Source organism: Paenibacillus sp. CCS19 (genome assembly GCF_033239625.1).
Lineage (GTDB): Bacteria > Bacillota > Bacilli > Paenibacillales > Paenibacillaceae > Paenibacillus_T.
The window spans coordinates 1-57671 of record NZ_BTCK01000040.1 but is presented as its reverse complement, the minus strand read 5'-3'; the positions used below and the strand labels follow the sequence as shown (position 1 = coordinate 57671).

At 52.7% G+C, this 57671-nt stretch carries 52 protein-coding genes (1 of these 52 running past the window's edge); 42 read left to right on the top strand and 10 right to left on the bottom strand.

Annotated elements, in window-relative coordinates; translation table 11 throughout:
* The 3 genes in view from SBI19_RS22815 to SBI19_RS22805 are tightly spaced (at most 10 nt apart) and all read left to right on the top strand, a layout consistent with a single transcriptional unit that may run on beyond the window.
* Positions 1-536, top strand: the 3' portion of a protein-coding gene (locus tag SBI19_RS22815; protein ID WP_317971830.1) for an ABC transporter ATP-binding protein. 193 nt of this gene lie to the left of the window's left edge; the window shows 536 of its 729 coding nt (coding positions 194-729); its start codon lies beyond the left edge, outside the window; it ends in the stop codon at positions 534-536.
* Positions 521-1255, top strand: a complete 735-nt coding sequence (locus tag SBI19_RS22810) for an ABC transporter permease (protein ID WP_317971829.1) — start codon at positions 521-523, stop codon at positions 1253-1255. Before SBI19_RS22815 ends, SBI19_RS22810 begins: the two co-directional genes overlap by 16 nt.
* Before the next feature lie 10 nt (positions 1256-1265).
* Entirely contained in the window at positions 1266-1988 is a 723-nt protein-coding gene (locus tag SBI19_RS22805) for a MerR family transcriptional regulator (protein ID WP_317971828.1), read from the top strand.
* A gap of 216 nt (positions 1989-2204) precedes the next feature.
* Here the strand turns inward: SBI19_RS22805 and SBI19_RS22800 are convergent, their stop codons facing one another.
* Complete coding sequence (locus SBI19_RS22800) at positions 2205-3335, bottom strand: AI-2E family transporter (RefSeq protein WP_317971827.1); 1131 nt, start codon at positions 3333-3335, stop codon at positions 2205-2207.
* A gap of 207 nt (positions 3336-3542) precedes the next feature.
* On the opposite strand from SBI19_RS22800, the gene SBI19_RS22795 reads away from it, so the two are divergent.
* The gene (locus SBI19_RS22795; RefSeq protein WP_317971826.1) at positions 3543-4982 is read left to right on the top strand and encodes a polysaccharide deacetylase family protein; all 1440 of its coding nucleotides are present in this window, start codon (positions 3543-3545) and stop codon (positions 4980-4982) included.
* A 236-nt stretch (positions 4983-5218) separates the two neighbouring features.
* Positions 5219-5659, top strand: coding sequence for a VanZ family protein (locus SBI19_RS22790; protein ID WP_317971825.1), 441 nt, complete (start codon positions 5219-5221; stop codon positions 5657-5659).
* A 54-nt stretch (positions 5660-5713) separates the two neighbouring features.
* On the opposite strand, the gene ilvD is transcribed toward SBI19_RS22790, so the two are convergent.
* A complete protein-coding gene (ilvD, locus tag SBI19_RS22785; protein WP_317971833.1) occupies positions 5714-7384 on the bottom strand; it encodes a dihydroxy-acid dehydratase in 1671 nt (556 codons plus the stop codon).
* Between the two features lie 643 nt (positions 7385-8027).
* On the opposite strand from ilvD, the gene SBI19_RS22780 reads away from it, so the two are divergent.
* Genes SBI19_RS22780 through SBI19_RS22755 form a run of 6 tightly spaced genes read left to right on the top strand, consistent with a single transcriptional unit; the run spans position 8028 to position 12785 of the window.
* The gene (locus SBI19_RS22780) at positions 8028-8333 is read left to right on the top strand and encodes an urease subunit gamma (protein ID WP_317971824.1); all 306 of its coding nucleotides are present in this window, start codon (positions 8028-8030) and stop codon (positions 8331-8333) included.
* Positions 8334-8337: 4 nt separating this feature from the next.
* The gene (locus SBI19_RS22775; RefSeq protein WP_317971823.1) at positions 8338-8706 is read left to right on the top strand and encodes an urease subunit beta; all 369 of its coding nucleotides are present in this window, start codon (positions 8338-8340) and stop codon (positions 8704-8706) included.
* Complete coding sequence (gene ureC, locus SBI19_RS22770; protein WP_317971822.1) at positions 8703-10418, top strand: urease subunit alpha; 1716 nt, start codon at positions 8703-8705, stop codon at positions 10416-10418. Before SBI19_RS22775 ends, ureC begins: the two co-directional genes overlap by 4 nt.
* 3 nt (positions 10419-10421) lie before the next feature.
* A complete protein-coding gene (locus SBI19_RS22765; RefSeq protein WP_317971821.1) occupies positions 10422-11108 on the top strand; it encodes an urease accessory protein UreF in 687 nt (228 codons plus the stop codon).
* Between the two features lie 32 nt (positions 11109-11140).
* On the top strand, positions 11141-11938 hold the full coding sequence (gene ureG, locus SBI19_RS22760) for an urease accessory protein UreG (RefSeq protein ID WP_317971820.1): 798 nt from the start codon (positions 11141-11143) through the stop codon (positions 11936-11938).
* Complete coding sequence (locus tag SBI19_RS22755; RefSeq protein WP_317971832.1) at positions 11832-12785, top strand: urease accessory protein UreD; 954 nt, start codon at positions 11832-11834, stop codon at positions 12783-12785. The genes ureG and SBI19_RS22755 overlap by 107 nt, the downstream gene beginning before the upstream one ends.
* A gap of 143 nt (positions 12786-12928) precedes the next feature.
* On the opposite strand, the gene SBI19_RS22750 is transcribed toward SBI19_RS22755, so the two are convergent.
* Positions 12929-13906, bottom strand: a complete 978-nt coding sequence (locus tag SBI19_RS22750) for a LacI family DNA-binding transcriptional regulator (RefSeq protein WP_317971819.1) — start codon at positions 13904-13906, stop codon at positions 12929-12931.
* A 280-nt stretch (positions 13907-14186) separates the two neighbouring features.
* Here SBI19_RS22750 and SBI19_RS22745 point away from each other — a divergent pair, with 280 nt between their 5' ends.
* From SBI19_RS22745 to SBI19_RS22730, 4 genes are all read left to right on the top strand, one after another.
* On the top strand, positions 14187-15230 hold the full coding sequence (locus SBI19_RS22745) for a glycoside hydrolase family 53 protein (RefSeq protein ID WP_317971818.1): 1044 nt from the start codon (positions 14187-14189) through the stop codon (positions 15228-15230).
* Positions 15231-15416: 186 nt separating this feature from the next.
* Positions 15417-15773 (top strand): hypothetical protein, encoded by a 357-nt coding sequence (locus SBI19_RS22740; RefSeq protein WP_317971817.1) that lies wholly within the window; start codon positions 15417-15419, stop codon positions 15771-15773.
* Positions 15770-16804 (top strand): FAD:protein FMN transferase, encoded by a 1035-nt coding sequence (locus SBI19_RS22735; protein ID WP_317971816.1) that lies wholly within the window; start codon positions 15770-15772, stop codon positions 16802-16804. The genes SBI19_RS22740 and SBI19_RS22735 overlap by 4 nt, the downstream gene beginning before the upstream one ends.
* A complete protein-coding gene (locus SBI19_RS22730) occupies positions 16801-17385 on the top strand; it encodes a ferric reductase-like transmembrane domain-containing protein (protein ID WP_317971815.1) in 585 nt (194 codons plus the stop codon). Before SBI19_RS22735 ends, SBI19_RS22730 begins: the two co-directional genes overlap by 4 nt.
* Before the next feature lie 68 nt (positions 17386-17453).
* Here SBI19_RS22730 and SBI19_RS22725 read toward each other — a convergent pair whose 3' ends face one another.
* Positions 17454-18722, bottom strand: a complete 1269-nt coding sequence (locus SBI19_RS22725; protein WP_317971814.1) for an alkaline phosphatase — start codon at positions 18720-18722, stop codon at positions 17454-17456.
* 160 nt (positions 18723-18882) lie between these two features.
* Between SBI19_RS22725 and SBI19_RS22720 the strand changes: the two genes are divergently transcribed.
* The 11 genes from SBI19_RS22720 (at position 18883) to SBI19_RS22670 (ending at position 36507) form a co-directional block, all read left to right on the top strand.
* Positions 18883-19089, top strand: coding sequence for a hypothetical protein (locus SBI19_RS22720; RefSeq protein ID WP_317971813.1), 207 nt, complete (start codon positions 18883-18885; stop codon positions 19087-19089).
* A gap of 215 nt (positions 19090-19304) precedes the next feature.
* Positions 19305-27614: a glycoside hydrolase family 94 protein gene (locus tag SBI19_RS22715; protein WP_317971812.1), complete on the top strand. Its 8310-nt coding sequence runs from the start codon at positions 19305-19307 to the stop codon at positions 27612-27614.
* A 164-nt stretch (positions 27615-27778) separates the two neighbouring features.
* On the top strand, positions 27779-28492 hold the full coding sequence (locus SBI19_RS22710) for a YwaF family protein (protein ID WP_317971811.1): 714 nt from the start codon (positions 27779-27781) through the stop codon (positions 28490-28492).
* Positions 28493-28693: 201 nt separating this feature from the next.
* Entirely contained in the window at positions 28694-29356 is a 663-nt protein-coding gene (locus SBI19_RS22705; protein WP_317971810.1) for a cell wall hydrolase, read from the top strand.
* A gap of 31 nt (positions 29357-29387) precedes the next feature.
* Positions 29388-30284 carry an NAD(P)-dependent oxidoreductase gene (locus SBI19_RS22700; protein WP_317971809.1) on the top strand — a complete coding sequence of 299 codons (897 nt, stop codon included), beginning with the start codon at positions 29388-29390 and terminating at the stop codon, positions 30282-30284.
* Between the two features lie 243 nt (positions 30285-30527).
* Complete coding sequence (locus tag SBI19_RS22695; RefSeq protein ID WP_317971808.1) at positions 30528-32123, top strand: ABC transporter substrate-binding protein; 1596 nt, start codon at positions 30528-30530, stop codon at positions 32121-32123.
* A 117-nt stretch (positions 32124-32240) separates the two neighbouring features.
* Complete coding sequence (locus tag SBI19_RS22690; protein ID WP_317971807.1) at positions 32241-33191, top strand: ABC transporter permease; 951 nt, start codon at positions 32241-32243, stop codon at positions 33189-33191.
* A gap of 4 nt (positions 33192-33195) precedes the next feature.
* Positions 33196-34041: an ABC transporter permease gene (locus tag SBI19_RS22685; protein WP_317971806.1), complete on the top strand. Its 846-nt coding sequence runs from the start codon at positions 33196-33198 to the stop codon at positions 34039-34041.
* A gap of 45 nt (positions 34042-34086) precedes the next feature.
* A complete protein-coding gene (locus tag SBI19_RS22680; RefSeq protein WP_317971805.1) occupies positions 34087-35067 on the top strand; it encodes an ABC transporter ATP-binding protein in 981 nt (326 codons plus the stop codon).
* Entirely contained in the window at positions 35064-35969 is a 906-nt protein-coding gene (locus SBI19_RS22675) for an ABC transporter ATP-binding protein (protein ID WP_317971804.1), read from the top strand. The genes SBI19_RS22680 and SBI19_RS22675 overlap by 4 nt, the downstream gene beginning before the upstream one ends.
* A gap of 64 nt (positions 35970-36033) precedes the next feature.
* Complete coding sequence (locus SBI19_RS22670) at positions 36034-36507, top strand: hypothetical protein (RefSeq protein ID WP_317971803.1); 474 nt, start codon at positions 36034-36036, stop codon at positions 36505-36507.
* Positions 36508-36587: 80 nt separating this feature from the next.
* On the opposite strand, the gene SBI19_RS22665 is transcribed toward SBI19_RS22670, so the two are convergent.
* From SBI19_RS22665 to SBI19_RS22655, 3 genes are all read right to left on the bottom strand, one after another.
* Positions 36588-37418 (bottom strand): carbohydrate ABC transporter permease, encoded by an 831-nt coding sequence (locus SBI19_RS22665; RefSeq protein WP_317971802.1) that lies wholly within the window; start codon positions 37416-37418, stop codon positions 36588-36590.
* A complete protein-coding gene (locus SBI19_RS22660) occupies positions 37418-38293 on the bottom strand; it encodes a carbohydrate ABC transporter permease (protein ID WP_317971801.1) in 876 nt (291 codons plus the stop codon). Before SBI19_RS22660 ends, SBI19_RS22665 begins: the two co-directional genes overlap by 1 nt.
* Positions 38294-38413: 120 nt before the next feature.
* A complete protein-coding gene (locus SBI19_RS22655) occupies positions 38414-39736 on the bottom strand; it encodes an ABC transporter substrate-binding protein (RefSeq protein WP_317971800.1) in 1323 nt (440 codons plus the stop codon).
* Positions 39737-39958: 222 nt separating this feature from the next.
* On the opposite strand from SBI19_RS22655, the gene SBI19_RS22650 reads away from it, so the two are divergent.
* The 7 genes from SBI19_RS22650 to SBI19_RS22620 all read left to right on the top strand — a co-directional run bounded on the left by SBI19_RS22650 (position 39959) and on the right by SBI19_RS22620 (position 47103).
* On the top strand, positions 39959-41659 hold the full coding sequence (locus SBI19_RS22650; RefSeq protein WP_317971799.1) for a sensor histidine kinase: 1701 nt from the start codon (positions 39959-39961) through the stop codon (positions 41657-41659).
* 29 nt (positions 41660-41688) lie between these two features.
* Positions 41689-43194 (top strand): response regulator, encoded by a 1506-nt coding sequence (locus tag SBI19_RS22645; protein WP_317971798.1) that lies wholly within the window; start codon positions 41689-41691, stop codon positions 43192-43194.
* A 247-nt stretch (positions 43195-43441) separates the two neighbouring features.
* Positions 43442-44131: a molybdenum cofactor guanylyltransferase gene (gene mobA / locus SBI19_RS22640; protein WP_317971797.1), complete on the top strand. Its 690-nt coding sequence runs from the start codon at positions 43442-43444 to the stop codon at positions 44129-44131.
* Complete coding sequence (locus SBI19_RS22635) at positions 44100-45383, top strand: molybdopterin molybdotransferase MoeA (protein ID WP_317971796.1); 1284 nt, start codon at positions 44100-44102, stop codon at positions 45381-45383. Before mobA ends, SBI19_RS22635 begins: the two co-directional genes overlap by 32 nt.
* Positions 45380-45868 carry a molybdopterin-guanine dinucleotide biosynthesis protein B gene (gene mobB, locus SBI19_RS22630; RefSeq protein ID WP_317971795.1) on the top strand — a complete coding sequence of 163 codons (489 nt, stop codon included), beginning with the start codon at positions 45380-45382 and terminating at the stop codon, positions 45866-45868. Before SBI19_RS22635 ends, mobB begins: the two co-directional genes overlap by 4 nt.
* A gap of 17 nt (positions 45869-45885) precedes the next feature.
* A complete protein-coding gene (locus SBI19_RS22625) occupies positions 45886-46080 on the top strand; it encodes a helix-hairpin-helix domain-containing protein (RefSeq protein WP_317971794.1) in 195 nt (64 codons plus the stop codon).
* A 333-nt stretch (positions 46081-46413) separates the two neighbouring features.
* Positions 46414-47103 (top strand): DNA alkylation repair protein, encoded by a 690-nt coding sequence (locus SBI19_RS22620; protein WP_317971793.1) that lies wholly within the window; start codon positions 46414-46416, stop codon positions 47101-47103.
* 98 nt (positions 47104-47201) lie between these two features.
* Here the strand turns inward: SBI19_RS22620 and SBI19_RS22615 are convergent, their stop codons facing one another.
* Together SBI19_RS22615 and SBI19_RS22610 are read right to left on the bottom strand one after the other, a co-directional pair.
* Positions 47202-48410 carry a chromate transporter gene (locus tag SBI19_RS22615; RefSeq protein ID WP_317971792.1) on the bottom strand — a complete coding sequence of 403 codons (1209 nt, stop codon included), beginning with the start codon at positions 48408-48410 and terminating at the stop codon, positions 47202-47204.
* Between the two features lie 73 nt (positions 48411-48483).
* Positions 48484-49299 carry an SPL family radical SAM protein gene (locus SBI19_RS22610; RefSeq protein ID WP_317971791.1) on the bottom strand — a complete coding sequence of 272 codons (816 nt, stop codon included), beginning with the start codon at positions 49297-49299 and terminating at the stop codon, positions 48484-48486.
* Between the two features lie 386 nt (positions 49300-49685).
* On the opposite strand from SBI19_RS22610, the gene SBI19_RS22605 reads away from it, so the two are divergent.
* The 6 genes from SBI19_RS22605 to SBI19_RS22580 all read left to right on the top strand — a co-directional run bounded on the left by SBI19_RS22605 (position 49686) and on the right by SBI19_RS22580 (position 53923).
* Positions 49686-50144 carry a GNAT family N-acetyltransferase gene (locus SBI19_RS22605; RefSeq protein WP_317971790.1) on the top strand — a complete coding sequence of 153 codons (459 nt, stop codon included), beginning with the start codon at positions 49686-49688 and terminating at the stop codon, positions 50142-50144.
* Positions 50145-50440: 296 nt separating this feature from the next.
* On the top strand, positions 50441-50995 hold the full coding sequence (locus tag SBI19_RS22600) for a GNAT family N-acetyltransferase (protein ID WP_317971789.1): 555 nt from the start codon (positions 50441-50443) through the stop codon (positions 50993-50995).
* Positions 50996-51020: 25 nt separating this feature from the next.
* The gene (locus tag SBI19_RS22595) at positions 51021-51878 is read left to right on the top strand and encodes an aminoglycoside phosphotransferase family protein (RefSeq protein WP_317971788.1); all 858 of its coding nucleotides are present in this window, start codon (positions 51021-51023) and stop codon (positions 51876-51878) included.
* 102 nt (positions 51879-51980) lie between these two features.
* On the top strand, positions 51981-52565 hold the full coding sequence (locus tag SBI19_RS22590) for a hypothetical protein (protein ID WP_317971787.1): 585 nt from the start codon (positions 51981-51983) through the stop codon (positions 52563-52565).
* A 126-nt stretch (positions 52566-52691) separates the two neighbouring features.
* Positions 52692-53483, top strand: a complete 792-nt coding sequence (locus SBI19_RS22585) for a lipid II flippase Amj family protein (RefSeq protein ID WP_317971786.1) — start codon at positions 52692-52694, stop codon at positions 53481-53483.
* 29 nt (positions 53484-53512) lie between these two features.
* Entirely contained in the window at positions 53513-53923 is a 411-nt protein-coding gene (locus SBI19_RS22580) for a hypothetical protein (RefSeq protein WP_317971785.1), read from the top strand.
* 96 nt (positions 53924-54019) lie between these two features.
* On the opposite strand, the gene SBI19_RS22575 is transcribed toward SBI19_RS22580, so the two are convergent.
* Complete coding sequence (locus SBI19_RS22575; protein ID WP_317971784.1) at positions 54020-54904, bottom strand: DMT family transporter; 885 nt, start codon at positions 54902-54904, stop codon at positions 54020-54022.
* Between the two features lie 199 nt (positions 54905-55103).
* Between SBI19_RS22575 and hisA the strand changes: the two genes are divergently transcribed.
* The 3 genes from hisA (at position 55104) to SBI19_RS22560 (ending at position 57012) form a co-directional block, all read left to right on the top strand.
* On the top strand, positions 55104-55862 hold the full coding sequence (hisA, locus tag SBI19_RS22570; RefSeq protein WP_317971783.1) for a phosphoribosylformimino-5-aminoimidazole carboxamide ribotide isomerase: 759 nt from the start codon (positions 55104-55106) through the stop codon (positions 55860-55862).
* A 139-nt stretch (positions 55863-56001) separates the two neighbouring features.
* A complete protein-coding gene (locus SBI19_RS22565) occupies positions 56002-56514 on the top strand; it encodes an arsenate reductase/protein-tyrosine-phosphatase family protein (RefSeq protein WP_317971782.1) in 513 nt (170 codons plus the stop codon).
* Positions 56515-56535: 21 nt separating this feature from the next.
* Entirely contained in the window at positions 56536-57012 is a 477-nt protein-coding gene (locus SBI19_RS22560; protein ID WP_317971781.1) for a GNAT family N-acetyltransferase, read from the top strand.
* Positions 57013-57671 lie beyond the last annotated feature (659 nt).

The window sequence follows — 57671 nt, the reverse complement described above, 5'->3', positions numbered from 1 at the left end:
CACCAATTCTTCATCGAAAGGAAGTTTTTCAAGAGGTGGGTGTACAGTTTCAAGAAACCAATTTCCAAGATAAATTAACGGTGAGCGAGGCATGCGAGCAGTGGGAATCGCTTTATAACACAACTGCTGATGTACCTCAGCTCTTACAAAGACTCGGTCTGGTTGGAAAGGAAACGCAACTTGTAAAGTCTCTTTCAGGGGGGGAACGCCAACGCTTAGCGGTGTTGCTGGCTTTAATTTCTAATCCTAAGCTTGTTTTCCTAGATGAGCTAACAACAGGACTAGATACAAGGGCTCGACGAATGCTTTGGAAACAGCTTTTAGAGATGAAGGAAAATGGGCTGGCAATTGTCCTGACATCACACTACATGGACGAGGTTGAGGCGTTATGCGACAAGATCTTGATTTTGAAGGAAGGCAAGACCGTCTTTCATGGGACAATCCAAGAGGCGATCTGTACAAGCAATAAGCCCTCGATGGAAAGCGCGTACCTTTATTTTGCAGGCGAGGAGGACGAGTTATGCGTACATTTTTAACCTTTTTAAAAATTGAGGGTAAGCTGGTTTGGAAGGGCATTGATATTCTGATTTTTGGGGTTTGCTTTCCGATTATATTAGCCGCCTTATTTGGCTATCTACTAAGTAAGGATGATCTAACGGGTGCTTCTAATTTTGAACTATCATACGCAGCTGTAATTACAATTGGAGTACTAGCAACGGGTGTTATGGGTGTCCCACTAACCATTGCAGATTACCGCCACCGAGGGATTCTAAAACGATTCCAAGTGACACCTGTGTCCCCTCTCCAAATTTTATTTGCCCAAGGACTGATTCAGCTTTCTTCAGCTCTCGTCTCCTTTATCGGTGTCACGCTTGTTTACTACTTATTATTTGATTATGAATTAAAAGGCTCTTGGTTGGTATTTCTTCTGACTTACTGTTTTGTCATTACAGCAATGTATAGTATCGGAATTTTTATTGGAAGTGTAGTGCCTGACCAAAAGTCAGCAAATATATGGAGCTCTATTGCTTATTTCTCAATGTTACTATTTTCAGGAGCAACGATCCCGTATGAAGCCATGCCTCGATTCTTTCAGTGGTTGATGGATATAATGCCGCTTTCTCATGGGATTCACTTATTAAAGCAGGCAACTACCGGAGAGGCTATAACAGCTGGACTCTTTCATATCGTGGTTTTAGGTCTATGCATCGTAATCGGAATGTGGGGAACAATTAAATTTTTTAAATGGAAGTAGGGTGCGTCGGGTGTACAATACAGCAGAAATCGCAGCAATGGTTGGGGTACACCCTAACACAGTGCGCATTTATGAGAAATGGGGTTTTATTTCACATGTGCCAAGGAAAGCAAATGGCTATCGTATCTATTCAGACGACCATTTATTTCAGTTAAAGATCGCAAGAACACTGTTTCGGTGTGAGATTGTGCAAGGGGATTTTCGTAAAAGGGCGCGTGCAATTGTGTATGCCTGCGGAAAAGAAGATTATGCGAATGCTGAAAAACTAACAAAAAACTACCTCATCAATCTAGAACGCGAATACGTTCACGCCTTATCTGCAACAGATGTTGTTGAGAAATGGTTGAGAAAACTTCCTACTGTCAGTACACGCACATATTCTCGAAAGGAAGTGGCACTACTTTTGGACGCCACATCCGAAACTGTACGTAATTGGGAACGCAACGGACTTATCACCGTTCCGAGAATGGACAATGGTGATCGGGCATACGGGGAACGGGAACTTGAACAGCTGCGTGTTATTCGTAGTTTAAGAAGCGCACATTACTCGATTAATGCCATTTCACGTCTACTTAAACAAATACATCAACCGAGACCTGATGTTTTTACGATCTTGAACACACCAACAGACGAAGAAGATATCGTATCAATAACGGATCAATTAGGTAAATCATTATTAGAAGCCATAGCAGATGCAAGAACTACATTAGCTTTGTTTCATGAAAAAACATGAACGTGATGTATTAATGGTAATTGTTAATTTTCCGAGTCGCAGCTTGTCGAAAGCACAACGATATTGATCGTTCTGTAATGTGACTTGAGAGAACAATCCCAGACTTACAAGTCCGTGATAAGTCGCATACATCTATGTTTTCTCTCCTTTACTCACAATAAAAGCCGCCCTACGACAAGCGTTGCATGGAAACGCTTGTCGTAGGGCGGCTTTTTTTTAATTTTCAATAGGGGGACTCTCAGGCTCTATCTCGGTACTATTGTTGTCGAACTCGCCCTGCGGTGTTCGAATCCAACGATGGAAGTACCGTTGATCGTATAACGCCTTAATCAGAATGATCAGAATCGGGGACAGGATAACACCGGCGATGCCGAACAACGAAAGCGAAATAATCATGAAGGTGAGCATGGTGAAAGCCGAAACGCCAAGCGTGTCACCTGTTATCTTCGGTTCAAGAATCTGACGAGCCAATACAACGACGAGGAACAGGACGGACACCCAGATTGCGAGCGACGTATGGCCGACGACGAACAAATAAATAATCCACGGCACGAACACAGTGCCGACGCCAAGCAGCGGCAGCACATCGAATATCCCGCTGACGACAGCGATCGTGAAGGCGTTCTGCACGCCGAGCAGCAGCAGCGAAACGAAGATAACGGCGAATGTGATGGAGATCAGCTTAAGCTGTGACTTCAAATAAGCGCCGATACCTTTAAATACGTTGTCACGCAGAAACTCGAATGCGATTTTGAACGTCTTCGGTGTTTTCTCAGCCGCTGTACGCTTCCAATCCTTAATCTCAACGCTCAAGAAGTAAGCCAGGATGATGCCGATCGAGAAATTGAAGATGAAAGCCGAGAAGCTGGTTAAATAGTTCGTTATTGTGATTAAGAAGGATTGTGCAATCGATGAACCTTTACTTGTGACATAATCAACCACTTTATCAAACTGGCTTAGGATGTCAGGCGGCATGCTGTCCACCTGGGAGGAGATCCAGTCCGAATGGGCTTCGACTTGTTCGCGCAGTAACTGTTGATATTTGGGCAAATTCGCAATGAGCCGATTCGCTTGGTCGGCAATAATAAAACCTGCCCCGAGGAAGATACTTATTATAACGAGTGTGAACAATAAAACGCTGATTGCGGAAGCGATCGATTTCTTCATGCCGAGCTTATTCAGCCAGCGTGCAGGCGGCTCAATGAATAGATAAATAAAGAATGATAAGAATACGGGAGTCGCGAGCTTATACAAATAGCTGAAAGCAAACATGGTTAAGTAAACGGTCAAAGCGATGAGGGCGATATCGAAGGCGGTCCTCCAATATTTTTTGTAAAACACAATCATTAGAGCAGCTCCCTTTCATCTAATAGGTTCATCTATATGCCTAGCAAGCTTGAATTGTATATTACTGGTAATGAAGGATAACATACTTCTTCCATTGTACTACACTTCGCATTTTGATGCCTATTTATGCTGAACGTATGTTACAATAAATAGTGGGCTTTCGCTAGGTATACACGAACTACATATTGAATCTGGTGGGAATAAGCTATGCAAAATTTATTGCTGTTATTGTTCTACGCGCTGACCTTCTACGCTTTTCTCCCTGGGTTAGTCAGCCGAATGTTCGGCTTCCGCGCATTCAAGCGAGGACGCGTTAAGCGTGAAATTGCACTTACATTCGATGATGGTCCGGATCCGCGCTATACGCCGCTGCTGCTCGACTTGTTGAAGCGATTCAACGCCAAAGCGACGTTCTTCGTCGTCGGAGCACATGCGGAGAAGCATCCGGAATTGTTGAGACGCATGCACGAAGAGGGCCATGTCATCGGCATTCATAATTACGAGCACAAAACGAACTGGTTAATGCGGCCGAAGACGGTGAAGTGGCATATTCGCCGGACGCAAGAAATTATTAAAAGCGCAACCGGTCAAGACGCCGTTTACTATCGTCCGCCATGGGGCATCGTGAATGCGTTCGATTATTCCCTGGGCAATTTACAAATTATTTTGTGGTCGGGCATATTCGGCGATTGGAGATATCGGCAGGGAGTAGACCGACTTCGTCAACGAATGATGAAGAAGATGCGTCCAGGAGAGGTTCTGCTGCTCCACGATTGCGGGATGACACCAGGTGCGGATGAACGAGCTCCTGAGAATATGATTAAAGCGCTCGAAGGATATTTGACAGAGGGAGAACGCCGAGGTTTTCAATTTGTCGGTATCGATGAGATGATCGCATTGACAGATAAGACAATTGGGCTGGTGCCAAGCCGATTCAAGCGAGTGTTGATCTGGCTGTGGCTCCGTTGGGAAGGTCTGTTCCACCGTGTTTTCCGCACGAAACCGATCGGCTCGCCTAGTCCATCCTTCCATTATCGTTTGATCCAATATCATGGCGCTTCCCTTGACATTGGCAGTGGCCAGACATTACTGAATGGTGATTCCATCGTAGAATTGCACTTCGATAATAAAGTGCTGGCCGAGATCGCACACAAATCAGCTTCGCCGATTGCAGCTGCAATCAGGCTTGTTCGCATGGTAGAGAAGCAGCTGCCAACGATAGCAGAAGTGCTCTCTCGTGATCCCAAGGCAAGGGAAGCCAAAACACTCTACGGCGTCACCATGATTCATCGGGGAGCTACCAAGCTTGGCTTCAGTGTTCATGAACTGCCGGCAGGGCTATTCGCGTCCATGTCCAAGCTTTATCTAAAGGTGCTTATGCGCGTATTGACGCCGACGGCTAAGCATGCGGAATCGGATAAGCGGAGCAGCCGTCCTGCGGTAGAGATGAGGCCGCATATTCTGACTTACCCCATTCAAGAGCTGCTGAAGCTTGCTTCTACACAATCGAAGGGGGCAGCAAGTAAGAAGGTTGAAGCAGAGGAGAAACCTCATTCAACGATGCAGAGCACCGTTCAAGCGCCGCAGGAGCTCGAGCTGGATTTTGATCGCCTTGAAGGTTCGCTTGCTGGCAAGGCTGGCAGGTAATACAACGATACAGTATAACAAATTAATACGTTAGGCATCCATAATCGTGCCGGTATATCGAGAATGCAGCATTTTTCGATGTGCCGGTTTTTATTTAGGGAAATTGTGGTAAGTATTGAGGGGATGTACGATGGACACGTTTGATGCAATCATTGAGAAGCGGAACAAAGAAATGATGCAGCAATCATCGCTCTATTTCGGAGGCTCTTCTGCGCCGAATTAAGCGGGGGGGGAGGGTGAGAGTAGAAGTGGCATCAAGGAGCGGCAGAAGCATGGTGGCAGGACTGACGATACTGTATGGCTGTGTGCTGGTGTACTGGATGTTTTTTGCGTTCAACCGAGCACATTTCACAGATTACCGATATAACTTCATACCATTTGATACGATCAATCATTTTGTAGGCATTGCACGGGAAGCCCGCGGACCAGCGGTGCTTAATCTTTTCGGCAACGTGATCCCATTCATACCGTTTGGTCTTCTGCTGCCATTATCGGCAAGGCTGAATCCCATTGTATGGACGTTCGTGTTCGCCGCGGTGATCACGCTGCTGGAGATGCTGCAGCTTGTAACGAAACGTGGGATGTTCGATGTCGATGACATCATTCTCAATGTCCTCGGCTTCTTGATCGGATATGTTGTATTGTTTGTTGTTCGGTCATTATTATTTTCAAAATAATAAAAGAGGGGTTGTCCAATTGCTGGACAACCCCTCTTGTTATTCGGAATGAAATTAAGCTTTCAGAACCGCGCCGTTGCTTGCGTTCGTAACAAGCTTGGAGTAACGAGCGAGGTAACCCTTCGTTACTTTCGGCTCGAAACCTTGCCATTCTGCCTTACGACGCTCAAGCTCTTCTTCATCGATGAGCAGGTTGATCGTACGGTTGTTCAGGTCGAGTTCGATCTCTTCGCCGTCGCGAACGAATGCGAGCGGGCCGCCTTCAGCTGCCTCCGGCGAGATGTGACCGATGGAGATGCCGCGGGATGCGCCGGAGAAACGGCCGTCTGTAATCAGGCCAACCTTCGCGCCGAGACCCATACCCATGATTTGGGACGTAGGTGCAAGCATCTCTGGCATGCCAGGGCCGCCCTTCGGTCCTTCATAACGGATAACAACTACGTGGCCTTCTTTGATCTTGCCGTTCGCGATGCCGGCGAGGCAATCTTCTTGCGAATCGAAGCAGATCGCAGGACCTTTATGATAGCCGCCAACCGATTTGTCGACAGCGCCGACTTTAACGATTGCGCCGCCTGGTGCGATGTTGCCGAACAGGACAGCCAGACCGCCGCGCTCGGTGTGCGGGTTGTCAAGCGTATGAATAACTTCTGTATTCAGAATGTCGCAGCCGGCAACGTTCTCGCGAAGCGTCTTGCCTGTTACCGTGAGAGTCTCGCCGTGCAGTGCGCCTTCCTTCTTGAACAGCTCGTTCAGAACGGCGCTTACGCCGCCTGCGTTGTGAACGTCTTCGATATGCCAATCCGATGCCGGTGCGATCTTCGCCAGATGCGGCACGCGGTTAGCGACTTCGTTAATGCGTTCGATCGGGTAGTCGATGCCAGCTTCGTGAGCCAGTGCGAGCGTGTGAAGAACCGTGTTCGTCGAACCGCCCATCGCCATGTCGACTGCGAATGCGTTGTCGATTGCTTCTTTCGTTACGATATCGCAAGGCTTGATATCCTGCTTGATCAGCTCCATGAGCTGGCGAGCGGATTGTTTCACGAATTCTTTGCGTTCCGGTGCAACGGCAAGAATCGTACCGTTGCCTGGCAGTGCAAGGCCAAGCGCTTCAGCCAAGCAGTTCATCGAGTTCGCCGTGAACATGCCGGAGCACGAACCGCAAGTTGGGCAGCCGAATTGCTCAAGTTCTGTCAGGCTCTTCTCGTCGATTTTGCCGGATTGGAATGCGCCAACGCCCTCGAATACGCTGGACAGCGAGATCGAACGGCCGTCGGACGTTTTGCCCGCTTTCATTGGGCCGCCGCTTACGAAGATCGTCGGAATGTTGATGCGCAGCGCTGCCATCATCATGCCTGGCGTAATTTTGTCACAGTTCGGGATACAGACCATGCCGTCGAACCAGTGAGCGTTAACTACCGTCTCAACGGAGTCAGCAATAATCTCGCGGCTTGCGAGCGAGTAACGCATGCCGATGTGGCCCATTGCGATACCGTCGTCTACGCCGATTGTGTTGAATTCGAATGGAACGCCGCCAGCTTCGCGGATCGCTTCTTTAACGATCTTGCCGAATTCTTGCAAGTGCACATGTCCTGGAACGATGTCGATGTACGAGTTGCAGACTGCGATGAATGGTTTGCCGAAGTCTTCCTCTTTGACGCCTGCCGCACGCAGCAAGCTGCGGTGAGGTGCACGGTCAAAGCCTTTTTTGATCATATCGGAACGCATTTTGTTTTTAGATGCCGACATTGAAGTCCCTCCCATGAGTTTGTCCATAGCAAATAGTTTACCACAACGATAGGTTCGTGACCACAGCAACGTATGGTTCAATCGGCTCTTGCAGCAGTCGAAATGTTAAGGAAAGTCTATAAAATTGACAAATATCGTTAATGAGATGTCGATTCAAGGAACAAACGAGGAAAGGTCTTGCTTGCTGGTCTGATCATAATACGGATCGCAGTACCGATGCTAGAGGAGAGTGATGCCAAACCGTCGTAAGTATGGATAATCGGGAAGTAAATCGTAGAATATTGGATTGAGACAAGTCCGAATGCGAGTTGATAGAAATTCATTCTTCAGGGAGCGTCAGGCAGATCAATTATAATAGTAGTACAATCTGTTACATAGAAGCCAGTTCTCTTAGGAGAGCTGGCTTTTTCATAGTGGTTGATTGGAGTGAGGAAGAAAGGTTGTGTCAGGAATTCGAACATTAAATGGCGGTTCGAAACTAAAAAGTCTCTTACAACAAACATTATGTTAGAAAACCTAACACAAAACTGTTTACACATTGGTGTGGGGCTACTATAATGTTGGTAAGTTATTCCTTGGTTATACGAATATATGCCATGAATGCGAGTGGAGAGGTGTTAGGATGCAACTGACAGAACGCGAGAAGGACAAATTGCTCATTACGGTAGCTGCCGATCTGGCGCGTCGGCGAATGCAGCGAGGTGTAAAGCTGAATTACCCAGAAAGCATCGCGCTTCTCACATCTGAAATTATGGAAGGCGCTCGCGATGGAATGACAGTCGCGCAATTAATGACGTATGGCACCACGATCCTGACACGTTCGCAAGTGATGGAAGGGATCGCTGAGATGATCCATGAGGTGCAGGTAGAAGCGACATTCCCTGACGGGACGAAGCTTGTGACCGTCCACCATCCGATAGGAGAGTGAAGCGATGATTCCAGGCGAATATCGGACAGCAAGCGGTCGAATTGAACTGAATGCAGGCCGCCAGACGGCTGAGCTGCTGGTCGTGAATACAGGTGACCGGCCGGTGCAGGTCGGATCGCATTTTCATTTTTTTGAGGTGAATCGTGCATTACGTTTCGACCGCAGAGCAGCGTTCGGCATGCGGTTGAATATCCCGGCCGGGACGGCGGTTCGTTTCGAGCCAGGCGAGGAGAAGCCGATCCAGCTCGTTGAGCTAGGTGGCGCAAAGCGTTCATTCGGGCTCAATGGACTGACGCTGGGCGAGGCGGTTCGCGGTGAGATGAGCATCGAAGTCAGCACAAGACTCAAGACGTGGGAGGAGGGCGTGGAATGAGCAGCATGGATCGAAGCAGCTATGCCCAAATGTTCGGCCCTACAACTGGCGATGCGGTGCGGCTGGCGGATACGGAGCTGTGGGCGCGCATTGAGAAGGACTATACCGTATATGGCGACGAGTGCAAATTCGGCGGCGGCAAAGTCATCCGTGACGGCATGGGACAATCAAGCGGAGCCCTTCGCGAAGAAGGCGTGCTCGATACGCTCATCACGAATGCCGTCATCATTGATCATTGGGGCATTGTGAAGGCTGATATCGGGATTAAGGATGGCCATATCGTTGGCATCGGCAAGGCGGGCAATCCCGACATTATGGACGGCGTTACGCCGGGCATGATCGCGGGCGCAAGCACCGAGATCATAGCAGGCGAGGGTCGAATCGTTACGGCGGGCGGAATCGATTCGCACATCCACTTCATCTGTCCGCAGCAGATCGAGACGGCGCTGTCTTCCGGCGTTACGACGATGATCGGCGGGGGTACGGGGCCGGCTACCGGAACGAACGCAACGACGGTAACGCCGGGTGCGTGGCATCTGTCCCGCATGCTGGAGGCGATTGAAGCTTTCCCCATGAACATCGGCTTAACGGGCAAGGGGAATGCGTCCTTCATCGGCCCGCTGGTCGAGCAGATTGAGGCAGGCGCTATCGGCCTTAAGCTGCACGAGGACTGGGGGACGACGCCTGCAGCGATTGATGTCTGTTTAGAGGCGGCCGATCAATACGATGTGCAGGTGGCGATTCATACAGATACGCTCAATGAAGCGGGCTTCCTCGAAGACACGTTGGCCGCGTTCAAGGGTCGGACGATTCATACGTACCATACTGAAGGGGCAGGCGGCGGCCATGCGCCGGATATTATCCGAGCGGCAGGCGAGCTGAACGTTTTGCCATCATCAACGAATCCGACACGCCCGTTCACGGTCAATACGATCGAAGAGCACCTCGATATGCTGATGGTGTGCCATCACCTCGACAGCCGAATTCCGGAGGATGTCGCCTTCGCGGATTCGCGCATTCGTCCGGAGACGATTGCGGCGGAAGATATTTTGCACGATATGGGCGTATTCAGCATGATCAGCTCCGACTCGCAGGCGATGGGCCGGGTAGGCGAGGTCGTTATTCGAACCTGGCAGACCGCGGATAAAATGAAGCGCCAGCGCGGACCGCTTGCGCCAGACGACACAGAGAGCGACAACTATCGCATCAAGCGGTATATCGCCAAATATACGATTAATCCAGCGATTACGCATGGCGTATCGCATCTTGTAGGCTCTATCGAGAACGGCAAATTCGCAGATCTCGTACTTTGGCAGCCGATGTTCTTCGGCGTGAAGCCCGATCTGGTGCTGAAAGGCGGCAGCATTGCCTATGCACAGATGGGCGATCCGAACGCCTCGATTCCGACGCCGCAGCCGGTGTGGGGACGTCCGATGTTCGCCTCCTTCGGGAAGCTGATCGCCAGCAGCTCGATTACGTTCGTCTCGCAGGCTGCTTATGACCGCGGGATCAAAGAACGGCTTGGTCTTACGAAGCGAGTGGAGCCGATTCGCGGCTGCCGCTCGATCTCGAAGAAGGACATGATTCATAACGATGCGACGCCGCGCATTGAAGTCGACCCTGAGACATACCGGGTAACGGTGGACGGGGAAACCGTCACCTGCGAACCTGCCGAGGTGCTGCCGATGGCGCAGCGCTACTTCTTGTTCTAATTCATGATTAGGCATTGGCTGGCCTTACAGCAGCTCCTCGATTCCGCGCTGCCGATCGGCGGCTTCTCCCACTCGTTCGGGCTGGAGACGATGGTACAGGAAGAACAGCTGGTCGACAGCCGCGCGCTTGAGGCGTATGTGCAGACGATGCTTCGGCAAAGCTGGGCGACGAGCGATGCGATGGTCATTAAGGCGGTGTACCGCGATGCGGACGCAGGCGAGTGGGAACGGGTGTGGGCAGTGGAACGGCTCGTCCATACGCAGCGGCTCGCGGCGGAAACAAGGTCGGGCGTGGAGAAAATGGGCAAGCGGCTGCTGAAGCTTGCTGCCGACATGTGGCCCGGTCTGAACTGGCAGCCTGTGACGGAGGCGGCTCGCGCAGGCCGCTGCCTATCGACGCATCCGATGGCGCACGGATATATCTGCTGGCAGCTTGGCGTACCGCTGCAGCAGGCAATGGAGAGCTATTGGTATGCATGCATCGTTACCTGCATCAACAGCGCCCTTCGACTCATGTCGATCGGGCAGACAGAAGGGCAGAGGTTAATCGCGCGTCTGACGCCGCTTACGGAAGAGGCGCGGAAGATTGCCGAAGGCTTAGAGCCGGAGGAAGCCTATTCCAATATGCCGTTGGCGGAGCTGGCGATGATGCGGCATGAGACGCTCTATTCGCGTTTATTCATGTCTTAAACATAATTCGATCATTCATGGGAGGGTTTTATATGTGCCAAGGACAAGGTCATAGTCATAATGAGTGGGTAACGCCGGAGATCGATGCTTCCCGTCCGATTCGTATCGGTATCGGAGGTCCGGTAGGTTCGGGCAAGACGGCGCTGGTGGAACGACTTGCAAGAGAACTGAAGAACAAATACAGCGTAGCTGTCATTACGAATGATATTTATACGAAGGAAGATGCCCGCATTCTCGCAGCGACTGGCGTATTGCCGGAAGAGCGAATCATTGGCGTAGAGACGGGCGGCTGCCCGCATACGGCGGTTCGTGAGGATGCTTCGATGAACTTCGAAGCGATCGAAGAGCTGGAGAGCCGCTTCTCGCCGCTTGATATTATTTTTATCGAGAGCGGCGGAGACAATCTTGCGGCGGCGTTCAGCCCCGAGCTGGCAGACCGATTCATCTACATTATCGACGTGGCGCAGGGCGAGAAAATTCCGCGTAAAGGCGGCCCAGGCATTATGCGTTCCGATCTGCTCGTCATTAACAAAATCGACCTTGCTCCACATGTCGGCGCAAGTCTTCGTGTCATGGGCGACGATTCGAAGCGGATGCGCGGCGAACGTCCGTTCATCTTCTCCAACCTGCTTGGCGAGAGCGGCGTGCAGGACATTGTAAATTGGCTGGAACATGAGATCGCACATGCCAAAGGGCTTGCGCATTCGCATGAACATCACGAGCATGCGGCAGGCGCTGAGCATTCGCACGGACATTCGGATGGACATTCGCATGCGCACAAGCCGCATGACCATCATCACCACGATCACGATCATGATCACTCGCACTAAGGCCCGCGAAGATGCCGCGCTGGGACTGACCAGGCTTCAAGCGTCTTTCGAGCAGCATGGCAATCGAACGGTAATGACGAACAAGTACCATACCGCGCCGTTGAAGATTGCGAAAGCTTTTCCGCTTGAGGCAGGGCTGGGTGTCATTGTGATGGACGTATCGCCTGGCCTTCTTGACGGCGATCGATATGAGCTGGAGTGGAACTGCGGTCCTGGCAGCCGGTTGTTCCTTACGAATCAATCGTACACCAAGGTGCATCCGGCAGGAGCGAAGGGCGGTGCGGTGCTGCGTCAGTCATTCGTGCTGGAGGAAAATGCGATCGTGGAGCATATGCCGGAGCCGATTATGCTGTATAAGCAGGCGGCATTGCGGAGCGATACCGAAGTACGGCTTGCTCCAGGTTCTTTGTGGATGCAAGCGGATGTCTGGTGTCCGGGGCGTACGCTGCGCGGCGAAACGTTCTTATATGATCGATTCGATAGTCGTCTCACGGTGCGGTACGGGGAGGAGTTGATTGGCTCGCAGCGCCAATTGATCGAGCCTGCTATGCAGCGGCTGAATGTGCCGGGAAGCTGGGGCGGCGCGACTCATATCGGCACGCTGTTTGCTTTCGGCGACCGAATTGGAGCTCAGCAGGTGGAAGCCGTGCGGGAAGCAGTCGCTTCGCTGCCTGCGCGCAGCGAATACGGGCTGACCGTCGGCGCGTCGCTGACGCATCGTCATGGCCTTGCGGTCATGGCGGCGGGAACGGCGGCTTGGCCGCTGCAGGAAGCGCTCCGTGCCGCATGGAGCGCACTGCGCTTATCGCTGCTTGGCGAACCGCCGCACGTGCTTGTTCAGGTATAACAGAGAGTCATGATGCCTGCACTTCATGCAAGGATTTCAAGTCAATCATTCCATTGATGACTATAACAAAGAAGAGCTGTCGCAAAGCATCCCATGATGCCTCTGCGACAGCTCTTCTTGCTTCGCCACGATAATCAACGTAATCAGTCCGAATCCCGATGGATGTAGGCAGGCGATAACGATGTCCGATCAGGCACCTTATCGACCGATTCGATGGCGAGCAGCAGCGTGTCCACGACGGCCGCTGCAATATCGGCTTCGGGCACGCCGACGGCCGAGATCGGAATTTCCAGCTGCTCCATATGCGGAATATGGTCATAGCTGATGATCGCAATATCTTGCGGGACTGTGATGCCTTCGCCTTGGAAGGCGCGAATAATGCCTGCGGCCAGATCGTAGCTGCCGCTAATGACAGCCGTTGGCCGATCGTTCAGCTTGAGCAGCTGCTTGGCAGCGTGGTAGCCATTCTGCCAGAGCAGGCCATGAGAGTCAATGATCCATTCATCTTGACAAGGCAAGCCCGCTTGATGGAGCCCTTCCTTGAATCCGATCCACTTCTCCTGCTGCTGCGCGGATGCTTCCGCATAAGGGCCGATATAAGCGATGCGCTCGTAGCCTCTGCCGGCAAGCTGCTCGACTGCGAGTCGAATCGCTTCGCGGCGATTCATATCCACATACGGAACGCCGGGCTTAATCGGCATGCCGATGGAGATCATCGGTGTCCTTCGATGGGATGGACGAGCGATGATGTCCGCTGTGCTTTCTTCGAATAACAGAATGGCATCGGCACGCAGATTCTCGAACGTGGCAATCGCTTCCTGCGGTTCGTGAATGGACAGCAGCGCGGTCAGCCCTTTCTCTGCGAGACGACGCTGAATCGATGTGACGAGCGATGAAAGCGCGGCGCGGTCGATGCCCGGCCAGACGATGCCGACTAGTCCGGTACGTTTGGTCACGAGGCTTCTGGCAGCTAGATTCGGCGTATAACCGAGCGCTTCCGCCGCTTCCATCACTTTGCGTTTGGTCGATTCCTTCACTAGCGGACTATTATTGAGCGCCTTGGCTACGGTCGAGTAGCTGACGCCGACTTGCTTGGAAATATCTTTAATCGTAACGGACATGAAGGAGCTCTCCTTTGTCACCATGCTAACAGTGCGTGATCGCAAGCGTTCTTGCTGGAACAACCTCTATCGATTAATGTTATCGGAAAGGACTATGCCTATTATATAGGGACAGCCTGTCAAACGGCTATAAAAGCATCCGTTTTGTTTGCAAACTATCCTATTATCATCATGAATAGAGCGCTTACAATGAAGGGGCGAATGAATCGTTGCACGAATCCTTCCTTATCTATAGTAATCCTATGTTGCTCATTCGACAATCGTTTAGGAGGATAATGATATGTTGAAGCGAGGTATGCTCATTCTGCTGGCGGCGCTGATCTGTTTAACGATCGTGTCAGTGGAGACGGCAAGACCGAAGGTTGCAGAGGCGGCGCCAGCCTTTGCCAAAGGCGCAGACGTCAGTTGGGTTGCCGCAATGGAAGCGCAGGGGTACAAGTGGAAGGACAAGAACGGCGTGCAGCGGGACATTTTTGACATTCTGAAAAATGATTACAGCATCAACTCCATCCGCATCCGCGTATGGGTCAATCCGTCGAACGATTACGGCAACGGGTACTTAACGAAGGAACGTGCCGCCGCGCTTGCGAAGCGGGCCAAAGCAGCAGGGCTCAGCGTTATGCTGACGCTTCACTACAGCGATTCATGGGCGGATCCAGGCAAGCAGACGAAGCCTGCCGCATGGAAGAACTACACGTTCACGCAGCTGATGGATGCCGTATGGAACTGGACGCGCGAAGTGATGACGACGATGGCGAACAATGGGGTTACGCCGGACTGGGTGCAGATTGGCAATGAAACGAACAACGGCATGTTGTGGGAAGACGGGAAAGCTTCGGTCAGCATGAAAAATTACGCGTGGCTCATCAACACCGGCAACAATGCAGTGAAGTCGATCAGCAGCAGCACGAAGACGATCGTTCACTTGTCCAATGGCTATGATAATTCGTTGTTCACCTGGAATATCGGCGGCTTGATCGCCAATGGCGCAACGTTCGATATTGTCGGCATGTCGCTGTACCCTTCCACGTCCGATTGGTCCACGAAGGTGACGCAAACGATCAGCAACGCGAACAGCATGATATCAAGCTATGGCAAGCCGGTCATGATTACCGAGATTGGGCTCGACTACAGCGCTGCGTCGACGACGAAGAGCTTCATTTCGGATATTAAGACGAAGATTCGCAACATCTCGGGCGGCAAGGGCTTAGGCGTATTCTATTGGGAGCCGGAGTCGACGCCAGGCTATAACGGCGGTTATAACAAAGGCGCATGGGGCTCGGATATGAAGCCGACGGTTGCGCTGGAAGGATTCCTGAACTAAAGCCAAATGTAAGGATAATGATAAGCCGATCGCTCTTCTTCGGAAGCGGCGTTCGGCTTTTTGGGCATGCATGCGAGAAATACGGATTTTCAGCCAATATTCAGTTTCCGTCTAAGGTTGGTTTAAGGTTCGGCTGATTAAATAGAGCTATCAATTATGAATCTTGTACGAAGGATGTCGATGTCCATGGGCAATGTGAGCAAGAAGCTGAAGCGATGGAAATGGCCGCTCGGGGCGGCAGGCGCGATACTCGTCGCCATTGGTCTCAATTCGGTCAAAGCAAGCCCAGAATTCGCAGCTGCGCAAGCCGCAAACGATAACAACGCCAATAGCGCGCTGCAGCGAACGACGGAGATCGGCCAATCGCAGGATGGCGCGGATCAGTGGGTAGAGCGGAGAGGTCGACACGGCATGCGAGGCGGCGGCTCATTCGATAACGGCGGCGGATTCAGCGGAGGCCAAGAAGGCGGCTCCATCGATAATGGGGACGGCGACAACGGCAGCGGTGGCGGAGGTTTCCGGTCTTCCACGAGGACATCATGACGAGCGGCACTAAGATCATGCAGCCATTGCTTTATCGGTTCCGTGCGATGAATACGGATGTCGAGCTATCGCTTGCATGCGATGGATATACGATGAGTGAAGCCGTGGAATTGGCGGTGGATTGGTACGAGGAAGTGGAGCGGGTGTTTAGCCGGTTCCGCCCGGACAGCGAACTGTCACGCATTAATCGGACAGCAGGCAGCGGCGCGCCCGTTATGATCTCCAGCATGATGCGCGATGTGCTGCAGCTTACGCTCTGGCATCGGGAGACGACAGGCGGGATATTCTCGCCGTTAGTAGGCGACAGCATGGATGCAGCGGGATATGACCGTTCGTTCGAACAGTTGACGGCGGTTGGTCCGCATGGCACGATTCAATCCGCTGATGGCAGCGAAAATAACCGATGCCAACCTTCGAATGATAAAACGCTCGATTGGGGACATTCATCAACCTCTATGTTGCTTGATATCGGCATGCAGTCGGTGCAGCTGAAACATGGTTCGAAGCTGGACTTAGGCGGTATTGCGAAAGGCTGGGCGACAGCCAAGCTGGTGCAGTGGCTGCGAACGCGGTTCAACATTCGAGCCGGACTCGTTAACGCAGGCGGCGATCTGCAAGCATGGAATGATTGCAGCGATGAGCCGATCTGGCAGATCGATATCAAGGGCCCGATCGAGGGCGGAGGCGACAACCTATATCGCATGATGAGGGAAGGAGCGGCCGCAACTTCCGGGACGCTTGGCAGGCGATGGCAGACGAATCGAGGCATCCAACACCATTTGATCGATACGCGCACTTGCAGTCCTTCGCGAAGCGATATCGTGCAGTGCACGGTGTCAGGCCCTGATCTGATTACGTGCGAGGTGTGGGCGAAGACGATTTGCATAGCAGGGGAGGACGGTTTGCGGCGAATGAGCAGCAAGCTTCCGTCATCCTATACCGCACTGATGATAAACAAGGCAGGCGGATGCCGCTATTGTGCACGGGATTGGCTCACGAGCAAGAACGAAGGAGGGAGCATGTCGTTATGATGGAATGGATTACATCTTGGCCGATATGGGAAATGACACGGATACTCGGCATCTTGTCCTATTTGACGATATTCGCGGGGCTGACGTTAGGCATCCTGTACAGCTATCCGTTTGTTAAAGGGAAGCGGAAAGCGCAAATCTACCGCTGGCATACGAGTCTGACCAATGGCGGAACTGTCGTGGCTCTCGCGCATGCGGCTATTCTTATCATTAGCACGTTCGCACCCTATCGTTGGGTGGATCTGCTGATTCCTTTCGCATCTTCGCAGTATCCGATTGGGAATGGGATAGGAACGTTGGCGTTGTACGGCATGCTGCTGCTGCTGCTGACATCGGATTATCGGAACAAAATAAGCAAGCATGTCTGGCTGACCATCCACCTGCTGGCGTACCCGATCTTCGTCGGAGCGGCGGTGCATGGTTACATGATGGGCACCAGCAGCGACAGCTTGCTTACCAAACTCATGTATGGCGGCACGCTTCTCATCGTCGTAGCGCTGTTTGCGGTTCGAGCGTCGATACGGCCCAATGCGAAATCGAATGCGGGTCTGAAACCGGTTCGACCCTCGGTCAACCGTTAAACCTATAAAGAGCCATGAACCCCTTCTGAAATAGAAAGGTTCATGGCTCTTGCTTCATCAGAGGATCTTTATTTCTTAACTTTAATGCCCATTGCTTCAGCGATCTTGAAGAAAATGTCCGTGTTCTCGTATACGCCTGCGAACAGCTCGGAACGCGAACCCGTTGCCGTAACCGGAATGTCAACCGCCGTGTGGCCCGAAGTCGTCCAGTCAACAACGAAGTTTTTCTTCGTGCCAGCGATTTGGAATGGACCGTCTTCAGCGGAGATGCCGTCGCCGGACTCGTCAGCCGCATCTACCGGCTCGATTGAGAAACCGCCAGTTTCATGGTCAGACAGAACGAGGACGAGCGTTTCTGGATGCGCCTTCGCGTAGTTTTTCGCGATGCGAACCGCTTTGTCCAGCTCTTGACCGGATTTGATCGTCAGCTTCGCATTGTTATTATGAGCCATTTCGTCCGTTGCTTCCTCTTCTACGACGAGGAAGAAGCCATTCTTGTTCGTCGACAGCGTTTCGATTGCTTTCTTCGTCATGTCAGGCAGCGGAACGATCGGGTTGTAGAGATCGCCTTGTCCTTCAGGTTTTTGTTGGAACATCTCTTCGTTTGCGAACAAGCCGAGAAGCTTGTCGCCTTTTGCTTTGAGCAGATCTGTTTTATTCGTTACATAGTTATAGCCGAGCGACTGTGCTTTTGTCACGAGATTGCCTTGCGTGCCTTTGCTCTTCTCGGATGGATCTTCAGCAGGCTCGTCTTGGAATGCGCCAGCCGTGCCAGCTGGATACCAGAAATCTTCGCCGCCGCCGAGGAGTACGTCGATCTTAGCGGATGTGAGGTATTGAAGCGCGATGTCGCTTTGCTTCGAACGATCTTCGACATGGGAACCGAATGCGGCGCCCGTAGCGTCTGTCACTTGGCTCGTCGTGACGATGCCTGTCGCTTTGCCAAGATCTTTCGCATATTCGAGGATCGTTTTCACACTCTTCTTGTTTGCGTCCATGCCGATTGCGCCATTGTACGTCTTGACGCCGCTTGCGAATGCCGTTGCCGCTGCAGCGGAATCTGTCACGGGTACTGTCGAGCTCGTATGGAACAGACCAACGTACGGCATATCATCCATAGCCAGCTTGCCCGTCTCGCCTACCGTTGCAAGGCGAATCGCATCGCGTGCTGCAAGACCCATGCCGTCACCGACGAACAAAATAACGTTCTTCGCATGAACGGCTGCTGCATCAGCCTCTTGTTTGCCTTCCCCGTTCGATACATAGCTTGTAATAACGAGTGCTGCCGCTGCCGTTCCGAGCATTGCGGCTTTCCATCCACTGTGAATCTTCATCATTGTCGAATTGCCTCCCTTTATGATTGAAGCTGGCACACTGTGCCTGTGCTAGTAATGAATGTAGGAGTCTAATGTTAGGGCAATGTTTGTCCGAATTTAAGAATTAGTGAAGGTTCGTTATGAATAAGGCTGATATTTGATTGAAAACGAGATGGAATAATTGGAGATTGAGGATGCGGTGAATCCCAAAAGAGAAGTCCCGTTCAATGTGTCTATCGATTCATTTTCATTCCTTTCTTACCAATTCATTGGAAAATCAAGTGATAAAAAAGTAACGTTTTTAGACGAGTTAAGGAGCCGTTCGGGATGCATGAGCCATGATAATCGCTTCATTATAAAAGCGCTTGCAGTCGATGAAAATGCCTAATGAACAGCCTCCCGATTTACAAATTATTAACCTTAAAATCGAGCTGTTTTTATTTTTTCCTTGCTTCGAATCATAAAACGATGACGTCTTGGGAATATTTACTTAAGGCATCTGTACGCCGAAGAGTCGAACGTCAGATGCCTTATCGGTATTTATTCCGTAGCCTTCCTGATGGAAGGCGATAACGTATAAAACGAACGGAGCAAGGGGGACCCATGGTACTGAACGCCGAGCAGCTGGAGCACAAAGCGCATGAACTGGCGCTGACCCATGATCCGATCACGGGCAGCTGGAATAGTAGGGAGCGTCTAGCCGAGTGGCATCGCGATATGGAAAGCCTGCGGCAGTATGTTTCCGTGTTGAAATCAGAAGGAGGCGTCTGCACACAGCCGGCCGAGCAATGGCTGCTGGATCACGCCGATTTTATCGAGAAGGAAGCGCAGGTTGTCGAGCGAGAGCTCAAACGTGGAGCAATATCCCGTCAAACTTGGTTGAGAACAGAAGAACGTCCGCGTACCGTCGCAATCGGCAATGCGTACTTCGAAGCAACGAACGGTAGATTGGATCTGGACTCGTTCGTATCATTCATTAATGCGTATCAGGAAGTCGCTGTCCTGACATTGGCGGAATCATGGCTGATGCCCGTATTTATGCGAATGGCAGCGATCGGCCGGCTTGCTGCCTTAATGCGGCTCGTTCGAGAACGGCATCAAGCTTGCCAGCGGGTAGAGAAGCTGCTCAAATCGCTCGCTCCGCCGGATTCGAAGCTGTGTTCGGCCGACATGCAGGCTGCGTTGGAGAAGCATGGTCAGTCGCTGCCCCTTTCTGGTGCGGTTCTCGTCCATCTGGTCAGCCATTTGAACGAATGGGCGGATGATGCGGCCTCCGTGCGAGAATGGCTCGTATGCAAGCTGGATTCGGATACAGACAATTTGAACCGGATTGTAACCTATGAACATCAGCTACAAGCATCGCATGAGGTAGAAACCGGCCACTTGATCGGCAGTATTCGAACATTGTCCAGAGGGCAATGGAAGATGTACTTCGAGCGGATCAGTGTCGTGGATCGAACATTGGCGCGGGAGACAGCGGGTACGTATGCACGTCTCGATGATACGAGCAAGCATACGCTCCGGAGCCGGGTTGAACGACTCGCACGTCGGTTCCATGTGCCGGAGAGCCTGATCGCTTCGAAAGCGGTAGAGCTGGCGGATGCTAATTCGAATGGAGAAGAAAGTTCGCCGATTCATTCGGACGGCTCCGAGGAAGTGCCTCCTCGTTCGAACTTCGCGGCTTATTATTTGCTGGATCAGCAGGGTATTGAGTCGCTGCATGAATCGCTGCGCAGTTGCAATGCCAATCCACGCGTACATCGCGGCGCTGTCGTCAGACGCCGGCGGGGAACAGCCTACTTATCCATGATCGGCTGCGCCTTCGTCGTCTTTGCTGTCTTGTTCGGCTGGTGGGCTGGAAGCGGGAATGGTCTGACGACTGGCGCATGGGCGGCAGCGATCATTCTGATGCTTATGCCAGCTGCTGAATGGGCGATTGCAGCCAGTCATTCCTTCATCGGCAGCACGATTCGTTCCAAGCCGCTGCTTCGATTCGATTATTCATCCGGCATTCCATCGGATGCGAAGACGATCGTCGTCATGCCGATCATCTGGTCGAAGTCGGAGGAGGCAAACGAGCTGACGGATCGACTGGAGCTGCACTACTTGTCCAATCCGGATCCCCAGCTCTACTTCGCGCTGCTGACCGACTATGCCGACGCCAAGTCGGAGACTACGCCTGCAGATGAGCAAATCTATAAGGCAGCAAGGGAACAGATCGATGAGCTGAATGCGCGTTATCCGCGCGAAGGCGGCGGCCGAACGTTCCACTTGTTCCAGCGGAAGCGGAAGTGGAACGAGTCGGAGAAATCGTGGATGGGCTGGGAGCGCAAGCGCGGCAAGCTGGTTGAGTTTATTGGCCTGCTTCGCGGCGACGAGGAGACCAGCTTCCTGGAGCGCGCGCTGCCAGCTGAGCTGAAGGACGTCCGCTACCTGATTACGCTTGATGCCGACACTTCGCTGCCGATCGGCGCCGCACAGCGTATGGTCGGCACGATGCATCTGCCCTACAATCGCCCGCGGCTTAATGCGTCGCGTACACGTGTTGTCGAGGGTTATGGGGTATTGCAGCCGCGAATCGGCGTCAGCTACGAGTCGGTGTCTCGGTCCCGTCTGGCGCGGCTCTGGTCTGGCGAGCCGGGCATTGATCCTTATGCTTTCGCGATGTCGGATCCGTATCAGGACACGTTCGGTCAGGGCATTTTTACCGGCAAAGGGATCTTGAGCATCGACAGCTTCAAGGCTGTGCTAAGCGAGCGGATTCCTGACAATCATGTGCTGAGCCATGACCTGCTTGAAGGAGGTTTCCTCCGAGGCGGTCTGCTGTCGGATATTGAACTGATCGACGGACACCCGGCTTCGTTCAGCGCTTATCAGCAGCGGCTGCATCGCTGGGTAAGAGGCGATTGGCAGCTGTTATGCTGGCTGATGCCCCGCGTATGCAATCGGACAGGCGAGCTGCAGAAGGTGGATCTCTCGGCACTGACGCGCTGGCAGATTGTCGACAATATGAGAAGAAGTCTGCTGCAGCCCGCACTGCTGCTTGCAATGCTTGCCGCTGCGTTAATGCCGCTGCGGGCATGGACGGCGCTGACGGCGGTCGCCTTGCTGACGCTCTGTCTGCCGCTTATCCGTACGGCTGTTTCACCGAGCACGATCGCCCGCAAACCAAGCGCCTTGCTGTCAGCGTTCGGACAATCGCTCGTCATGCTCGTCACGCTTCCTTATCAGGCGGTCGTCATGGGCGACGCTGTCATACGAACCTTGTATCGGCTGTACGGCTCGAAGCGTCGTCTGCTGGAATGGACAAGCTCGGCTGAAGTCGAGCGCCGCAGCAGGCAGCAACGCGCCATTCGAGGCTTCGGCTGGGGCCTCGTCTTTGCGGTTGCGTATGGCATTCTTACCTGGACGTCGGAATATACAACGGTTCGATGGATTGGCGGAGCGATCGCCGTCGTGTGGTTGGTCGCTCCGGCTGTTGCAAGCTGGCTGAGCAAGCCGCCTGCCGTGAGGACCGAATCGATTACCGATTCGGAGCGTGCGACGCTTACGAAGCTGGCAGCCGACATCTGGTCTTATTTCGACCAGTATACGGTGGAGGAAGACAACTGGCTGACGCCGGATAACGTTCAGCTCGATCCGCCGGTTGGGCCAGCCAGGCGGACGTCGCCGACGAATATCGGACTCCAGCTGGCTTGTACGCTTGCGGCAAGAGATTTCGGTTTTATCGATACCCCCGACATGCTTCGGCGCATCGAACGGACCTTGGATACGATCGAACGAATGGACAAGTGGAACGGTCATCTCTACAACTGGTATGAGACATCAACGCTTCGTCCGCTGCCGCCGCTGTATGTATCGACCGTCGATTCAGGCAACTTTGTTGGTTACCTCGTAACCGTGAAGGAAGGCTTGGCAGAATATGCAGCCGAAGCTGGGAATGAAACGGCTGTTCTCAAAAGCGGTACTGAAACGAATCAACTGACAACGTCGCTGATCGCGAGACTGGACAAACTCATTAATGAAACAGACTTCCGTCCGCTCTATGATGATGCTTCTCAGCTGTTCACGCTTGGTTATCATGCGTCGGCCGACCGCAAAGAGACGATTCTGTACGATCTGCTCGCTTCCGAAGCGCGTCAATCGAGCTTCTGGGCGATCGCTGCAGGCCAAGTGCCTGCCGCGCATTGGTTCAAGCTTGGCCGCGCCATGACGAAGTCAGGCAAGCATGCGACGCTGCTGTCATGGTCGGGCACGATGTTCGAATATTTGATGCCCGCCCTGCTGATGAAGACGTACCGCCGAACGCTGTGGGATAAAACGTATCGCGGAATGGTCCGGCGTCAGATTGAATATGCACGTCAACGCGCGGTGCCGTTCGGTATCTCGGAATCCGGCTACTACGCGTTCGATTATCAAATGAACTATCAGTATCGGGCATTCGGCGTGCCAGGACTCGGGTTCCAGCGCGGGCTGGAGGAAGATCTTGTGCTCGCCCCCTATGCGACCATTATGGCGATTCCTTATGCGAAGCGCGAAGCGCTCGAAGCGCTGGGCAGGATGGAGGAGATGGGAGCGCGGGGCGAGCATGGCTACTATGAAGCGATCGACTGCACCGCGAAGCGGATGCCGGAAGGCCAGAGCAACGTCGTCATTCGCAGCTTCATGGTTCATCACCAAGGGATGAGCTTGCTGACGCTCGCCAACGAGCTGAACCCTCGGACGATGATCGATCGGTTCCATGCAGACAAGCGCGTGCAGGCAGCCGAGCTGCTGCTGCAAGAACGGATGCCGGACAAGCCGGCTATTATTGCCGACTCGGCCAAATCGTACACCGAGCGGACGAGCATCGTGCAGGATCAGGAACGGATTGCGCCGATGCGGGAGTTTACCGATCCGATCACACCGCTTCCCGAAGTGTGTCTGCTCTCGAACGGCGCGTTCTCTTCCGTTGTGACGGCAAGCGGCGGCGGCTTCACGCGTCATGGCACGATCGCGCTCAGCAGATGGCGGGAGGACCCTGTCGTGGATCCGCCGGGTATCGGCATGTACATCCGCGATGTGACAGGCGGCGCTGTATGGTCGCCGACTTATGAACCATGCCGAGTCCCTTCGCCGGATATGCGCGTGCAGTTCTCGCTTCATCAAGCGACCTTCATGCGCAAGGACGGTCCGGTCGGCACCGAACTCGACATTTGCGTCTCGCCGGAGCATAACGTGGAGATTCGCAGGCTGAAGCTGACGAACGAAAGCACGGAGGCACGGATCTTCGAAGTGACCACGTATACCGAGGTTGTGCTCGCGCCGCCGCTCGCGGACGATGCGCATCCGGCGTTCAGCAAACTGTTCGTGCAGACGGAATTTGCCGCGGAGGAAGAATGCCTGCTAGCCGTACGCAGACCACGCGATGGGCATGAGCAGCATCGGTGGGCGTTCCAGACGCTATCAATCGGATGCGACAGTCTGGGACCGATTGAATATGAGACGGACCGCGCCATCTTCATTGGCCGAGGTCATTCGATGGTGCATCCGCAGAGCCTGCATAGCAAGCTGACTGGAACGGTGGGCGCTGTGCTTGATCCGATCTTCGCCATTCGCCGCCGCGTATCGGTTGGCCCGGGCGAGACGGTTAAGCTGTTCGGCGTGACAGGCGTTGCTGGATCGCGAGAGGAATCGATCAGCATTGCGAAGTCGCTGTGCGATGAACAGCAGATCGATCGAACGTTCCAGCTGGCTTGGACGCACAGCCGCATTGACCTGCGCCATCAGCGGCTTACCGCGCACGAAGCGTCGCTTCTGCAGACGCTGGCAGGACGAGTGCTTTATGCATCGCCGCTGCGGCAGGATCGTGCAGCGAGCATCGCTGCGAACGTGAAGGGACAGTCGGGACTTTGGTCGATGGGCATCTCCGGCGACCTGCCGATCGTACTCGTTACGCTCGAGGATCGCGCGCAGCTGCCATTCGCGATTCGGCTAATGAGCGGTCATGGCTATCTATGCCGCAAAGGGCTGCCGTTTGACCTCGTCATCGTGAACGAGTCGGCAGGCGGCTATCAGCAGGATGTAACGGATGGACTGCGGGCGGCCATTGAGCAAAATGTCGATAAGCACGCCGTTCGTCCCGGCGGCGTCTATCCGGTCGCTGCGAATCAAATGTCCGAGGAAGAACGGACGCTGCTGTTTGCCGTTGCTCGATATGTGCTGCGTGCAGACGGCCCAAGCTTGAAGGCGCAGCTCAAGGCGCCGAAGCTGGTCAAGGAATGGGCGGAACCATTGGATGTGCAGCCGCAGCCAGCTTCGTTGGTGCAGAATGCTGCTCGCAAGCAGGAGGAATTAGCTGCCGAATCGACGGAGCAGCTGGCCCTGTTCAATGGCTGGGGCGGCTTCACGGCTGACGGACGCGAATATCGAATTGCATTACGCGGCAACAAGTTCTTGCATGCACCGTGGAGTAATGTGGTTGCGAACGAGAAGTTCGGTTTTCTCATTACAGAACTCGGAACCGGCTATACATGGTGGCGCAACAGCCGCGAATGCAAGCTTACGCCTTGGTCGAACGATCCGGTACTCGACCCGCCGGGCGAAGTATGCTTCATCCGCGACGACCGCACTGGGCTGTTCAGCTCGCCGACGCCAATGCCGGCATCGGCAGATTCGGCATGCACGGTCGCACATGGCAGGGGCTACTCTCGGTTCCGCCGCGCTGACCGCGGTTTGCGGCAGCAGATGACAGTGTACGTTCCGAAGTCGGATTCGGTTAAGATTGTGGAGCTCAAGCTCGACAATACGAGCGACGAGGCGAAAGAGCTTTCTGTTTTCTACGAATGCGACTGGGTGCTTGGCGTCAAGCGACAGATCAGCGCCTCGCATATCGTGTCGGAATGGGATGCGGAAGCGCAGGCCATGTTCGTACGCAACGGCTATCAAGAAACGTTCCGCGACGACTGGGCTTTCCTGGCCATTCATGATCAGGACGGTCAGCAAGTTGATGGTTCGGTGGCGGATCGTATATCCTACACGGCTGATCGAATGGAATGGATCGGTCGAGGCGGAACGACAGCTTCGCCTGACGCGATGAAACGAACGCGGCTGTCCGGTGCAGCCGGGGCGCAGCATGATTCGTGCGGTGCCGTGCAGTTGAAACTGAAGATCGAAGCAGGAGCTTCCAGAACGGTCTATGTGCTGCTTGGGGCGGAGTGGTCTCGAGAAGCGGCAGCTGCGCTCGTCCGCAAATACAACAATGGACAAGCGTGCACTGCCGCTTATGAAGAGGCTGTACAGTTCTGGGAAGAGACGACGCTGCAGACGCGGATTACGACGCCGAACAAAGAGATGGATTACTTGATCAATGGCTGGCTGCTCTATCAGGCGCTTGCATGCCGGATGTGGGCAAGAACAGCCTTCTATCAAGCAGGCGGAGCTTTCGGTTATCGCGACCAGCTGCAGGACTCGATCGCTATGCTGCATGCTAGACCGGACATAACGCGCGCGCAGATCATTCTGCACTCGGCGCATCAATATGAAGAAGGCGACGTGCAGCACTGGTGGCATGAAGAGACGCATCGAGGCATTCGCACCAAATATTCGGATGACCTGTTATGGCTTCCTTATGCGGCGGCGCGATATATTACCCAAACGGGCGATCAGTCGGTATTAGACGAGATGGCGCCGTTCATTCGAAGCGAGCAGCTAACCGACGAAGAGCATGAGCGATACGAGCCGACCGTATTGTCTGACCAAGTCGCGACCGTATACGAGCACTGCATTCGTGCGATCGAACGCGCTTCGAGGTTCGGCGAGAACGGATTGCCGCTTATGGGCATCGGCGACTGGAACGACGGCATGAACTCGGTAGGCGATCTCGGTAAAGGCGAGAGCGTCTGGCTTGGATGGTTCCTATGCGAAGTGCTTCGTAAGTTCGCCGATGTGTGCGAGCTGAAAGGCGATATGGAGAGGGCAACCGCCTACCTCGAGCGGCGGGAAGCGATCGGCACCGCCATTAACGCTTCCGCATGGGACGGAGAATGGTACAGACGTGCGCGTGCGGACGAGGGGCACTGGCTCGGCTCCACGCGCAATGAAGAATGCCGAATCGACGCAATCGCTCAGTCGTGGTCGGTCATCTCCGGCGCAGCGCCGCGTGAGCGGGCACAACAGGCGATGATGTCGTTCGACCGCGAGTTAGTGGATCGGGATATCGCCGTTGCAAGGCTGTTGACGCCGCCATTCGACCGTACGGATCCGAATCCGGGCTACATTCAAGGCTATCCGCCGGGAATCCGGGAGAATGGCGCGCAGTACACGCATGGCGTCATCTGGAGCATCGTCGCATGGTGTGGTCTTGGTAATGGAGATAAGGCCGTTGATCTGTTCCACCTGCTTAATCCGGTGACGCATGCAAGAAGCGAAGGCGAAGTGCGCAAGTATGCAGGCGAACCTTATGTCATGGCAGCAGATGTGTATACGCGTGATCCCGTGAAAGGAAGGGCGGGCTGGACTTGGTATACTGGCGCTTCCGGGTGGATGTATCAAGCGGGCATCGAGTGGATTATCGGCCTTCGCAAAGAAGGAGAACGGTTGTATTTCCGACCGGCGGTACCACATGATTGGCCCGGTTATGAGGTCGAGTATCGATATGGCCGTACGCTCTATCAGGTTAAAGTCCGCATGGTGGAGGACGCCAATGCACAGTCGCTTCCGCTTGATATCGATGCCTCCGGCAACTTAAGCGTACATCCTGCTTCGCATGAGGCAAGACGAGATGCGTCAGGCGCGTACATTCAATTGGCGGATGACGGCGGCACGCACACGATCGAGCTTCAATTGCCGCGTCATGCGGCATCGCAATCGGCGATGACTTCATCGAACGATGGGGTGCAGGTGCAGCGTACGCTGGCTGGTGATAGTGAATAATAGAAGCCCTCGCATTCTCGAAGCGATTCGAGAACGGCGGGGGTTTTTAATTGCATTACATCCAACAGTGAAAAGGTACTACGGCAGATTAGTACTATTCTCAGCTAATTCCGCTGACTACAATGAGCTCAATAGATTGTATCAATAATAAGGAGCCGGTTGTTATGGACACGTTCGTTCCGTTCTCCGCTGCCCATTGGGCTGCGCTCGCCGCTTGCGTTCTGCTGTGCATGGGCATCATCACGTTCCGTCGTCAGCTTCGCGTCGGCAGAAGAAGCCGTATTGCTGCAGCCGTCATCGCAGCTGTACTTGCTGGGCTCGAAACCGCACTTTATATTACGTATACGATGGATGGGGAATGGACCGTCTGGTCGCTGCCATTCGAGCTGTGCACGATGACGTTGTGGTTGTCTGTCATCATGCTGCTAACCCGCAATCGAATCCTATACAGCATCGTCGTCTATTTGGGCACGCTTGGTGCCTTGCAGGCGATGCTCACGCCGGATTTAGCGGAAGCATTTCCGCAGTTTCGATATTTTCATTTCTTCCTTGGACATATCGGCATCATTGCCGCTTCGGTCTACATGACCGCCGTTCTGCAGATGCGTCCAACGCTGCGTTCGCTGCCAATCGCTGTGTTGACGCTCCATCTTCTTGCAATTCCAGGTGCAATTGTAAATAGCGTAGCAGGGACCAATTATATGTTTCTGGCGCGCAAACCTGAAGGGGGCTCTATGCTTGATTGGCTGGGTCCTTGGCCGTGGTATTTGCTCGAGCTGGAGCCGATCGTATGGGCCATGTGTGCCATATTGTTAGGTATTGTGTCGCTAATCGATCGGATAGGGAAGAGGAGCAAACAAGCGAAATCAAGCGATTGAGGCTGTGCGGAACAGCCTGAGAAACATTAGAATTTTCTATGAAAACGTTGGCAGCCCGATAAGAGATGCTACAATGTTTGGCGTGAGAGACCGTTTACATGATTTTGTGTTAGACACCTGCCAAACATCGTACAAGAGGTAGTTCAAAAAGTCGTCCGACTTTTTGAACGCATACAACTAGACATCTTGGAGGGAACTATCGTGTTTAAAACAAAGTATGGATGGCTGTTGATCGGATTTATGATTGCATCATTATTATTGGTATTGGCGCCGCAGCCGCAGCAGGCGAAGGCTGCAACAAGCTATGTCGCGCTGTCGGTTGGAAGCACAGGCGATCAGGTTGCAGATCTGCAGGAGAGACTTCGGATGCTTGGCTATCTTTCCTCTGCTGCTGACGGCAAATTCGGTTCCGGAACGAAGCAGGCCGTTATGCGTTTTCAGAAAAATGCAGCCATCGTTCAGAACGGAGTTGCCGGTCCGACGACGCTGCATGCCCTACATAAAGTTACGGTGAGCCGTAAAAATCTCGCAATGCTGGCGCGTGTGGTATACTCAGAAGCAGGCGGCGAGCCCTTCAACGGGCAGATTGCCGTTGCGGCTGTTGTTCTCAATCGCGTCGATTCACCGGACTTCCCGGATACGATCGAGAAGGTTATTTTTGCGCCAGGCGCTTTTACAACAGTGGCGAACGGCCAATACTGGAAGCTGCCGAATGCTGAGGCATTCAAGGCAGCCATTCAAGCTGCGAAGGGAATCGACCCGTCTAACGGCGGATTGTACTTTAATAGTGCCCCAGCGGATAATGAATGGTTCCAATCGCGCACGAAGACGGCGTCGATTGGCGGCCATGTGTTCGTGAAATAATCGTTACGGTCGAAAGGTGGAAGCGACGAAGATGGCGGCTAATACGCAGGCAGGTGCAGCAAGTACAGTCATCGGGTTTATCGGAACAGGCATTATGGGTGCCAGCATGGCTGGCCACCTCTTGAAGAACGGCTATGAGGTTCATGTCTACAATCGCACGAAGGCGAGAGCGGAAGGGCTGCTTCAGCAAGGTGCGGTATGGCATGATCAGCCGAAGGAAGTTGCGAAACATGCGGATGTTGTCATTACGATTGTCGGCTATCCGAACGATGTGGAGCAAATTTATTTTGGAGCGGAAGGGCTGCTCGACAATGCGCGTGCCGGCGCTTACTTCCTCGACATGACGACTTCAAGTCCAACGTTAGCGAAGCGGATCTCACAAGAAGCGGCTGACAAAGGACTTCATGCGTTGGACGCGCCTGTCTCCGGCGGGGACGTCGGGGCAAGAGAAGCGAAGCTGTCGATCATGGTTGGCGGAGATGCGGAAGCATTCGACGCGGTGAAGCCGCTGCTTGACATTATGGGCGCAAACGTCGTGTACCAGGGTCCGGCAGGCTCTGGCCAATTCACGAAGATGTGCAATCAGATTACAATCGCTTCTAATATGATTGGCGTCAGCGAAGCGCTCGCGTATGCGAAGGCTGCGGGACTCGATCAGACGCAGGTGCTGAAGAGCATCAGCTCCGGCGCTGCCGGCAGCTGGTCGCTGTCGAACCTGGCGCCGCGCATGATTGCAGGCGACTTCGCGCCTGGATTCTATGTGAAGCATTTTGTGAAAGATATTCGAATTGCATTGGATTCTGCTGCCGAGATGGGGCTGGAGCTCCCTGGACTTAAGCTGGCACAGTCTCTCTATGAACAGCTTATCGAGCACGGCGGCGATAACGATGGAACGCAGGCATTGTACCGAATTATTGCAGGTGAGTAACGGTCTAAATTAAGGGAATGATAAGCCTCAGGCGACGAATAATCGCTTGGGGCTTTTTCTATATAAGAAACAAGCTATCGTGCTGAGATTGACTTTGCCTAAGATGAAACGCCTATGCGTGGCAGAAGTCAGCGGAAGCGGTTTCAAGTAATTTGGAATATTTTACGCTTTGATAATGCCGACTAATCCGATATACAATACTCAACAATGACGGCAAGATAGACAGAGGGGATGATTAGCAAGATGAGAACGAAATGGTCTACAGCAATTATTCTAGTGCTGCTTACGGCATTGATTACGGCATGCGGCAGCAGCTCGGACTCCACAAAGCCCAGCGATAACAGCGGGCAGCAGACGGAAACGTCGGCGCCGAAGGACGGCGGCAATCTCATTATCGGAGTCGGCGCGGATCCGGTTATCTTCAACCCGAACTACGCTGGCGATCGTGTCAGCCTGACAATCGACCAATCGCTGTACGCGCCGCTGTTCCAAGTGAATAACGGCAAGAAAACATACTACCTGGCTGACAGCCTGACAGCATCGGCAGACAGCATGACCTACACGCTGAAGCTGAAGAGCGGCCTCACTTGGCATGACGGTCAGCCGCTGACGGCTGACGACGTAGTGTTCACGATCAACAGCATTCTCGACGAGAAGCAGAACAGCATGTTCCGCGGCAATCTAATCATTGGCGGCAAGCCGATCGAAGCGAAGAAAGTCGACGATCTGACGGTTGAATTCAAAATGCCGCAAGCTGCGCCTGCGTTTGAAGCAACGCTCGTACAGCTGACGCCGATTCCGAAGCATATCTTCGAGAATGAAGCGAATATTGAGAAAAGCACGAAGAACAACACGCCAGTCGGCTCCGGTCCGTTCAAATTCAAAGAATACAAAACGGGCGAATACGTGACGCTTGAGCGTTTCGATAACTATTTTGGCGGCAAGCCGCATCTGGATACGGTCACGTACCGCATCGCGAAAGATACGAACGCAGCGAACCTGGCTCTGCAGAATGGCGAGCTGAACATTAACTATGTAACGCCGCAGGACGCAGCGACGATTACGGCAACGAAAAACTTTGACCTCGTGCCATACAGCGAAGGCCGTCTGTCTTACATCCTTATTAATGAGAAGAGCGACCTAGGCGTATTGGACCGCAAAGAAGTGCGTCAAGCGATCGGCTACGCCTTGAACCGCGAAGAGCTGATTACGGCAGCTTACCTGTCGCCTGAATATGCGGATCCTGCTCATTCGTTCCTGACGCCGGATACGCTGTTCCACACGAATGATGTTGCAACGTTCGATAACGACGCAGCCAAAGCGAAAGAGCTGTTCCAGCAAGCCGGCGTCAAGAAGCTGCGTTTCGTCGTGAAGAGCGGCGACAAGACGCAGGAATCGATCGGCCTGTATGTGCAGCAGAAGCTGAAGGAAGTCGGCGTTGACGTAGAGATTCAAAGCATCGACGCATCCGCATTGAACAGCAAAGTGTATGGCGGTACGGCTACGGACTTCGATTTGACGGTCGCAGGCTACATCATGGGCTTCGATCCGGATGCCTATTCGATTCTGTTCACGACGGACAATTCGTCCAACTACTCGCACTACACGAACAAGCAAGTAGACGAGCTGTTCCAGAAAGGCGCGGGCGAAGCGGACGCAGCCAAACGCGGCGAGCTGTACAAGCAAGCGCAGCAGCTGGTTGCAGAAGATGCAGCGATTTACCCGATCGCATACACCAAGACGATCGTAGCCGTGGACAAGCGTTACGGCGGTATCGAAGAAGCGGTTCTTAAACCGGTCGTGATCTTCGAAGATCTGTCCAAAATTTATTTGAAATAATGAACGGAAACCGAACTTGTGAACACGAATTTATACGAGAAAAATAAGCTGGCTGATCGGCGATAAGCTGGTTTCCAGCTTATTTTTTTGCTAAATAAGAGGCAGGGGAACAAACGAATGAGACAATTAATCGTCAAGCGGCTGGCACAAACGATTCCGATGCTTTTCTTTGTGTCGATCGTCTGCTTCGCTATGATCAAGCTTGCGCCGGGAGACCCTGTAATGTCGTTCGTAACGCCGAATATGCATGCGGAAGATATCGAACGGATTCGGCACAGCCTCGGTCTGGATCAGCCTGCTTATGTCCAGTATGTGCAGTGGCTGAAGCAGCTGCTGTCCGGCAACCTCGGCTACTCGTTGATCAATCATCAGCCTGTGCTAGATCAAATTATAGACCGTCTGCCGGCAACGGCAGGCTTGATGGCTTGCGCAATTGGACTTGCCGTCATACTCGCCATTCCGCTCGGCTTGGTCGCAGGCGCGAATCGCAATCGTTGGCCGGACAAGCTCATCAACCTGATTACATATGTCGGGATTTCGGTGCCGCTGTTCTGGCTTGCCATTCTTCTTATCTATTTGTTCGCGATCAAGCTGCACTGGCTGCCAAGCATGGGGATGCGGACGATTGGCATGAATTCGGCTGCTGATGTGCTGAAGCATGGCATTCTGCCTTGTTCTGTACTAGCGTTCGGGTTTCTGGCGGTTTATGTGCGCTACATTCGTTCCAGCACGATCGGACAGCTGCGCGAAGAATATGTTCTTATTCAAAAAGCGTTCGGTTCGAGCCGTTATACGATCCTGTTCCGCCATGTACTCAAGCATGTGCTGCTGCCGATCATTACGCTGCTCGGCATGTCGATGGGCGATCTGGTGACAGGCGCCATCGTGACGGAAACGGTATTCACGTGGCCGGGCATTGGATCGCTCGGGATGACGGCAGTCCGCGGAATGGACTATCCCGTGCTGATGGGCATTACGCTCTTCTCGTCCGTGCTGCTTATTCTAGGCAATCTGCTCGCGGATATCTTATACAGCTTCGCTGATCCGCGCATTAAAACGATGAGGTGACGATATGAATCGCAGCAAATGGCGTAATTTGAAACGCGAGCTATGGAGCAGCAAGCTGGGCGTTGCCGCGGTCATTCTTCTAAGCCTATTCACGCTTGGCGCTGTATTCGCTTTCCTAGCGCCAAGCGATCCTAACGTGATGAATGTGACAGAGCGGCTGCAGCATCCGAATGGTTCGCATTGGTTCGGCACAGACGATTATGGCCGCGATTACTTCGCAAGAGCGCTGTATGGCGGGCGCGTCTCGCTGCTCGTCGGCTTCGCTTCCATGATTCTGGCCACTGGAATCGGTACGTGCATCGGCGTGCTCAGCGGTTATTTCGGCGGGAGGCTGGACAATTTGCTTATGCGTCTGCTCGAAATTTTCTTATCGATTCCATCATTCTTGGTACTGCTGCTGCTTAGCGTCTATTTGAAGCCGAGCGTCGGCAACATTATTATCATTATCGCTTTCCTCATGTGGATGAATATCGCGCGGGTGGTCCGTGCTGAGACCATGACATTGAAGGAACGGGAATATGTGCTGTATGCGAAGGCGTCGGGTCAAGGCGCTTGGGGCATGATCTGGAAGCATATCGTACCGAATCTGGTGCCGGTCATTATTGTAGGGGCAACAAATAATGTGGCGTCTGCCATCATGATGGAATCATCGCTCAGCTTCCTCGGCTTCGGCGTACAGCCGCCGAATGCGACATGGGGCAGCATGCTGAACAACGCGCAGGGCTTTATAGCGCAGGCGCCGTATTTGGCGATTTTCCCAGGGGTGCTCATCCTGCTGACGGTGCTCAGTTTCAACGTGCTTGGCGATATTTTGCGCGTCGGACTGGAGCCTAGGCTGACGAAACGGTAATTAGCGCATGCGGGAGTGATTAAGGCATGAAGGAGTGAAGCAGCAATGACGGAACGTCTGCTGACGGTTGAACAATTACATGTATCGTTCCATACCCGCGATGGAGATAACCACGCCGTGCGTGGCGTCAGCCTGCATATTGATGCGGGCGAGACGCTTGGCATCGTCGGCGAGTCCGGCAGCGGCAAGAGCGTGACAGCCAAAGCGATAATGGCGCTAATCGAGCCGCCGGGGGAGATTGTGAGCGGTACGATCGAATATAAGGGCAAGAAGCTGACAGAGCTGTCGGAGAAAGAGTGGCGGAAGCTGCGCGGCAATGAGATTGCGATGGTATTCCAAGACCCGATGACCGCGATGAACCCCGTGAAGCGGATCGGATCGCAAATGATCGAGATTCTTCGCCGGCATCGCGGCCTTAGCAAGGTAGAAGCGAAGCGGGAAGCGGTCGAGCTGCTGCGGCAAGTCGGCATCACGGAGCCGGGGCGCCGTCTAAGCCAATATCCGCATGAATTCAGCGGCGGCATGCGTCAGCGCGTCATGATTGCGATGGCGTTGTCCTGCAAGCCGGGACTGCTTATTGCGGACGAGCCGACGACGGCGCTTGATGTAACGATACAAGCGCAAATCTTGGATCTGTTGAAAGAGCTGAAGGAGAAGTCGGACACGGCGATCGCCCTCATTACGCATGACCTTGGCGTTGTCGCGCAAGTGTGCACACGCGTTGTCGTTATGTACGGAGGCATGATTATGGAATCCGGTTCGGTGGACGATATCTTCTATCGCCCTCAGCATCCGTATACGCAAGGGCTGCTGCGATCCGTACCGAAGCGCGCGGGCGAGCGGGAACGGCTTGTGCCGATCGAAGGGACGCCGCCTGATCTGCTCAATCCTCCGCCTGGCTGCCCGTTCATGGCCCGATGTCCGCATGCGATGAGCAAATGCGCGGAGCTGCCGCCGATCTATACGCTTGCACCGGGGCATCGCTCCATGTGCTGGCTCGCAGATGAGGAGGCGAAGACGCAATGAGCACGTCGCTGACGAAGCAAGAACTGCTGGTGGACGTTCAAGATTTGAAGAAGCATTTTGTGAAAAGCAAAGATATGTGGGGGCGGCCTGCCGAAGTGCTGAAAGCCGTCGACGGCGTCAGCTTCCAGATCCGCAAAGGCGAAACGTTTGGCCTTGTCGGCGAATCCGGCAGCGGCAAGTCGACCGTTGGCCGCTGTCTGCTGCGGCTGTACGATTATACGGCTGGCGAGGTGCTTTATGACGGGCAGCCGTTGTCCAAGCTAGGGGATAAGCCGCTGAAGCCGTTTCGGAGACGGATTCAGTCGATTTTCCAAGATCCGTATTCCTCGCTCAATCCGGGCATGACCGTGCTCGATTTAATCGGCGAGCCGATGGACATTCATGGCATCGGCAGGGGAGCAGAAAGGACGGAGGCGGTTGCGGCGCTGTTGGAGCGCGTTGGACTGAAACGAGAGCATCTGTATCGTTATCCGCATGAATTCAGCGGCGGGCAGCGTCAGCGCATCTCGATTGCACGCGCGTTGTCCGTGCGTCCAGAGTTCGTCGTGTGCGATGAGCCGATCTCGGCGCTGGACGTTTCAGTACAGGCACAAGTCGTCAATATGCTCGAAGACTTGCAGCAGGAGTTCGGTCTGACTTATTTGTTCATCGCACATGACCTGTCGATGGTGCGGCATATTTCGGATCGAATCGGCGTCATGTACCGCGGTCGACTGGTAGAGGTGGCCGACAGCGACGAGCTGTACGACAATCCGCTGCATCCGTACACCAAGGCGCTGCTGTCGTCGATCCCGATCCCGGATCCGAATGCCCGCGTGGAACGGCTTGTATGGAGGCCTACCGATACAGAGCTTGGGACGGAACTTCGGGAAGTAAGTCCGGAGCATTGGGCTGCGATATAACAATTGACAAGATTGCTTGGAGCTATAGGCTGCAAGCAGTCTTATTTTAGAAGGGGGAGAGAATATGAGTGGCAATGCAAATGTAAATGCTGAAGATCGTGTACTACTATCGCAATGGGAGGCGCTATTGTTGGAGTCACTGCGCTCCCAAGGCTGGTCGAACGAGCGTCTTCTGAAGGATGTTCGCGAAGGCGAACTTCCGGTCGATACGAGCATCTATGAATTCAAATATGAAGAGCTTCGCGCGTTCGCAGAAGCGGAGCCTGCAACGTTCGAGCTTGCTGTAACCGAAGGGTATCGGATCAAATACAATACGCTTCGCGGCATTCGCAGCTGGATCGCTGTCGCGTACGGTCTTGAGCCAGAGCTGACGTTCGAGGCTGGCTCGGAGTCGGTAACGGCGGCGCTTACGCCGGAACAGCACGAGCGTCTCGTATCGGTGCTGTCGCTGGGCTGGAACGTGGCGGAAGCATCGAAGGATGCAGACGGTTTGACGAATTTGTATCGGGTCGAACCGACTCGGCAGCATGATATGTAACAAATAAAAGAGCCATCCCTTAAGCATCTTTCGATGACTTGTAGGGATGGCTTTTGTGGTATACCTTGCAGCATTAGGCTTTAACCTTTGACCGCGCCGGCCGTGAGGCCGCTGACGATATATTTCTGACCGAGCAAATAAAGAATGAGGACCGGAATCGACGTCATGACGAGATCGGCAAAGATCAAGTTCCAGTCGCGGCTGTATTTGCCGTAGAAGTTGTAGATGGAAAGCGGCATCGTCCACGTCTTGCTGTCCGTAAGGAAGTAGAGCGGAATCGTGATGTCGTTCCATACCGACATGAATACCATGATCGCAACCGTTGCGTTAACCGGAACGATGAGCGGCGTAATGATGCGGAAGAACACGCCCAGCAGGCTTGCGCCTTCGAGGAATGCAACCTCGTCCAACGCTTTCGGCACGGATTTGATAAATCCGCTGTACAGGAAAATACTGAATGCCGTATTCAAGGAAGCGTAAATGAGAATAACGCTCGTTACGCTGCCGTAAAAGCCGAGCCATTGCACGACGCGGATCGTCGTGATCGTGGACATCGGAGCGATAAGGCCCATGAAGAAGAACAGGTACAGGAAACTCGAGAACTTGCTCTCGCGGCGCGCCAGAATAAAAGCGGCTGCGGAAGACGTGAAGATGTTCAAGATAGCGGATACGCCGGTAATGACGATACCGTTCAGGAACGCGCGGGCAAGGCCGCCTTCCTTGAATACGGTCACATAGTTGGAGAACATCCATTTGTCCGGGAAGCGGATCTGGAATTTGGACACCTCTGCGCTTGTCATGAAGGAGCCGAAGATCATAAGCAGCAGCGGTATGATAATGCCCAGACATGCAATAAGCAGCACGATTTCTACGATGTAGTTGCGTAGCGCCAGTTTGCGGGAAAAGCTCATTATTCGGTAACCTCCTTACGACGCATGAAGATCAGCAGCGGAATGGCAATCAGGGTGACGATAATGAACAACAGCGTGTTGATCGCCGTGCCAAGGCCCCAGTTGCCTTCGCCGAACGCGCGGAGAATGATCGTGCCGACAACCTGCGAGGAGTTGCCCGGTCCGCCGCTCGTCAGAACGAATACTTCGGAGAATACCTTCAAACCGCCGATAAGCGTAAGCATCAAGTTAATGTTAAGCGCAGGCAGCAACAGCGGTACCGTAATGTTCGTAAAGCTTTTCCATGCGCCGGCGCCGTCGATCATTGCCGCTTCATAATAATCCTTGGAGATGGACTGCAAGCCCGCCAAATAAATCGCCATTTGGAAACCGGCCGACTGCCAGATGGCCACCAATGCAACCGTCCAGATCACGAGATCCGGGTTCGTAAGCCAAGCTTGGCTCAGGAAGTGAAGACCAATGGAGTCAAAGAACTTGTTGACCATGCCTTCCGTCCGAAGCATCGGCGTGAAGATAATGGAAATAACGAGTACGCTCAGAATAGAAGGCGAATAGAAAATAGCGCGCAAGAAATTGCGGGTTTTCAGCCGCATATTTAAAGCGATGGCCAGCAAGAGGCCGATCACGTTTTTTCCGACAACGGTCGCTATCGCAAAAATAAGCGTGTTTTTCATTGCAAGGAGCAAGGTATCGTCCGTAAAGATTTTGTGGAAGTTATCGAAGCCGATAAACTTGACGCCGATACGGTCCAAGCGCCAGTCCGTAAAGGAATAAAATAAGCCGATAATAGCCGGTGCAACAAAAAATATCGTATAAATAAGTAGCGCTGGCCAAACGAGGTAATAGCCATACATGCTCTTGGAGCGTTTTATCATCTTCCATCCCACCAAGACTGTGTATTTTATCTTTCTATCTGATGCTTGTTAATAGAGGCGGCCGCCTTGGGAACAGCGGCCGCGGTCTTTCGTTTATTACGGATTCGTTGTCGCTGCAGCTTAGAATCCTGCTTCGCCTTTGTCTTTCATCAGTTCGGCGAATTTGTCGCCCCAAGTTTGGAGCACTTTCTCGGACGTTTTGCTGCCTGTGAACTGGTCTTGCAGGCTTCTGTACAGCTCGCTGCGGTCAACCAGCATGTAAGCGTCCATCGTCATAGCCGTTTTCTTAGGCGTGATGTAGTTGTCCAGAATTTCTTGTTTGTAATCCGGAAGCTCAGGCGTCGTTACGTCGCTGAAGTTAGAAACGTAGCCTTGCGCGTCCACGATTTTTTGTGCAACTTCTTTTTGCGCAATGAAGTTCAGGAACTGTTCTGCTTCTGCTTTGTGTTTAGCTTGTTTAGGAACGAACAGCTGGCCGCCAAGCGGACTTGCGCCAAGGTACGCGTCGCCTTTGTTGTCCGTAGGGTAAGCGAACAGGCCAAGGTTCATGTTAGGATCCTGTTGTTCAACGGATTCGATCAGCCAGTCGCCCATGAACATCATTGCAACCTTCTTGTCGAGGAAGTTGCCCGCTGCCATGTCATAGCTGTCGCTGAGTACGTCCGTATTGGTGTAGCCTTTTTTGTAAAGATCGTATTGTTGGTCGAGGATCGTTTGGAACGCTGGAACATCCGTCCATTTTTTCTTGTTTGCGTTCAGATCTTCGAACAGGGTAGGTTCATTTTTAGACACATATTCACCGAATGCGGCGCCAGGCATTACGTTAGCTGCCCAGTTGTCTTTGAAAGGCATAAAGATTGGCGTGTAGCCTGCCGCTTTGATTTTCTCGCAAGCTGCCAGGAACTCGTCGTATGTTTTCGGAACATCTAGGCCAAGCTCTTTGAAGATGTCTTTGTTGTATACGACGCCTTGCATGCCGGTATCTTGGCTGACATGGAAGCTGTATACATGGCCGTATGCGGACAACACGTCTTTGTTCAGAAGGCGGCTGACCCAAGGCTGGTCGTCCAGAATTTCGAAGTTGCGCTCAAGGTTAAGGTCTGTCGTAGCGCTCGCCAGGTTGTATTGCAGAATGTCCGGCGTTTCGTTAACCGCAAGCTTTGTTTGCAGAACCGTAGACGTTTGTTCCGCGGGAAGCAGCTGCAGGTTAACTTTGATGTTGGTTTGTTTTTCAAACTCGTCCAGCAGGTCTTGTTGTACGAATGCGGAGTCCTGCGAGCTCTTGGACAATGCCAGCTCGATCGTGACTTTTTTACCGCCACCGCTAGTGCTGCTGCTATCGCCGCTTTCCGAATTGGAGCTATCGTTGCCGCATGCTGCCAGCGTTAAGGCAAATACGGCTGCGAGTGCGCCGATGGATAGTTTACGTGCTTTTTGCTTCATGTTGTTCTCCCCTCTTGTTACCCTTTGTTGTATGTTCGACTGAATCCGTTTACAATCCAATTGTAGATTTTTATCACCATGAGGTACATGTTTGACCTTTACCTTTGATGTGTAAAATTCTGAACTAACATAGGATCGGAGGACTATCGTCCCTTGAAAGGCTTCATGAAAAAAACAAACTTTGTTCCTACGCAGGCCAGCCTTCAAACGAAAGTATTCCTTATGTTTTTGATTTTGTTATTGTTTGTGCTGTGCTGCTTTCTAGCCTACGTGAATTGGCAGGTCATCGGGCCGCTGAAGGAAACCAACAAAAACGAAAAGCTGCTCACGGCAGCCAAAATCAGCAGACAGCTGGACCAATATATCAAAAATCAGAACCAGCTTTCTCAGCGCGTATTGTCTAACCAGCAAATTCCCGCAGCCTTAACGAGAGGTTATCGTTCGACGGATTCTGCGGAAGCCCTTCGCCAGAACCGTATCCTGAAAGAGATGATGTTCGAAGCGATCGGACCAAGCGTGGACATCCGTGATATGATCATTTATGATCTCGACGGCCGAGCAGTCGCTTCCTATATCGGCTACTCGACGAATCCGTCGATTCTTGAACCCAGCCTCAAAGACCAGCTGGACAATAACGAATATATTTTATATAGACAGCCTAACGGCATTTCGGCATTCGATAGAGCCATTATCAATCAGAATGGCCAGATCTACGGGTACCTATCCATTCAGCTGGACCAGTCCGAACTGGAGCTTACGACGGAAGATGTAGCAGTCGGGGACGTATACGTGTTGGATCCGAATCGCGAGATCATATCCAGTTCCATTAATGCCAGAGAGGAATCGGAATTATCTTTTCTACAGAAGCAGAACGAAGATAGCAACGGCATGTATCTGGACGGTGATTCCAATTACATTGCTTATGACACGTCGGACAATACGGGCTGGACGACCTATGTCGTTACGCCTAAGCAAGCTGTCCTAGGGTCGGTTAATTCCGTGCAATATTTGTCTATATTGCTCATTACGCTGCTGATGTTGTTCTCTTCCGTTTATATATATTTCAGCACGCGCAACCTGCTGTTGCCGATTCGAAAGCTGCGGAATCAAATATCCCGGATCAGCTACAGCAATCTGAACGTCAAAGTGGACAACCAGTCGCACAATAACGAGCTGATGGCTTTAAGCGATTCGTTCCAGGAGCTGCTCAGTCGACTCCAGCAGTCGATCGAAAGCGAGAAGCTTGCGCTTCAGGAAGAAATGAAGGCGAGAAATTCAGCTTTGCAAGCGCAGATTGCGCCGCATTTTATCCATAACGTGTTATACCTGATCAGCATTGCGGCACAAGAGGGCAAGAACAAAGCGGTATCGGATATGTGCAAGCATCTGTCCGATTCGCTGCGTTATATCGTTTCGTCTCCGTACCAGCATGTCAGCTTAGCGGAAGAACTGGCGCATACCCGGAATTACTTGTCGCTCGTCCAGCAAAACTATGAGAACGATCTCGAATGGGAAATCATTGCGGACGATGCCGCGAACCTCGTTCAACTCCCGAGGCTCGTCATCCAGCCGTTTGTCGAGAACTGCATCGAGCACGCTTTCGACAATACCGATCCGCCTTGGCGCATTCAAATTCGGGTGCAGCTATATAACGGCATCTGGGCGATCGAAATCAGCGACAACGGCGAAGGCATCGCCCCGGACAAAATCAACGAAATCATGGATAATATATCGAATTCCGAGGCCAGGGAGCATGAGCTTCATATGCCTTCAAGCTTCGGGAACATGGGCGTCGTCAACACGGTCAACCGATTGAAATTAATGTACCGGAACCGGCTGTTCTTCAATTTGTACAATAATGCTGGAGAGGACAAAGGAGCTACCGTGCAAATTATCGCCTCGCTCACTGAAGATTTCTACTAAGAGGTGCATGAACTGAAGGGAGAGAGGGTATGTATACCGCCTTGATCGCCGAAGACAGCAAGCCGATATTGCGCAACATCAAGGCGCTGCTCGAGTCGGCGGACCTACCGATACAGATTGCCGCGACCGCCTATAATGGCGAAGATGCGCTTGCCTATATCAAACAACATCCCGTAGATATTCTGCTTACCGATATCCGGATGCCGAAGTTGGACGGGCTTGGGCTCATCGAGCAAGCCAAACAGCTGTATCCAGGCCTGAAGGTCGTCCTGATCAGCAGTTACAGCGATTTCGAATATACGCGCAAAGCGATAAATTTGCAGGTGTTCGATTATTTGCTTAAGCCTGTCGAACGGCAGCAGCTGCTGGACGTGATGGCGCGTGTGATCGATTCGCTCGCGGAGCGGCGTGAAGTCGACTTGGAGCCATTGAAAGGAATGGTTGCTCCGCGCTTCCTGGCCGGTTTGCGGCTTAGTCCCGAGTTTGTCGAACAGCCTGTTTCAATGTTTCTGATGAGCAGACAGCCTTTCGTACCGGATACGGGGAATTGGCGTACCGAAAAGCTGCAATCCGAGATTCAAGAGATATGTAAGCCGCATGGCTGCTGGCTGTTCCCTGCCAAAGATCCCGACCGTTATATCGTGATCGTGCAATCGGCCGTCCGAGAACGCGTCGATTCGACCGTTGCGTGGATGGAAGCCGTCGAACAACGATTGCTAGGGCTTGGAATTACTATCGCAATGGCCGGCAGCTTCCAAGCCGCCGATCCGGGACAGTTTCAATCGCATTATGACAGGTTGAAGCACTTGCTGAATGAAGAGGTGCTTCTTGATAAGACCGTCCTGCTCGATACAAACTATCGCATTCCCGAGCAGCAGCGGAATGAAGCGTTAATCAAACCGTTTATAGATATGATCGAACAACGCCAACCTCAGCCGTTTCACATGAAGCTTGGCGAGCAGCTGCGGCAATCGTACAGCGAACATGCGAGGTACATTGACCTGGAACGGCTAGTCGCAGCCATAGCCGATGCGTTCGTCCACAACCTGCCGGACAACGGTCCGGAAGAACGTCTCGCTGCCGCAGCGGCAGTGAAGGAGATGCTGCAATCGGATAGCTACTCTTCGTTCTGCGAGAAGTTATTAGAATGGTGCGCGAGAAACTTCGAGCTGCTCCATTCGCGCAACCGGAAAAGCGGAGAAGAGCTGTTCGAGCAAATGGACAGCTTTGTGAAGCTGCACAAATCTTCGCAGCTATCCATTAATGATCTGGCGGCCAAGTTCCATGTCAGCCCGTCTTACATCAGCCGCATCATTAAGCGATTTACGAATAAGACGTTCGTGCAATATTACATGGAGCTGAAAATCGCAGAAGCGTGCAAGCAGCTGCAGGCCAAGCCGGACCTTAAGATCAAGGAGTTGTCCGATGCGCTTTCCTTCAGCGATCAGCATTATTTCTCCCGCGTATTCAAAGATCATACGGGGCTCAGTCCAAGCGAATATAAAGAGAAGCATCGTCTTGCCGTAGAGGAGTAAGCGGCTGCCAAACAATTGAAACAGGTGTCCCTTTTGTCATCGCGTATGACCGTGGGACACCTCTTTTTTAAATTTATCGGCTCCTTAATAGACGGCTGCACCGCGAAGCGGAAACAGGGCAGCTCAGTTTCGTTTGATAAATGTTTGACCCATTCGTACATTATAGTGATCAATCTCATTGAGTCCAACCGCTGAATGCCCCATAATGGAAGTACAATGTGAGACTTAGTGACATGGAGGGATGATCATGCTGGATGTTGCGAATCCGCTGCCATGTGAGAAGGTTAGTTTGTCTGGTGTCATACTCGCTGGGGGACAAAGCCGACGAATGGGAGGCTCGCCTAAGGCGCTGCTCAAGGTACATCAAGAGACATTGATACAGCGGCAGATACGTATCTTGAAGCAGCTGTGTTCGGAAGTTATTCTAGTTACGAACGAACCGAAGACGTATCTCCCGATCGTTGATTCGGATGTACGAATTATTACCGATTATTATGCGGGACAAGGGCCATTGGCAGGCATGCATGCCGGTCTGTCGCTGGCGCGGTATGAGGATGTATGGATTGTCGGCTGCGATATGCCCTATCTGTCCGTACAAGCCGCAATGCTAATGGTTGGCCGCAAGCATGACCGAGGCAGCGATGCGGTTATCCCGTTCATCGAGGAGAAGCAGCATCCGCTGCATGGCATCTACGACAAACGGTGCGCGGATCCGATTGCGGCTATGCTGGATCGGGGACAGCGGCGAGTCAATGGTTTTCTCGATCAGATCGCCTATGAAACAGTTAACGCTTGGACATTCGAGCGATGGGGCATCGACACTCGATTCGTCTTCAACATGAATACGCCTCAAGAATATGAGCTGCTGCTGAGCATGGAAAACGAAACGGAAGAAGGTACTGGAGTTGGACACAGCCATCGATCGCATTCCGAATAAATATGATCGCCGAGCGATGACCGTCGAGCAAGCAAGAGCACTGCTTCTTGGCCGTGTTCAACCTGTTCAAGCTGTAGAAGTTGACCTTGTTGATGCTTTGGGCCGCAGATTGGCCGCATCGGTGCGAACGGAGGAACCGATCCCGCATTTTCGCCGATCCGGCATGGATGGGTATGCGGTGCGGACTTCTGATCTGGCGAATGTGCGTGCAGCAGCCCCTGCGGAGCTCGAAATAATCGAGCAAATTCCATGCGGCGTTGAACCGCAATACAAGATTGCAAAGGGTCAAGCGGCCCGCATTATGACAGGCGGAATGGTGCCGGAAGGCGCTGATGCTGTCATTATGCAAGAGATGACAGAGCTGCTGGAGAGCGAAGGCCGAAGCATCGTTCGCATTCAGAAAAAGGTTGCGCCCGGCACGAATGTAACGCCGATCGGCGAAGAGGCGGACGAAGGGACGCTTGTGCTCGAGGCGGGAGAGCGGATTGGCGCTGGCCATACGGCAATTCTTGCGTCGCTAGGTTATAGCCGGGTCTCTGTGTACCGCAGGCCCAAGGTAGCGGTATTGTCAACCGGCACGGAGCTGCTGCAGTTGTCGGATCCGCTTCAGATGGGCAAAATCCGCAACAGCAACGCATACATGCTGGCGGCTCAAATCATTGCGGCTGGCGGAACGCCTCAGCTGGTCGGTCAGATTCCAGACGATTACGCACGTGCTGAGCGGATGTTGTATGACCTGCTTGCGTCTGATGTTGATTTGATCGTGACGACAGGCGGCGTGTCCGTCGGCGATTATGACATTATGGCGGATTTCTTCCTTCGATGGGAAGGCAAAACGCTGTTTAACAAAATCGCGATGCGTCCAGGCAGTCCGACAACAGCGGGCTCCTGGCGCGACAAGCTTTTGTTTGGTCTATCCGGCAATCCGTCTGCCTGCTTCGTTGGCTTCGAGTTGTTCGTGCGGCCCGTTATCCAGCAGCTGCAAGGGGCTGTGTTCAATCCTGCAAAAACGGTGACATGCCGTCTCGCGGTCGATTACAAGAAGGTGAACGCTTATCCTCGCTACGTTCGCGGTTATTGGTACAGCGCTGAAGGCGAGCATTACGCTAAGCCTGTCGGTAGAGACAAATCGAGCGCGATCCTTTCATTGAAAGATGCGAATTGTCTGATTGTCATTCCTCCGACGAAGACGGGGCTCTCATCAGGTGAAATCGTGCAAATCATTCCGCTGGATGGAGCGATGTCTACATGACGAACATTATTCAGGTTGTCGGCTACAAGAACGCAGGCAAGACCACTTTGGTTGAAAATATGGTGCGTGCGCTAACAGAAGCGGGTTATGCGGTTGGCACCGTCAAGCATGACGGCCATCGGTTTGATATTGACCATGAAGGTACGGATACATGGAGGCATCGGGAGGCAGGTGCAAGCATGACCGCGATTACGTCTGCAAACCGGACCGTTATGATGGAAGAGAAGCCTGTTGAGCTCAGCGCTCTTGTTCAGCGGATGGCTACCATGGATATCGTAGTCGTCGAAGGCTTCAAGCAGGAAGCCTATCCGAAGATCGTCATCGTTCGAAGAGAAGCTGACAAGGAGTTGTTGGACAATCTGTCGCATATCGCAGCTGTCGTGACTTGGCTTCCGGACATTGCGTTTGAAGGGCCAATCTTCTCCATTAATCGCCCAGATGAACTGTTAGCTTGGTATACGCAACAGCTGCCCTCACCAAGATAGAAGGAGAGTACTTATCGATGGAGCCGAATCAATCATTCCCATCCGGACTGTCACAACCGGCAATTCGCGCACTTCTGAACGCGGGAATCAACAATCTCGAGCAAGTCGCAGCCGCATCGGAGACCGAGCTCAAACAGCTGCACGGCATGGGTCCCAAAGGAATCCGAATTCTTCGCGAAGCGCTAGAGGCGAAAGGTCTGTCTTTCCGCTGATCGTTTCTAATTACTGATGCTGGTTTGAATTAGCTTCACAGTATAATTACATCCTTATCCAAACGTAAAGCGCGTCCCGCAGGGACAATAGCGAGTACCTGCACGTATGACGCATCTGCCGAACAAGTGGGAAGACGCTCAACCGCATCTAGTCACGTACCACATAGAGCGTGTCCCACAGGGACGATAAGCGAGCGCACGATCCTACGTATCTAGATCAGTCCTGCAGGGGGTCCTGGGGGCCAGCCCCCGTGGGCCCTCCCCTACAAGGGGAGGGTTTGGGTGGGGTGGATCCCGAGACTTTGGGTTGGGTGTCATCTAAGGAGACATATCATGAATCTCTCGATAAGAAATCAATTATTAGAAGAGGCCGAGGAGAAGTACCGCAGCTTCTCCTCCTCCCTGATTCCGAATGTGGACAACATACTAGGCGTCCGAATTCCAACGCTGCGCAAGATTGCGGGGCAGCTCGCGAAAGGTGATTGGAAAGCCTACCTTGCGACGGCGAGCGACGAATATTTCGAAGAGATCATGTTGCAGGGGCTCGTCATTGGTTATGCGAAAGCGGACATTGAGGAGAAGCTGGAGGCGATTGCGCGCTTCATTCCGAAGATCAACAATTGGTCGGTTTGCGACAGCTTCTGCATAGGTCTCAAAATAACGCAAAAGCATAAGGAACGCGTCTGGTCGTTTATCCAGCCTTATCTGGCATCGGATCAGCCTTATGACATTCGCTTCGGCGTCGTTATGCTGCTTAACTATTATGCGGATGACGAGTATATGGACCGCGTGCTGCCGCTGCTCGATCGGATCAAACAGGACCACTATTATGTGAAGATGGCTGTCGCATGGGCGATTGCCACCTGCTTCACGAATGTTCCGGATCGGACGATGGCTTATCTTCGAGGCGACGAATGCACGCTCGATAATTGGACCTACAACAAGTCGCTGCAAAAAATAACCGAATCGCTTCGCATCGATGCGGAGACGAAGCAGTTGATCCGCAGCATGAAGCGCAAATAAGCGCATATTAATGACAGGCAATATGCATCAGTACGAGAAAAGAAGAGCCTCAGCGAGTTGACCGATTTCGGCCGACTGCTGAGGCTCTTCTAGTATGTCTATAGCTGCTGAATAAGTATGCCGCCGACTGCACCGGCTCCAATGATGACCCAAATAGGCGGCTTCCAGTACGTCAGCATCGTGAACAGTATCGCAGCTAGTACAAATTCCCGTGCTCCGGCAATGGCGGTTACCCAGATTGGATCGTAGAAGGCTGCCAGCAGGATGCCGACGACCGCTGCGTTGATTCCGACGATGGCACCTCTGAAATGTGTGTTGTGCAGCAAGGCATGCCAGAACGGCAGCGCCCCAACAACGAGCAGATAGGCAGGCAGGAAGATCGCAATCGTTGCGATCACTGCACCTAATACACCGCTATCGACGGCGCCGAGATAGGAAGCGAAAGTAAACAGCGGCCCCGGTACAGCTTGAGCCGCTCCGTAACCAGCCAAGAAGTCGTTGCTGCTAATCCAGCCGGTAGGCACAACCTCCCGCTCAAGCAATGGCAGCACCACATGTCCGCCGCCGAATACAAGAGAGCCGGAACGGTAGAAGCTGTCTACGAGCGCAGCCCAATGATTAGACGTCAACTCTCGAATGATCGGCAATCCAGCCAGCAGCAGCGCGAATAGGACAAGGCATACGATGCCTGTCTGCCGACTGATTGGCATTGGCAACGGCGGAGGGGCTGCAGCTTCGCCGTCTCGGAACAGCAGCCAGCCGATCAGGGCTGCGCCAGCGATCGCTAGAAGCTGGCTGCCTGCGGCTGGCCATAGCAGTGTGAGAGCGGCCGCCACAGCCGCGATGGTTGCGCGGCTCCGATCGGGCGCCAGCTTGACGCCCATGCTATGTATGGCTTGCGCGACGATTGCGACCGCAACGATTTTCAACCCATGAATCCAGCCATAGCTGTCAATCGGCAGTTCATGCAACAGCAGGGCGAACAGAATGAGCGCGAGAGCGGAAGGGAGCGTAAATCCGATCCAAGCGGCAATCCCGCCTAACAGTCCCGCTCGCATCGTTCCGATGCCTATCCCGACTTGGCTGCTGGCAGGGCCGGGAAGCAGCTGACAGAGCGCTACGAGATCGGCATAGCTGCGCTCATCGAGCCATTGTCTGCGTTTAATATACTCCGAGTGAAAATAGCCTAGATGGGCGATGGGTCCGCCGAACGAGGTAAGGCCAAGCTTGAACGATACTCGGAAGATTTCGAAGACGGAACTTCTCGTCTTCTCCTTATTGACGGGTAGGGTAACGACTGGCAGCATACGAGGTACAGCCTCCATCTCATCTATAATGATTAAAGTTTCCTTCAACGGCGCCTAACTAGAAGAAGATTCATTATGGTTCGAACCCTTGTTGACTGACGAACAATTCATCCTCGTGAAAATATAGCTTCATCCGCTCCTGCATCAACTCCAACGCCTGTGCTCCGTACCAATGCTCCAGCCCGTTCGGTTTGTACAACGCCTCAATGCCAAGTCGGCGCGTTCGTTTGCCTCCGCTGCCGTCTCCTAACTCGTAATTATCAAGGACGACGCGATCGACCAGCTCTCGAAGGACGGCTGGGAAGGTGTCGCTGCTTGGGAGAATCGGCGCAACAGCGGCCTGAGTCGCGATGCCCGCGGCGGCCAGCTCGCGCAGCGCCCGAAGACGCGCCTGTATAGGCGGCGCTTCTGGCGAGAACAGCTTGCGCATATCGTCGAGGTCGGTTTCGACCGTCATGCTGACGCGCACCTTGCGGCCAAGCTGCTGCAACAGATCGATATCTCGCGTAACAAGCGGACTGCGGGTCTGCACAAGCAGGAAATCGGGCGAATCAGCAGCCATGACCTCCAGCAGCGAGCGCGTGACCTGTTCTTTGTATTCGATGGGCTGGTACGGGTCGGTGCTGGAGGACATGAATATCGTTACAGGCCCCTTTGCTTTCGCCCGTCGAAGCTCACGCTGCAGCAAAGCCGCCGCCCCTTGCTTCACATCCACCCATGTGCCCCAATCCGATTGACGGAAAACCGACACCGGCATTTGCCTGACATAGCAATAAGAGCAGCCGAAGGCACAGCCCGTATACGGATTGAGGGAATGCGTATAGCCGGACAAGAAGCCTGTCCCTTTGTTCAGCAGCGATCGAGGCGTTGAATATTGGATGGATTTCACCGATTATGCTCACCTTATTCTTGAGAATTTGTGCCGTTGGTCATATAGAAGGAGACTCCAATAGATGGTAATAGGGTCAGCAGCCTTCATCAATTGATGCCTCCAATACACGATTTTGTGAAATAAACGAAATAGGCAGTTCAGGAATATGTTACTACATGATGTGGCGGATGCCTAATGTGTTTATTGTATATTTTCGCCCATACAAGACCTATGCACGCCCAATCTGCAACGAACAACCCCGAAAAAACGCAAGTTTTCCGAATAGTGTGATAGGTCTTGCTGTTCTCCCGCGAGAAGTGTATATTTGTACAATAATTGAGCACGGAATAGTCGGTTCGACGTTTTGCGTCTTACAAGCATACGAAGAATAGGAGGCGGTACGAATGACAGAGGCGAAAAAAGAGGTCCGTCGGGCCTATATCCATGATGCAGAGGATTTGGCTCGGCTCAACGAGGTGTTTAACGGGGTCGTGCTTACGCCGGAGGAAGTGCGCGACAGTCTGCTTCGTTCGAACGAGCTTGTTGCGATCGCACTGCTTAACGGCCATGCTGTCGGCTACGCATGCGCGCAATACTTCGAATCGTTCTGCTATCGCGAGAAGCACGGTTATCTGACGGAAATGTTCGTCGAGGAGTCCGCGAGAGGACGCGGCCTAGCGACGATGCTTATGGCTCATATAGAAGAGGAGCTTCGTTCAAGAGGCGTATCCGAAGTCAGCGTACTGACCGGTGCGGAAAATGAAATCGCGATCCGAGCATACGAGCGATTCCAGTATGTCCGTCAAGCCAATGCCGTATTGCAGAAGAGCTTGCCCGATAAGTCATCTGAACCGAGCGTATAAGGAGAACGAATGGATACGAGCTGCTGCTTAATGGAAGCTGATGAACCTCTACCTCGATCTACCGCTATTGCCGTTTGTACAGTTGGAAACTCGTTCTGAATAAGGTGAGCATGATGTGCTTCCGAACAGAACGACACGAATTCCACAGTACAGGCGGCAATATTTTTTTGGACTGTAAGAGAACGCTTTGACTGCTCCTGATATTTCCATGCGACTGGGAATATGATACATTTAATGAACGATGAAACAGCAAGAAAGCTAGTTACATAGAATGAGATTGCTAGAGGGGGGAGCCTATGCCGCATTTGATCGGTGATGCAATTATGCTTCGAGAATATCGCAGAGAAGACTTGGTGGAGATGCGGGAATGGTGCAATGACCCTGAGATCACGCAATACTTGTCCGACGCTTTCTTATATCCGCATACGCTCAATGCGACCGAAACGTATTTGAACACGATGCTGGACAGCTCCTCGGAGTCCAAAGGTTTCGTTATCGCGGACCGACAGACCGAGCTCTATATTGGTCAGATAGACCTGTTCCGCATCGACTGGAAGAATCGGTGCGCGGAGATGGGCATGGTGATTGGCAGCGTTGAGCTGCACAATCAAGGCATCGGATCAGCGGCCATTCGGCTGCTGCAGCAGTTTGTTTTCGAGGAATTGAATTTGAATCGGCTCCAGCTTGAAGTACATGATTTTAATGCGAAGGCGATTCGATGCTATACAAAGTGCGGCTTTCGTGAAGAAGGCCGGCTGCGAAACAAACATTTTTCGCGCGGCAAGTATTCGGATATCGTCTGTATGGCGATTTTGCAGGAGGAGTACTTGTCTGCGCGGTCGGGCGTATAGATAGGGGAGAGAGGGCGGCATATCGATGATTCAGATAAGCGCGACGAAGTGGCATTGCTCGACGGAGCGTCTGGAACAGCTTATCGCTCAAGAACAATCGGTTCAATTGGAGCCGATGGCATCAGGGCTTGAAGCGGAGGTGACGAAACTTCTGCTGGCGCAGGAAGCCTATGTGTGGAAAGTGTGGAACGGAGATTCCAAGCCAGATATCAATCGGCAGTATCGTTTGCTTCAAGCGCTCATCGGCAGCGGCGTGCAAGTATCGGAACCGATTGGATGGGGGATCGATCCCGGCGGCAACGCCGTTCTTGTGACAAGCCATGATGGGCTGCCGCCTAAGAAGCTGGATGACGAGATGCTGGCAGAGCTGGCCGTACAGCTGGCAGAATTGCATCGGATGCGCCTTGATGGCATCGCGCCTGAGCTGCTCCCTACTTTTGATTTTGTGCCTTATTTCTTTCCTAACATAGCCATGCACAGCGATCTCCATGAACGGCTGCTTCAGATCATTGACCGTGTCCAGTACCGGTATGAGCATCTCATTCATGGCGACTATAATTCGGGCAATGTGGTGTTCAGCGACGGCAGATGTACGATCATTGATTGGACGAATGGTCAGATGGGCGATCCACGGTATGACTTTGCATGGGCTTATGCATTGCTGCGAATCTATGCGAGCGATAAGCACGCAGCTGTTTTCCGCAGTGCCTATGTGGCGATCATGCCGCTCTCGTTAGTGGAAGAACAGGCGTTTGAAGCGATCGCAGTCATTCGCTGGCTGCTGCTTAATCGACTGGTCGGATTGCTCCGACAAACGACAACGAAGAGCAAAGCGCAACAAATAATGGCTGGCAATCCGAATTTGGCTGGGCTATCTCTGTAGCAGCAAGGCGATTTCAGCATCGAAGACGACGTCAGAACGACCTCGTCTTTTTTCATCTCATCATATGGCGCGCGTGTGAAGCAGGAGGGAGCTTATCCGATTATGGGATCGAGAATGATGCATTATGCGATTTCTACAAGGTTGAATGAAGCGACGGGCATACGGGACGATCAGCTCTTAATCGGCGGACTTGCGCCTGATGTGCATAAGCATATGAACGAACCGAAGGCGAAATCGCATTTTGCCAAAATGAATGCGGAAGGCGCCTGGCAAACCGACTACGAGATGTTTGGCGCCAAATATTTCACGACGAGCACCACGCCGTTTCATCTCGGCTACTACTATCATCTGATCTCCGATCAGATCTGGATGGAGCGTATCTACAATAAGCGGATCAAATGGCTTCCGCAGCCGGAGAAGAAACAAGCGCAGAACGCTTACTACCGTGATTTCTGGCGGTTGAACGGCAAGCTTATCGACCATTATGGACTACGGTTGCTGCCGCTAGTGCCCGAACCGGCGGACATCGAGGAGATTGACTGCCGATTTCTGCAGGGCATTCTTAACGATTTGACAATCGATTTCGAGCATCAAGCAGAAGCCAAGCACGAGCCGTTGGAGCTGCTCGAATGGGATGAGGTCATTGAAGTAATAGATCATACGATACGATTTTGTTTGAATCAATAATCGCGGATGACAGGTTGATCGGAGGTTGATCATTGTGTTCACGCTATCAAGACGCCGCCAAGCGATGCTTGGTGATTTGGGAATTGATGAGGCAGCGACGTTCGTACAAACAACCAAACAGGCACTATGATCGAGAAACTAATATTCGTCTTCATCCTGACGATGGTTATTCATACGTCGGAGACGCTGTCGTACGCGATTCGGTTTGCAGGCGTGAAGCTGAACAAAATAGCAGTAGCGTTATCGTTGACGGGCATTATCGTGCTTGTATCGCGCACGGCCAATCTGCTGCAAGCGCCGTTGACGGCCAAATTCGTCGACTTCGCGCGGTCGCATCCGACGTTTCCGCTTATCAATTACATGCGCATTATTTTGCTGGCTTCGTCGGTTGGTACGCTGATTGCCATCGCGTTGTTCCCGACCTTCGTCAGCGTGTTCAGCCGCATTATCGCGAAGCTTGAAGTTGCGGGTTCGATTCCGAAGCTCATCTCAAGCGTGACGGTCGGGCAGCTCAAGAATACGAAGTACTATTTGCGAAAGCCGGCCTTCTCGCTGTATTACTTTCGGTATTTGGGCATTCCGTATCGATTGATTGTTATGAATGTGTTCGTCACGGCATTCTACACGGTTGGCGTTATGGCTTCCTTATATACGGCCCATCTGCTCCCGGCATTCAGCACGACAGCCTCTCAGGCGTCAGGCATTATCAATGGGGTCGCGACGATCCTGCTCACGATCTTTATCGATCCGCAGCTGGGGCTAATTACCGACAAAGCGCTGCAGCATGAGCAGTATCGCAATCAACTGGGCAAAGTGTACGTCGTTCTGATGACCTCGCGTTTCGTAGGGACAATGATGGGACAGCTGATTATGATTCCGGCAGCTTATTTTATCGGAACGGTTGTGAAGCTGCTGTAAGGATATTAAACGCGAAGGGGTGCATCTCGATGTTGAAACGGATGGTTGAACTGTTAGCAGCTCCACTGCTTCATGCCGTATTATCTATCGTATTCCTTAGCGTATTAAGCACCAGCATGAGCAGCTCGGCCATTATTATATGGCTGCTGGCACTCCTTATCAGCAATTGTGTTGTGACGGCGTTCACCGCCGACGGAAGATGGTATATGTTCTTCTTCTCTTTGGGACTGTTTCTCTTGCTTGTTTCCATCGCTGTTATTTTGCACATTGGCATGGAGGATATGGGGACCGGATTTATGCTGCCGTACCTCGGACTGCCGATTACGATCGGTTCATTGGTCTTGGGCACGATTCAAGGCATTCTGCTCAGCAGCCTGCTTCGTGAGCCGATCGAACGGTTGAAAGCGGGCTTCTCGCACACAGAAAGCCGAAATATGTAAGAGGCTCTCTCTCGTTAGAGTTTGTTCGGAATGACAAAAGCGCAAGCGCCGCTGCTGAGCGGCACTTGCGCTTTTGTCATCTTGGGAGAGCCTTCATTATAATGCAGCTGTCTTGGTTGTGCGCTGATGCGTGGCTCGGCTTCCTTCTCGGTTCACGAGGAAGATGCCTGCACAGATCAATGCGCCGCCGATCGCTGTGTACACATGAAGCTCTTCGCCGAGCATCAGCCAGCTGCACAATACGCCGAACAGCGGTGCGAGGAATAGGAAGGAGCTCGTCTTCGCTGCATCGCCTTGTCGAAGCAGTTGATACCATGCGGTGAACTGAACGATTGAACAGAGCAGAGCAAGCGCCAGCACAACGATGATCGAGGTTGAGGTTACGGTGAAAACGGGCCTTTCCGATATAAAGCTCAGCACGAGCAGCGCGATACCGCCAGAGAGCATCTGATAGGCGGCGAGCACATTCATATCAAAGCCGGCGCCCCAGCGCTTGATGAGCAAGGTTGCAGAGGCGAAGCATACTGCACCTGCAAGGCAGATGAACGTCCCAGGCGACAAATCGACATGCATGCCGAAGGTGACGGCCACGCCTAGGAAACCGACAGCAACGCCTGCCCATTGTCTCAGTCGATACACGGCACCCATCAACAGCGTGCCTAGCACGATAACGAGCAGCGGATTGACGAACGTTAAAATGGCTGACTCGCTGGACGTAATCCAGCGCATGCTGAAGTAGGCGCAGCCCATGACGCCTGTCGTCTGCAGTAAGCCGATAGCGGCAGCTTGCAGCCATTGCTTGCCTCGCGGCTGCTGTCTGCGGAGCGTTATGAGCACTAATAAGACACCGGCTATCAAATAACGAAATGACATAAGCAGGAAGGGCGGCGCGTAATCGAGTCCGATTTTGCCAATCGGAAATGCGATTCCCATCAGAAAGGTCGTGCCGACGAGCATCGTGACGTACTTGGTTAGGTTCACAATAAAGCCTCCGATCATTCAGGAACATTACTTCAATAAAGATTCGTTGCGATTAACGGACGGTTGAGTGATTTTGATTGTAGCGAATTTATGGGGATCTGTATAGGCTCGTGGCTCGTTGTGTCGACCATATGCTGCGAACGTGATAGGATAAAGGGAGCTAGTTTCAAGCAATCAGCACATTCGTGAGGGGATTCCTATGAAATTCAGACCTTGTATTGATATGCACCAGGGCAAAGTAAAACAAATCGTCGGCGAAACGCTGAACGCCGATCAAGGCGCAGTCATCGAAAATTTCGTTTCCAGCTACGATTCTGTCCACTATGCCGAATTGTTCCGCAAAGACAAGCTGGTCGGCGGCCACGTCATTATGCTTGGCGGCGGCAATGAAGAGGAAGCTGTGCGTGCGCTTAACGCCTATCCAGGAGGTCTCCAGATTGGCGGCGGCATTAACGCGAGTAATGCCAAGCATTATCTAGAACAGGGGGCGTCGCATGTGATCGTCACCTCCTATATTTTCCGCGATGGCAAGCTGGATATGGATAACCTGAATGCAATCGTCGCAGAAGTCGGCGCAGACAAGCTCGTCATCGACCTCAGCTGCAAGGAGCGCGATGGCAAATGGTATGTCGTCACGAACCAATGGAAGCAGTTCAGCGATTTCGAAGTGAACGAAGACAATATTCGTTACCTCGAACAATTCTGCGATGAGTTTCTCATTCATGCCGTTGACGTAGAAGGCAAGCAGAGCGGCATTCAGCAAAGCCTCGTATCCTCGCTCGCGCAGTGGGTAACGATTCCTTGCACATATGCAGGCGGCGCGCGTTCCCTAGAAGATTTGGCTTTGTTCAAAGAGTTGTCGGGCGGCAAGCTGGACATTACGATCGGCAGCGCGCTCGACATTTATGGCGGCAAACTGCCGTACGAGCAGGTCGTTGCTTATTGCGACGGTGAATAAACAATTGTAGCAAGAGCGGTACAGGGATATCTCTGTATCGCTCTTTTTGCATATCGGAGAGGTGAGTTTGTCTCCGTTTACTATGCTGATCGGATATCGAGTGCATATCGAAATTCATGGGTGATTTTGTAAGTCAACTATGATAAATTTGGTAGAAACAAAAAGAGGCAGGGATTGCGATATGAACATATGCTTCGTATGTACGGACAATTTTACAAGAAGTGTAATTGCCGAGTTTTGTATGCGAGATTACTTGCGAAAGAACCAGATTCAAGGTGTACAGGTTAGCTCCGCAGGCATTCGGGCGAACAGCGATGTTTCGGCTTATTCGACCTTGCATTTCGATCTGATGAATGAGCTTGGCATCGATACGAGCGATTTTGAACGAACGATGTTCACGCCTCGATTCGGCAGTGATCCGTCCTGTGTAATTGGGATGAGCGAATTGCATCGGGAATATATCAAACAGTATTTTGACTATGAAATTGCGTTGTTTAATGAGTTATACAGCGGTCAATCCACACCGGTTCATGTTGGTGAGCCGGATGAACCGGATTTTCCTGAGCAGATGAGACGATTGATTGCCTACATACAAACTGCAATCCCGCATGTTCTGGATGCGGTGCTTCATAGACATAGCCAGCAAATATAGCTCGGTAGGAGGATGTCGGAGATGAGCGTACATATTCGAGAGGCTGCGATCGAAGAATGGGCTACCGTTCACCGCATTATGCGGGAAGCGTTCGAGGAATATCGCGGCGTGCTGAATCCGCCATCCGGTGCGCTGCGTGAGGAGCTGGCGGATACGATTCGCAAGCTAAGTCCGCGCGGCGGAGCTGTGTTAGCGGAACTGGACGACGAAGCGATTGGCTCAGCGCAGTATCGCGTCGAGGACGGGTACGTCTATATTGGACGCATCTCCGTTGTCGCTGCTGCCCGCGGCCGAGGCATCGGCAAGCAGATCATAGACTATTTGGAGCGGTTGGCCGCCAACCGTGGCATGCCTGAGGTTCGCTTAGAGGTCCGATTATCGTTGCCGGCTAACGTCCAATTCTACGAACGGCTAGGCTATTCCATCCTGCAGGAATGCCGATATCCGGAAGACACGGATAGCTGGTACATTATGTGCAAAAGCGTGCTGGTCAGCTAGCGGTGTGCATCGGCTCGGTTTGTTTACAGCCTTCTATTGTAAGCGATAGCACTCATCTGCGCGTGGACAATTTCCGCATATGCCTCCCCTGCATACATTAGTTGTATAGAGGCCCGCCAACGGCGGCGGAAGGAGAGCATGTGCCATGAGCAGACGAACGTTAATGATAATATCGATCGCATTATACGTCCTGTTGGCCGTATTCTTAATTATCGTTTCGATCTTTGATTAAACGCCATATTACCTTTCTCATTCAGCCTTTTCACAACGACGCCCAGCGCGTTCGGGAGAAAAGGTTTTTTTCGTTTCTTCCAACTAACTAACCAGAGAGAGGATCCGCAAGCCCAGGCGGATCCGATCCATTCCCCCAGCGGAGCGATGAATGTTGCGACTGCCCTGCATCGCAGCTTGCGCGACGGAGCAGGCGGGTGTTCTGGAGTAAGTGGCAGCGGGCAAATAATTCTGTAGACGAGTTGCGTATGCATACGTAGACGCAGCAGGTGAAAGATTCTGGAGAAGCGTCAGCGTTCGCCTTTGTCACTCGGATTGTTACAATATCTGAATTTATAAGATCAGAACAATCCGAGGACAACAGCTATTATGAACGAAACAGACTCCCCGAATTGCAACACCTTAGGTTACTTTTGGGAATAATGGCG

Excerpts from the sequence above, each read along its gene's own strand:
- SBI19_RS22775 (WP_317971823.1), top strand. The coding sequence starts at position 8,338 with ATGATTCCAGGCGAATATCGGACAGCAAGCGGTCGAATTGAACTGAAT.
- SBI19_RS22620 (WP_317971793.1), top strand. The coding sequence starts at position 46,414 with ATGAATCTCTCGATAAGAAATCAATTATTAGAAGAGGCCGAGGAGAAG.
- SBI19_RS22600 (WP_317971789.1), top strand. The coding sequence starts at position 50,441 with ATGCCGCATTTGATCGGTGATGCAATTATGCTTCGAGAATATCGCAGA.
- SBI19_RS22695 (WP_317971808.1), top strand. The coding sequence starts at position 30,528 with ATGAGAACGAAATGGTCTACAGCAATTATTCTAGTGCTGCTTACGGCA.
- SBI19_RS22605 (WP_317971790.1), top strand. The coding sequence starts at position 49,686 with ATGACAGAGGCGAAAAAAGAGGTCCGTCGGGCCTATATCCATGATGCA.
- SBI19_RS22700 (WP_317971809.1), top strand. The coding sequence starts at position 29,388 with ATGGCGGCTAATACGCAGGCAGGTGCAGCAAGTACAGTCATCGGGTTT.
- SBI19_RS22625 (WP_317971794.1), top strand. The coding sequence starts at position 45,886 with ATGGAGCCGAATCAATCATTCCCATCCGGACTGTCACAACCGGCAATT.
- SBI19_RS22615 (WP_317971792.1), bottom strand. The coding sequence starts at position 48,410 with ATGCTGCCAGTCGTTACCCTACCCGTCAATAAGGAGAAGACGAGAAGT.
- SBI19_RS22710 (WP_317971811.1), top strand. The coding sequence starts at position 27,779 with ATGGACACGTTCGTTCCGTTCTCCGCTGCCCATTGGGCTGCGCTCGCC.
- mobB (WP_317971795.1), top strand. The coding sequence starts at position 45,380 with ATGACGAACATTATTCAGGTTGTCGGCTACAAGAACGCAGGCAAGACC.
- SBI19_RS22810 (WP_317971829.1), top strand. The coding sequence starts at position 521 with ATGCGTACATTTTTAACCTTTTTAAAAATTGAGGGTAAGCTGGTTTGG.
- SBI19_RS22665 (WP_317971802.1), bottom strand. The coding sequence starts at position 37,418 with ATGAGCTTTTCCCGCAAACTGGCGCTACGCAACTACATCGTAGAAATC.
- ilvD (WP_317971833.1), bottom strand. The coding sequence starts at position 7,384 with ATGCGTTCCGATATGATCAAAAAAGGCTTTGACCGTGCACCTCACCGC.
- SBI19_RS22730 (WP_317971815.1), top strand. The coding sequence starts at position 16,801 with ATGATGGAATGGATTACATCTTGGCCGATATGGGAAATGACACGGATA.
- SBI19_RS22690 (WP_317971807.1), top strand. The coding sequence starts at position 32,241 with ATGAGACAATTAATCGTCAAGCGGCTGGCACAAACGATTCCGATGCTT.
- SBI19_RS22670 (WP_317971803.1), top strand. The coding sequence starts at position 36,034 with ATGAGTGGCAATGCAAATGTAAATGCTGAAGATCGTGTACTACTATCG.
- ureG (WP_317971820.1), top strand. The coding sequence starts at position 11,141 with ATGTGCCAAGGACAAGGTCATAGTCATAATGAGTGGGTAACGCCGGAG.
- SBI19_RS22680 (WP_317971805.1), top strand. The coding sequence starts at position 34,087 with ATGACGGAACGTCTGCTGACGGTTGAACAATTACATGTATCGTTCCAT.
- SBI19_RS22660 (WP_317971801.1), bottom strand. The coding sequence starts at position 38,293 with ATGATAAAACGCTCCAAGAGCATGTATGGCTATTACCTCGTTTGGCCA.
- SBI19_RS22685 (WP_317971806.1), top strand. The coding sequence starts at position 33,196 with ATGAATCGCAGCAAATGGCGTAATTTGAAACGCGAGCTATGGAGCAGC.
- SBI19_RS22740 (WP_317971817.1), top strand. The coding sequence starts at position 15,417 with ATGGGCAATGTGAGCAAGAAGCTGAAGCGATGGAAATGGCCGCTCGGG.
- SBI19_RS22565 (WP_317971782.1), top strand. The coding sequence starts at position 56,002 with ATGATAAATTTGGTAGAAACAAAAAGAGGCAGGGATTGCGATATGAAC.
- SBI19_RS22655 (WP_317971800.1), bottom strand. The coding sequence starts at position 39,736 with ATGAAGCAAAAAGCACGTAAACTATCCATCGGCGCACTCGCAGCCGTA.
- SBI19_RS22725 (WP_317971814.1), bottom strand. The coding sequence starts at position 18,722 with ATGATGAAGATTCACAGTGGATGGAAAGCCGCAATGCTCGGAACGGCA.
- SBI19_RS22675 (WP_317971804.1), top strand. The coding sequence starts at position 35,064 with ATGAGCACGTCGCTGACGAAGCAAGAACTGCTGGTGGACGTTCAAGAT.
- SBI19_RS22715 (WP_317971812.1), top strand. The coding sequence starts at position 19,305 with ATGGTACTGAACGCCGAGCAGCTGGAGCACAAAGCGCATGAACTGGCG.
- SBI19_RS22795 (WP_317971826.1), top strand. The coding sequence starts at position 3,543 with ATGCAAAATTTATTGCTGTTATTGTTCTACGCGCTGACCTTCTACGCT.
- SBI19_RS22580 (WP_317971785.1), top strand. The coding sequence starts at position 53,513 with ATGTTGAAACGGATGGTTGAACTGTTAGCAGCTCCACTGCTTCATGCC.
- SBI19_RS22745 (WP_317971818.1), top strand. The coding sequence starts at position 14,187 with ATGTTGAAGCGAGGTATGCTCATTCTGCTGGCGGCGCTGATCTGTTTA.
- SBI19_RS22645 (WP_317971798.1), top strand. The coding sequence starts at position 41,689 with ATGTATACCGCCTTGATCGCCGAAGACAGCAAGCCGATATTGCGCAAC.
- SBI19_RS22560 (WP_317971781.1), top strand. The coding sequence starts at position 56,536 with ATGAGCGTACATATTCGAGAGGCTGCGATCGAAGAATGGGCTACCGTT.
- SBI19_RS22800 (WP_317971827.1), bottom strand. The coding sequence starts at position 3,335 with ATGATTGTGTTTTACAAAAAATATTGGAGGACCGCCTTCGATATCGCC.
- SBI19_RS22590 (WP_317971787.1), top strand. The coding sequence starts at position 51,981 with ATGGGATCGAGAATGATGCATTATGCGATTTCTACAAGGTTGAATGAA.
- ureC (WP_317971822.1), top strand. The coding sequence starts at position 8,703 with ATGAGCAGCATGGATCGAAGCAGCTATGCCCAAATGTTCGGCCCTACA.
- mobA (WP_317971797.1), top strand. The coding sequence starts at position 43,442 with ATGCTGGATGTTGCGAATCCGCTGCCATGTGAGAAGGTTAGTTTGTCT.
- SBI19_RS22755 (WP_317971832.1), top strand. The coding sequence starts at position 11,832 with ATGCGGCAGGCGCTGAGCATTCGCACGGACATTCGGATGGACATTCGC.
- SBI19_RS22650 (WP_317971799.1), top strand. The coding sequence starts at position 39,959 with ATGTTTTTGATTTTGTTATTGTTTGTGCTGTGCTGCTTTCTAGCCTAC.
- SBI19_RS22765 (WP_317971821.1), top strand. The coding sequence starts at position 10,422 with ATGATTAGGCATTGGCTGGCCTTACAGCAGCTCCTCGATTCCGCGCTG.
- hisA (WP_317971783.1), top strand. The coding sequence starts at position 55,104 with ATGAAATTCAGACCTTGTATTGATATGCACCAGGGCAAAGTAAAACAA.
- SBI19_RS22595 (WP_317971788.1), top strand. The coding sequence starts at position 51,021 with ATGATTCAGATAAGCGCGACGAAGTGGCATTGCTCGACGGAGCGTCTG.
- SBI19_RS22750 (WP_317971819.1), bottom strand. The coding sequence starts at position 13,906 with ATGTCCGTTACGATTAAAGATATTTCCAAGCAAGTCGGCGTCAGCTAC.
- SBI19_RS22780 (WP_317971824.1), top strand. The coding sequence starts at position 8,028 with ATGCAACTGACAGAACGCGAGAAGGACAAATTGCTCATTACGGTAGCT.
- SBI19_RS22735 (WP_317971816.1), top strand. The coding sequence starts at position 15,770 with ATGACGAGCGGCACTAAGATCATGCAGCCATTGCTTTATCGGTTCCGT.
- SBI19_RS22585 (WP_317971786.1), top strand. The coding sequence starts at position 52,692 with ATGATCGAGAAACTAATATTCGTCTTCATCCTGACGATGGTTATTCAT.